This window comes from Atribacterota bacterium (genome assembly GCA_028703475.1).
GTDB lineage: Bacteria > Atribacterota > Phoenicimicrobiia > Phoenicimicrobiales > Stramentimicrobiaceae > JAQVMU01.
Genome location: JAQVMU010000006.1, coordinates 1 through 41,043, shown reverse-complemented (window position 1 = coordinate 41,043; position 41,043 = coordinate 1). Strand labels below are relative to the sequence as shown.

General features: G+C 30.6%; 33 protein-coding genes and 1 riboswitch. Of the genes, 30 read left to right on the top strand and 3 right to left on the bottom strand.

Translation table 11 applies throughout. From position 1 onward, the window contains the following. Positions 1-124: 124 nt before the first annotated feature. Positions 125-228, bottom strand: a riboswitch (glycine riboswitch). A 149-nt stretch (positions 229-377) separates the two neighbouring features. From guaA to PHQ99_01720, 6 genes are all read left to right on the top strand, one after another. Continuing rightward, positions 378-1,943, top strand: a complete 1,566-nt coding sequence (gene guaA / locus PHQ99_01745) for a glutamine-hydrolyzing GMP synthase (GenBank protein MDD4288303.1) — start codon at positions 378-380, stop codon at positions 1,941-1,943. Between the two features lie 181 nt (positions 1,944-2,124). After that, positions 2,125-3,405: an adenylosuccinate synthase gene (locus PHQ99_01740; protein ID MDD4288302.1), complete on the top strand. Its 1,281-nt coding sequence runs from the start codon at positions 2,125-2,127 to the stop codon at positions 3,403-3,405. 83 nt (positions 3,406-3,488) lie between these two features. Continuing rightward, positions 3,489-4,799, top strand: coding sequence for an adenylosuccinate lyase (gene purB / locus PHQ99_01735; protein ID MDD4288301.1), 1,311 nt, complete (start codon positions 3,489-3,491; stop codon positions 4,797-4,799). A 15-nt stretch (positions 4,800-4,814) separates the two neighbouring features. Beyond that, positions 4,815-5,723, top strand: coding sequence for a branched-chain amino acid transaminase (locus tag PHQ99_01730; GenBank protein ID MDD4288300.1), 909 nt, complete (start codon positions 4,815-4,817; stop codon positions 5,721-5,723). Positions 5,724-5,750: 27 nt separating this feature from the next. Beyond that, positions 5,751-6,941 carry a pyridoxal phosphate-dependent aminotransferase gene (locus tag PHQ99_01725; protein ID MDD4288299.1) on the top strand — a complete coding sequence of 397 codons (1,191 nt, stop codon included), beginning with the start codon at positions 5,751-5,753 and terminating at the stop codon, positions 6,939-6,941. A 142-nt stretch (positions 6,942-7,083) separates the two neighbouring features. Next, positions 7,084-9,264, top strand: a complete 2,181-nt coding sequence (locus tag PHQ99_01720; protein MDD4288298.1) for a UvrD-helicase domain-containing protein — start codon at positions 7,084-7,086, stop codon at positions 9,262-9,264. A 73-nt stretch (positions 9,265-9,337) separates the two neighbouring features. On the opposite strand, the gene PHQ99_01715 is transcribed toward PHQ99_01720, so the two are convergent. Continuing rightward, positions 9,338-10,231 (bottom strand): peptidyl-prolyl cis-trans isomerase, encoded by an 894-nt coding sequence (locus PHQ99_01715; GenBank protein ID MDD4288297.1) that lies wholly within the window; start codon positions 10,229-10,231, stop codon positions 9,338-9,340. 300 nt (positions 10,232-10,531) lie between these two features. Between PHQ99_01715 and rpsU the strand changes: the two genes are divergently transcribed. From rpsU to PHQ99_01610, 21 genes are all read left to right on the top strand, one after another. Continuing rightward, positions 10,532-10,720: a 30S ribosomal protein S21 gene (gene rpsU, locus PHQ99_01710; GenBank protein ID MDD4288296.1), complete on the top strand. Its 189-nt coding sequence runs from the start codon at positions 10,532-10,534 to the stop codon at positions 10,718-10,720. 382 nt (positions 10,721-11,102) lie between these two features. Continuing rightward, the gene (locus PHQ99_01705) at positions 11,103-12,134 is read left to right on the top strand and encodes a PhoH family protein (protein ID MDD4288295.1); all 1,032 of its coding nucleotides are present in this window, start codon (positions 11,103-11,105) and stop codon (positions 12,132-12,134) included. Continuing rightward, positions 12,121-14,367: an HDIG domain-containing protein gene (locus PHQ99_01700; GenBank protein MDD4288294.1), complete on the top strand. Its 2,247-nt coding sequence runs from the start codon at positions 12,121-12,123 to the stop codon at positions 14,365-14,367. Before PHQ99_01705 ends, PHQ99_01700 begins: the two co-directional genes overlap by 14 nt. After that, on the top strand, positions 14,264-14,725 hold the full coding sequence (gene ybeY, locus PHQ99_01695; protein ID MDD4288293.1) for an rRNA maturation RNase YbeY: 462 nt from the start codon (positions 14,264-14,266) through the stop codon (positions 14,723-14,725). Before PHQ99_01700 ends, ybeY begins: the two co-directional genes overlap by 104 nt. Before the next feature lie 268 nt (positions 14,726-14,993). After that, on the top strand, positions 14,994-15,950 hold the full coding sequence (locus PHQ99_01690; protein ID MDD4288292.1) for a TAXI family TRAP transporter solute-binding subunit: 957 nt from the start codon (positions 14,994-14,996) through the stop codon (positions 15,948-15,950). Between the two features lie 85 nt (positions 15,951-16,035). Further along, on the top strand, positions 16,036-16,548 hold the full coding sequence (locus PHQ99_01685) for a DUF1850 domain-containing protein (GenBank protein MDD4288291.1): 513 nt from the start codon (positions 16,036-16,038) through the stop codon (positions 16,546-16,548). Positions 16,549-16,569: 21 nt separating this feature from the next. After that, positions 16,570-18,570: a TRAP transporter permease gene (locus PHQ99_01680; protein MDD4288290.1), complete on the top strand. Its 2,001-nt coding sequence runs from the start codon at positions 16,570-16,572 to the stop codon at positions 18,568-18,570. A 269-nt stretch (positions 18,571-18,839) separates the two neighbouring features. Next, positions 18,840-19,604, top strand: coding sequence for a DNA repair protein RecO (recO, locus tag PHQ99_01675; protein MDD4288289.1), 765 nt, complete (start codon positions 18,840-18,842; stop codon positions 19,602-19,604). 202 nt (positions 19,605-19,806) lie between these two features. Next, positions 19,807-20,679: a glycine--tRNA ligase subunit alpha gene (gene glyQ, locus PHQ99_01670; protein MDD4288288.1), complete on the top strand. Its 873-nt coding sequence runs from the start codon at positions 19,807-19,809 to the stop codon at positions 20,677-20,679. Positions 20,680-20,682: 3 nt separating this feature from the next. Continuing rightward, positions 20,683-22,794 carry a glycine--tRNA ligase subunit beta gene (gene glyS / locus PHQ99_01665; protein ID MDD4288287.1) on the top strand — a complete coding sequence of 704 codons (2,112 nt, stop codon included), beginning with the start codon at positions 20,683-20,685 and terminating at the stop codon, positions 22,792-22,794. Positions 22,795-22,888: 94 nt separating this feature from the next. Beyond that, on the top strand, positions 22,889-25,528 hold the full coding sequence (ppdK, locus tag PHQ99_01660; protein MDD4288286.1) for a pyruvate, phosphate dikinase: 2,640 nt from the start codon (positions 22,889-22,891) through the stop codon (positions 25,526-25,528). Between the two features lie 213 nt (positions 25,529-25,741). Continuing rightward, positions 25,742-27,706, top strand: a complete 1,965-nt coding sequence (locus PHQ99_01655; protein ID MDD4288285.1) for a sodium-translocating pyrophosphatase — start codon at positions 25,742-25,744, stop codon at positions 27,704-27,706. Positions 27,707-27,776: 70 nt separating this feature from the next. Next, the gene (locus PHQ99_01650) at positions 27,777-29,105 is read left to right on the top strand and encodes a thymidine phosphorylase (GenBank protein ID MDD4288284.1); all 1,329 of its coding nucleotides are present in this window, start codon (positions 27,777-27,779) and stop codon (positions 29,103-29,105) included. 74 nt (positions 29,106-29,179) lie between these two features. Next, a complete protein-coding gene (locus PHQ99_01645; GenBank protein MDD4288283.1) occupies positions 29,180-31,819 on the top strand; it encodes a CBS domain-containing protein in 2,640 nt (879 codons plus the stop codon). Positions 31,820-31,827: 8 nt separating this feature from the next. Then, entirely contained in the window at positions 31,828-32,478 is a 651-nt protein-coding gene (locus tag PHQ99_01640) for a site-2 protease family protein (protein ID MDD4288282.1), read from the top strand. Positions 32,479-32,556: 78 nt separating this feature from the next. Next, the gene (gene trpS, locus PHQ99_01635) at positions 32,557-33,546 is read left to right on the top strand and encodes a tryptophan--tRNA ligase (GenBank protein ID MDD4288281.1); all 990 of its coding nucleotides are present in this window, start codon (positions 32,557-32,559) and stop codon (positions 33,544-33,546) included. Next, positions 33,543-34,319 (top strand): segregation/condensation protein A, encoded by a 777-nt coding sequence (locus tag PHQ99_01630; protein MDD4288280.1) that lies wholly within the window; start codon positions 33,543-33,545, stop codon positions 34,317-34,319. The genes trpS and PHQ99_01630 overlap by 4 nt, the downstream gene beginning before the upstream one ends. A 17-nt stretch (positions 34,320-34,336) precedes the next feature. After that, the gene (scpB, locus tag PHQ99_01625; protein ID MDD4288279.1) at positions 34,337-34,849 is read left to right on the top strand and encodes an SMC-Scp complex subunit ScpB; all 513 of its coding nucleotides are present in this window, start codon (positions 34,337-34,339) and stop codon (positions 34,847-34,849) included. Continuing rightward, positions 34,812-35,537 carry a pseudouridine synthase gene (locus PHQ99_01620; GenBank protein MDD4288278.1) on the top strand — a complete coding sequence of 242 codons (726 nt, stop codon included), beginning with the start codon at positions 34,812-34,814 and terminating at the stop codon, positions 35,535-35,537. The genes scpB and PHQ99_01620 overlap by 38 nt, the downstream gene beginning before the upstream one ends. 11 nt (positions 35,538-35,548) lie before the next feature. Continuing rightward, a complete protein-coding gene (cmk, locus tag PHQ99_01615) occupies positions 35,549-36,238 on the top strand; it encodes a (d)CMP kinase (protein MDD4288277.1) in 690 nt (229 codons plus the stop codon). 1 nt (position 36,239) lies between these two features. Then, on the top strand, positions 36,240-37,091 hold the full coding sequence (locus PHQ99_01610) for a 4-hydroxy-3-methylbut-2-enyl diphosphate reductase (protein ID MDD4288276.1): 852 nt from the start codon (positions 36,240-36,242) through the stop codon (positions 37,089-37,091). Between the two features lie 135 nt (positions 37,092-37,226). Here PHQ99_01610 and rpmB read toward each other — a convergent pair whose 3' ends face one another. Beyond that, positions 37,227-37,415: a 50S ribosomal protein L28 gene (gene rpmB, locus PHQ99_01605; GenBank protein ID MDD4288275.1), complete on the bottom strand. Its 189-nt coding sequence runs from the start codon at positions 37,413-37,415 to the stop codon at positions 37,227-37,229. Between the two features lie 83 nt (positions 37,416-37,498). On the opposite strand from rpmB, the gene rsmD reads away from it, so the two are divergent. Continuing rightward, a complete protein-coding gene (gene rsmD, locus PHQ99_01600; GenBank protein ID MDD4288274.1) occupies positions 37,499-38,131 on the top strand; it encodes a 16S rRNA (guanine(966)-N(2))-methyltransferase RsmD in 633 nt (210 codons plus the stop codon). Next, entirely contained in the window at positions 38,124-38,606 is a 483-nt protein-coding gene (gene coaD / locus PHQ99_01595) for a pantetheine-phosphate adenylyltransferase (protein MDD4288273.1), read from the top strand. The genes rsmD and coaD overlap by 8 nt, the downstream gene beginning before the upstream one ends. A gap of 18 nt (positions 38,607-38,624) precedes the next feature. Here coaD and PHQ99_01590 read toward each other — a convergent pair whose 3' ends face one another. Beyond that, entirely contained in the window at positions 38,625-39,926 is a 1,302-nt protein-coding gene (locus PHQ99_01590) for a nucleotidyltransferase (GenBank protein ID MDD4288272.1), read from the bottom strand. Positions 39,927-40,021: 95 nt separating this feature from the next. Between PHQ99_01590 and pta the strand changes: the two genes are divergently transcribed. Next, the gene (gene pta, locus PHQ99_01585; protein MDD4288271.1) at positions 40,022-41,023 is read left to right on the top strand and encodes a phosphate acetyltransferase; all 1,002 of its coding nucleotides are present in this window, start codon (positions 40,022-40,024) and stop codon (positions 41,021-41,023) included. The last annotated feature ends 20 nt before the right edge of the window (positions 41,024-41,043 follow it).

The window sequence follows — 41,043 nt, the reverse complement described above, 5'->3', positions numbered from 1 at the left end:
TAAAATAAAAAAAGACAGAATTCTATAATTTAAATAGAACTCTGTCTGTAAAAACCTGAGAGATTTTTCCTGATCGAATTATGGAAATTGCCCCTTCGGCGATATAAATATCTTTCCAGAGTACTGTCCAATTTCGGTCCTTTTACCTGAGAGTTTGGATGAACCATCATCTTGCCCCTTCGGCGTTTTTTTATTGAATAATAAAAAATGCTCTCCCGAAATCATCTTACAGTTTTCATTATTTTATTCGTATATTAGTGAATATAAATATTATGAGAATAAAAATATTTATGCTATAATTTTAAATGTTTTTTTATACAAAATATTATATACTATAAATATGCTGATGACAAATAATTTATACAGGGAGTGACAACATGGGAAAAACATTGAATAAGAATGATAAAAATAGGGATATGATAGTAATTTTAGACTTTGGTTCACAATATACGCAATTAATTGCAAGAAGAATTAGAGAATTAAAGTTTTATTCCGAGATTTATCCATATTATACTGACATTTCTCAATTAAAAAAGAAAAACCCTAAAGGTATCATATTATCAGGGGGACCTGATAGTGTTTTAAATGAAAATTCCCCTGATATCAATAAAGAGATTTTTAATTTAAATATACCAATTCTTGGAATATGTTATGGCTACCATTTAATTGCAAAGCAAATGGGTGGTATAGTTGAATGTTCTAAAAAAGCCGAATTTGGTCATACAATTGTAGAAATTAAGAATAGAAATAACTTATTTTTTAATTTACCTGAAAAAATAAGCGTTTGGATGAGCCATAATGATATTATAAAAAAATTACCAAATGATTTTGAATTAGCTGCTGTTACCCACGATAACAAGGTAGCTGCTATTATTAATGAAAAAAGAGATATTTATGGATTACAATTTCATCCTGAAGTAACTCATACTGAAAAAGGCAAAGAAATTCTATATAATTTTGCAAATAATATTTGCAGATGTCCTCAAAATTGGACACCTGATTCTTTTATTGAAAATACTATAAACGAGATTAAAAGGGAAATAGGGGACGGAAAAGTTGTTGCAGGTATGAGTGGTGGTGTTGATTCCACAGTTGCGGCAATTTTAACCCATAAAGCTATAAAAAATCAGCTTAATTGTATTTTTATTGACACCGGACTTATGAGAAAGAATGAAGCACAAGAAGTAAGAGATGTATTCGAAAATTGTTTTGATATAAAATTAAATGTATATGATTACTCAAAAGAGTTTCTTAAAGCTCTGAAAGGTATTACTGATCCGGAAGAGAAACGGAAAATAATTGGAAATTTATTCATTAAAGTATTTGAGGAAAAAGCAAAAAAGATCGGTAAAGTTACCCATTTATTACAAGGAACGCTTTACCCAGATGTTATTGAAAGTACATCGGTAAATGGACCATCTGTAAAGATAAAATCTCATCATAATGTGGGGGGCTTGCCGGAAAAAATGGAACTATCTTTATTAGAGCCGTTAAAATATTTGTTCAAGGATGAAGTGCGGACAATTGGAGAAAATCTTAAAATTCCTGAAAAACTATTGTGGAGACAGCCATTTCCAGGTCCTGGATTGGGTATAAGAGTGATAGGTGAAGTGGATGGTAAAAAATTGGATATACTGAGGGAAGCTGATGAGATTATCAGAAGAGAAATTGCTCAAGAAGGCTTAAACAAAAAATTATGGCAATATTTTGGAATACTGCTTCCGGTTAAGTCAGTAGGGGTAATGGGAGATATGAGAACTTATGATTATAGTCTTGTTTTAAGAATAGTTACAAGTTATGATGGTATGACAGCTGATTGGGCAAAATTACCACATAGTTTATTAGGTAGAATATCTAATATTCTAATCAATCAGGTAAAAGGAATTAATCGAGTTCTTTATGATATTAGTTCAAAGCCGCCCTCTACAATTGAATGGGAATAGACAGTATCAATTACTTAAATTATAGTATTAAGAAGAAATATTGCGGATATTAATTTGTGTAAGAATATTTTAGAATTAAATATATAACAATGAATTAAAATAGTTATTATTTAGATTATTATATTTAATGCTCACAAAAATAACCAAAAATAAAAAACAATATTTAAGAAAGGTGTTAAAAATGTCAACTGATGTAATTGTAGGTACACAATGGGGAGATGAAGGAAAAGGGAAGATTACTGACCTATTATCAAAAGATTATGATATAATTGCCCGATACCAGGGTGGATGTAATGCAGGTCATACGGTAGTGGTTGGAAAAGAACAATTTATTTTTCATTTACTACCCTCTGGTATTTTGCATCAGAAAACATTGTGTTTAATAGGTAATGGAGTAGTTTTGGATCTTGAAGCTTTGTTTGAAGAAATCGATTTTATTACCAGCAGAGGTATTAATATTGAAGGGAGATTATTCGTAGATTTAAAGACCCATATTATCTTGCCGTACCATAAGATCATTGATAGATTAAATGAAGAAAAAAAAGGAAAAAACAAAATAGGTACTACCACTAAAGGTATTGGTCCAGCTTATGTAGATAAATATTCCCGTAGTGGTATCAGGGTTTGTGACATTATACATGCAGATAGATTAGAAAATAAATTAAATATTCTATTAGAACAAAAACAGGAATATTTATACCAGAATTACCAGGTGAAGTTATCTCCTGACCAGATAAAAGAGATTAAAGAAAAATGTCATAATTATGGTGAAAAAATAAAAAATTTTTCAATTGATGGCTCTTTATTCCTGTATGAAAATATTAAGAAACAAAAAAATATACTGTTTGAAGGTGCTCAGGGAGTAATGCTCGATGTTGATCACGGTACTTATCCATATGTTACTTCGTCAAATCCTATTGCCGGTGGTGTTTGTACTGGATGTGGAATAACACCTCTTTCTATTACAAGAATTATAGGCATCGCCAAGGCATATACAACGAGAGTTGGTTCAGGTCCATTCCCAACTGAATTATCAGATGAAACGGGAGAAAAAATGAGGGAATATGGACATGAATACGGGGCAACCACAGGTAGACCAAGACGCTGTGGGTGGTTTGATGCACCAGTTGTAAAATATGCCAACAGGATTAATGGTATAACCGAGATAGTGTTAACTAAATTGGATGTTTTGAATTTCTTAAGTAAAATTAGAATTTGCAAAGAATATAAAATTGATAATAAAATATATAAATATTTTCCGGCCGATAGTTATTTAGCAAAACAGATTGAACCTGTTTATGAAGAATTTGACGGATGGGATGAAGATATTAGCAATGTAGAAAATTATAGAGACTTGCCCAAGAATGCAAAAAAATATGTTGAGGCGATAGAAAAAACAATTGATTGTAAAGTTTCAATAATCTCAGTTGGACCCGAAAGAGACATGACTATTATTAGATAAATAGTTATAAGAAATACTACATTGATTTTTTAATATTCTATAAAAACAAATAATTTTTTTAAATTAATTGGAGACAATATTTAATGATCGATCGATATGCATTTGAGCCAATGAAAAGTTTATGGTGTGATAAAAAGAAATATGACTCATGGTTAAAAGTTGAATTAGCAGTATGTGAAGTTAGAAAAGAATTAGGTCTTTTAGATAGAGAAACATATGATCTGATAAAGAAGAAAGCTTCGTTTTCAGTCAAGAGAATAAATGAGATTGAAAAAATTACCAGACATGATGTATTGGCTTTTACAACTAATGTTGGTGAAAATCTGGGAGAGTACTCAAGATATTTTCATCAGGGAATGACATCTTCTGATATATTAGATACCTCTTTGAGTCTTATTTTACAAGAAGCGTCACTTATTATTATAAAAGATATCAAAGAATTAATGAGAATCCTAAAACAATTAGCATTTGAAAATAAAGATACAATTATGATTGGTAGAACACACGGAGTACATGCTGAACCTATAACTTTGGGTTTTAAATTTACCCTATGGTATTCAGAAATGTGTAGGAATTTAAAGAGAATGGAGAATACCCTGGAAGAAGATGTATCCTTCGGAAAGATATCAGGGGCGGTGGGAACTTTTGCTCATCTTGAACCAAGGTTAGAGGAAATGGTCTGCAGTAAATTAGGATTAAAGGCAGCTGATATATCAAGCCAGATTATTCAACGGGATAGACATGCACACTTTGTAAGCATTTTAGCCATTATAGCATCATCTTTAGAAAAGTTTGCAACAGAAATCAGGAGTTTACAAAGAACAGAGATATTAGAATTAGAAGAGGGGTTTTCTGAAGGACAAAAGGGTTCTTCTGCCATGCCACATAAAAAAAACCCTATTTTATGTGAAAGAATTTCTGGTTTATCCAGAGTTATTAGAGGAAACGCCTTGTCTTCATTGGAAAATAATAATTTATGGCATGAGAGGGATATTTCAAATTCTTCAGTAGAAAGAATTGTATTGCCTGATACAACAATATTAATAGATTATATGTTAAAAAAATTCTATTTTGTATTAGAAAAATTAAAAATAAATAAAAACAATATGGAGAAAAATCTAAGATTAACTAAAGGTATTATATTTTCTCAAAGAGTTTTACTTGCACTAACCGATAAAGGATTATCAAGGGAAGATGCTTATAAAAAAGTGCAGATCAAGACTCTCAAAGCGTGGGAAGATAAAAATGATTTTAAAGAAATGTTGTTAAATGATAAGGAAATAAGAAAATATCTATCAGATGATGATATCAACGAATGCTTTGATTATGGTTATTTTATAAGAAATATAGACTACATATATAGTAGGGTATATAAAAAGGATGAGCCAATATGAGGAGGAAGGGTAAAGATGAAAGCTGAAAAAATATGGATGGATGGTGTTTTGGTAAACTGGAATGATGCACAGGTACATGTTCTCACACATGCCCTGCATTATGGTAGCGGTGTATTTGAAGGTATTCGAGCTTATAAAACAAAGAAAGGTACCGCTGTATTTAGATTAAATGAACATGTTGACAGATTGTTTAATTCAGCAAAGATATTAAAAATGGAAATACCTTTTTCAAGAGAAGAAATAGCAAACGCTATAAAGGAAACGGTAAAAACAAATAATTTAGATAGTTGCTATATAAGACCATTAGTGTACCGAGGTTTTAAAGCATTAGGGCTAAATCCCTTTAGTTGTCCTGTTAAGGTAATGATTGCTGCATGGGAATGGGGTGCTTATTTAGGAGAAGAAGCATTAGCAAAAGGAATAAAAGCTATAATATCATCATGGCAAAAAAGCCATATCAACTCAACATCAGCTAAAGCTAAAATCTGCGGGAATTATATTAATTCAATCTTTGCCAATATGGAAGCAGTCGAAGCAGGAGTAGAAGAGGCAATATTGTTAGATAACAATGGCTATGTGGCAGAAGGTCCGGGCGAAAATATATTCTGGATTAAAGACGGTATTATCTGTACACCACCTTTAACTTCAATACTGGAAGGAATTACCCGGAAAACAATAATACAAATTGCAGTTGATATGAAATTTACAGTTAAGGAAGAGTTTATTGCCAGAGATGAATTATATTTAGCTGATGAGGCTTTTTTTGCAGGCTCAGCAGCTGAGTTAACTCCAATTAGAGAAATTGATAACCAGATAATTGGATCAGGTAAGAGAGGTCCTATAAGCACTCAATTACAGAAAAAATTGTTTGATGTGTTCAAAGGAGAAGAAAACCAGTATAGTGAATGGTTAAGCTTTGTATAAAAATTTGTGGAAACAGAGGGAATATATATGATTTTATCAGAAAGAATAAATAATATTAAAGCCTCCCAAACTTTAGCGATAAATGCACAGATTTTAAGAATGAAAGATGAAGGAAAAAAAATTATTAGTTTTGGTGCGGGAGAGCCAGATTTTAGTACTCCACAAAATATACAAAAAGCAGCTATTAAAGCTATAAAGGACGGCTTTACTCATTATACGACATCCTCAGGCATAATTGAATTAAAAAAGGCAATAATTAAAAAATTAAAGTTAGATAACAATCTAAACTATGACGTCAATGAAATTATTATTTCAAATGGGGCAAAACACTCTCTTTATAATACATTAATGACATTGTGTAACCCTGGAGATGAAGTAATTCTGCCCACTCCATGTTGGGTCAGTTATGCAGAGCAAATTAAATTAGCCCAAGCCAAGCCTATTTTTGTTAAAACAAATCCTATTAGTCAATTTCAAGTACTCATTAAAGAAATTGAAAAAAACATAACAAATAAGACAAAAGCCATTTTATTAAATTCCCCTAATAATCCTACAGGAGCTGTTTATAGCAAAGAAGATTTACAAAAAATAGGCAATCTTTTAGTAAAAAAGGATATTTATTGCATTAGTGATGAGGTTTATGAAAAATTAGTATATGATGATTCAGAACATGTTTCTATTGCCTCTCTGGGTTCAAATATAAAATCAAGAGTGATACTAATAAATGGTGTATCAAAAACTTATGCAATGACTGGTTGGAGAATAGGCTATGCAGCTGGACCGAAAGAGGTTATTGCAGGAATGAATAAATTGCAAGGACAATGTACTTCTAATGCAAATTCAATTGCTCAAAAAGCGAGCGTTGAGGCATTGGTAGGCAATCAAGAGTCAATTAAATATATGCGTAATGAATTTGACAAAAGAAGAAAATATATTGTTAAAGAATTAAACAGTATCAATGGCTTTAGTTGTGACCTTCCCAAAGGTGCCTTCTATGTTTTTCCAAATATTAAAAAACTTCTTAATGCGGGAATTGTATTTAATGACATGGTGATTAAAGATTCCCTGCAATTAGCAAATTATATTCTTAATAAGGTAGAAGTAGCTGTAGTGCCAGGGAGTGCATTTGAATCAGAAGGATATTTAAGATTATCCTATGCAACCTCTATGCAGGATATAGAAGAAGGCATGAAGAGATTAAAAGATTTATTTAATTAATTTTAGTATAATACACATTATATATTTAAATGAAATCCAGGGATAATTATGGGTTTAAATTATTTACCCTGGATTTCTTTTTGGTTTTTATATTATTGCTTTATATCAAGTGAAAAATTGTTATAAGGAAAGGGATTCCAAAATGCTAAGAAAATATAACCAAGCACAAAAAGAAGCAATTCAAGCAAGCGATGGACCTGTTTTGGTAATTGCAGGTGCCGGAAGTGGAAAAACAAGTGTTTTAATACAGCATATTATATATTTAATTAATGATAAAGAAAGATCTATAAGTCCAGATAATATATTAGCCGTAACCTTTACAAATAAAGCAGCTAACGAAATGAAAGAAAGATTAGAAGAAATTAAATGTTCTGATAGTAAAGTTAATGATAAAGATTTTAGTAATATTTGGATAGGTACTTTTCATGCAATTTGTGCCAGGATATTACATAAGCATATAAATTATTTAGGATTTCAGCAAAGCTACAATATTTATGATAAAAATGACTCTAAAAGGCTTATAAAGAAATGCATTTCAATGCTGGACATAGATTCAAAACAGTATCAGGTTAAAACAATAAGTAATATAATTGAAAATTCTAAGAACAAGCTGATTGATGAAAATGACTTTTATGACAACGCGATTGGTTTTTATAATAAAATAATTAGTAAGGTGTATAAAAAATATCAGGAAGAGCTAAAAAATAACCAATCATTGGATTACAGTGATTTGATAGTAAAAACTGTACAATTATTTAAAAAACACCCTGATATTTTAGAATATTATCAAGAAAAATTTAAATATATTTTGGTTGATGAGTACCAGGATATCAATCACGCACAATATATTTTAATAAAATTGCTTTCAAAAAAAAGAAGAAATTTGTTTGTAGTTGGAGATCCTGACCAGAGTATTTACAGGTTTAGAGGTGCAGAATTGGGAAATATTATAAGCTTCGAAGAAGATTTTCCAGAGAGTACAGTAATTAAACTTGAGCAAAACTATCGATCCTCAGAAAATATACTTAAAGCCGCCTCTTTTGTTATAAAGAACAATACTTACAGGAAAGAAAAAAGATTGTGGACTACTCGAAAAGGTGGCGAAAAAATAAAGTATTATGAAGCAAGTAGTGCATTTGATGAAGCAGAATTCATTGCTAGAGAAATTAAAAATATAGTGAAGCACAAAAAACTAAAATGGCGGGATATTGCACTACTATATCGCACTAATGCTCAATCAAGATCATTCGAAGAAGTGTTTGCTAAAAACAGCATACCTTTTAGGTTGATTGGTGGAATAAGATTTTATGATAGAAAAGAAATAAAAAATATTTTGTATCTTTTAAAGATTATTTATAACCCTGATGACAAGGAATGTATAAAAAGATGGTTAGAGATGGATAGGATGGGTATAGGAGAAATGGGTTTTAAAAAAATAAATTATATAGCAAACCACGAGCAGAGGATTATTTTAGATGTTTTGCCTGAATTTATTCAGAGCCCAGGAAGTAGGATTAATGAAAACAATAAGGAAAAAATAATCAACTATCTCCAAACATTCAATTATCTTAGAAAAAATCAGGATAAGATATCTTTTGTTATAGAGCAATTGATAAAAAGAGTAGAATACTACAATTTAATAAGAGATGATGATGACCAGATAAAAACGGAAAATAAAATTGAGAATGTAAAAGCATTTATCCAATCTGTCAGAGAATATGAAAAGCATAATACACAAGCCAAGCTCAATGATTTTTTAACCTATGTATCACTTATTTCAGGTGTTGATAGTCTTGATAATTCAGATAACAAAAATGCTGTTAATTTAATGACATTACATTGTGCTAAGGGGCTTGAGTTTCCGGTTGTATTTCTAACAGGTTTAGAGGAAGGAATCTTCCCACATAATAGAAGTTTCTCCAGTCAGGTAGAGTTGGAAGAAGAAAGAAGATTATGTTATGTAGGTATGACTCGAGCCATAGATTTGTTGTATTTAACTTATACCTGGCGAAGAAATATGGACGGGAAAACAGTATTTAATAAAACATCACGTTTTTTTTCTGAAATACCTAAAAGATATCTGGATAAAGCAAAAATACTATCAAATGGATTCAACATTAATTCAGGTTATGAAACACTGAAAAGGGATAAAAAAGAACTTTTCATTGATGATGTTGTTTGTCATCCAGACTGGGGTGAAGGTAGTATTATAAACAAAAAAGAGACTGGAAATGATTGCTATGTTACTGTAAATTTCAAATTTTATGGGATTAAAAGACTTTCATTAAAGTATGCACCATTAAAAAAGGTAGAGAAAAATTAATTTCTCTACCTTTACGTTTTATCCTGGTTCATGTTTTTATAATGAATAAAAATAATGGTTATCTATATTTTTGCTAATCCTGTTCCTGTCTATCTGGTTCATTGTTCTCTTCTTCAGAAAGTAGCTCAATATTTTTTTCTATTATTGCATTTTCTTCAATATTCTTCAGGTATTCATCAAAAGCCTGCTGTTGTTTTACTGGTAATAACTGAGTTTCAATTTCGTTTTTAACCTCGTTTATTTCAAGGTAGCCTGAAGGGTTTTTTTCTACTACTTTAAAAATATGAAAACCATTTTCTACTGGAATAATTTCACTTACTTCCTCAGGTTCAAGAATAAATAATTTTTCTTCAATCTCAGATCTTAAAGTTCCCTTGCTAATAAAGCCGATATCGCCACCATTAGAAGCACTGGAAGCAATGGAATGATTTTCTGCCAGGGATGCAAAATCTTCACCGCTTTCAATCTTTTTAATTATATCTTCAGCCTCTTCCTCAGTTTCTACAAGAATATTCAATGCATGAATTTCTTCATCATGCCAATACGTTTCTTTGTTTTCTTCATAATAATCTTCAATATCTTTTTCTGTTAAGTCAGTTTTTTCAATAATCTCTTTTTCTAATAGTGACTGTATCAATATCTGATCAATAGCATTTTTTATTTGAAAACTAAGATCAGGGTCCTCTCGTAGGTTTAGTTCATCAGCTTTCTGAATTAACAATGTCTGAGTAATTATTTGTTCTAACACGTCTTCCTTATTTAACTGTACCTTATAACTATCAGGAATTATATTCCAGAAACTTTCGAAAGTTTCAAGGGAAATAACCTCTCCATTAATGGTGGCTAATACTACTTCATTATTTTCTTGATCTTGTTCAGATAATACTTGCATGGAAAGTGACATTAAAATTAATAAAGCAGCACAAAGAAAAATAGTTATTCTACATACTTTTTGTTTTACTATCAATTAGATGTTCTCCTTTCATTTTATAAAATTTATAACTTTTTAAGTTTAGCATAATAGGGAAATTAAGTAAAGAAAATGGAGAATTACTTTATTTCTGTTAATAAAATAATAACTTTTTAGTGCCGAAAGTAGCTACAGTAATTATATTAAGAATAATATACCTGTAACAATAAGAACACAATGACTATAAAATAAAGATAATGTTTTCTTGAACATTTTTAAACTATAATATATAATGTAAAATAACTTGGCTGTTTTTAGCATATTGATTGCTTATCACGGCAAAAAGGGGGTGAATGTATGGCAACAATAAGGGTAAGAGAAGATGAAGAATTTGATCATGCACTAAAGCGATTTAAAAAAGAATGTCAAAAAAGTGGCATTATATCAGATATTAAGAGACACGAATATTATGAAAAGCCAAGTGAAAGAAGAAAGAGAAAATTAATAGCTGCCCAGAGAAAAAAGAAGAGGAGAGGAAGAAATTAATTTTCTGAAATTTTATAATTTCAGAGTTGAAAAGGCAAATTTGCTTTATCAAATAGCAAGAAAAAATAATAAACAATTTAAAATAATATCTCTGATAAAAATAGAAGGTCCAGGTAAAAACAGGGCCTTCTATTTTTTTAAATAAAAAATAACATTGATGAATATAAAAGATATATACTTAAAACAGTATAAAAGTATAAATTAAATTAACTATTGTCTACTTTTTTTGCAAAAACATTTTAAATTAGTTATAATATTTTGTCTTTTAAAATCATATATATAAAATAGTAATTAATGATAAGAATTAAAATAATATATTTTGGTTAAACATAACAGAAAATTATAATATCTTAATTATATTGATAAAATGGAGAAAATAATAATGAATGAAGATATAATTGAAGAATCAATTATTATAAAAAGTAAAGAAGAGCTGAGAGAACTTTTTGGGAGCCTTGATTCTAACATAAAAATGATAAGCCAATCTTTATCAGTTATTATTTCAAATAGAAATAGTAACCTTACTGTGACGGGAGAAAAAGATAATGTATGCAAAGCTGTAAAGGTCATAGAAGATTTGCTGGTAATAATACGGGGAGGACATTCTGTAAAGTTATCAGAAATAAAATATCAGATCGATATGATTAAGGAAAATTGCACATTTCATATCGAGCAATTATACGAGGAAGAAATTCATGTTTTTAAAAAGGATAAAATTATAAGACCAAAGACTTTTGGACAAAAAAGAATATTAGAAAAGATACAAAATAATGATATACTATTTGTAATTGGTCCAGCTGGTAGTGGAAAAACATATTTAGCGGTTGCAATAGCTATTTCTGCACTAAAAAAGAAAGAAGTAGACAGAATTATATTGATACGTCCAGCTGTAGAGGCAGGTGAAAGCCTTGGTTTTTTACCAGGGGATTTTATGGAAAAAATAGACCCTTATTTTAGACCATTATATGATGCAATCTTTGAAATGATGCCCTCTGATAAATTTCAGCACTATTTAGATCGTGGAATTATTGAAGTTGCCCCATTAGCCTACATGCGTGGCAGAACTTTGAATAATTCATTTATTATATTAGATGATGCACAAAATACAACATTAGGCCAAATGAAAATGTTTTTAACCCGTTTCGGATTTGGCTCTAAAATCATTGTGACCGGGGATATTACACAGATTGATTTACCTGAAAGCAAAAACTCAGGACTGGTTAAGATATCCAATATATTAAATGATATAAAGGGAATAGAATTTGTTAATCTGGAAAAAAATGATGTTGTCAGACACGGATTGGTGAAAGAGATAATAAAAGCCTACGAAAAAAGTGATAATAACACGGGAAGTGAAATAAAAAAATCTTTTAAAGAAAACAGGACTAAAGAACAGGAAAATGAAAAAAGATAAATTCACAAAAAATGCTCGTAATATTTTTCAGAAAAGTATCCTGAAAAAACTAATAATATTTTTACTTCTTGTGTTGTCAATTACATTTATTTTGTCTATTAATTTTATTCCTGGAAGAGTAACACTAAAAGAAGGCGAAGTTGCTACTAAGGATATTATTGCGAGAGAAACCATTGAATATACAGATGAAAACGCGACAGTAAAATTAAAAGAAGAAGCAGCAAAATCAATAAGAGAAGTTTACAATTTAAATCTTGCCAGTATTGAAAATGTAGAAAATGAACTTAGTAACTTTTTTGCTGATTTAAAAGAGTTAAGGAATGAATATAATGCCAGTCAAAGCGAAAATGACGTTTTAGAGATTAGAGATGTAAATAATTATTTCAATAATAATGAATTGATTGAAATAAGAGAGAAATACTCTTTAGACATTGAAAATTCAACAATAAGCAATTTGATAACAATTGATACTGATTCACTTCAGGAAATTGAACAATGGCTATTTTTATCTATAAGAAAAATCATGGAACAGGGTATTAAAGAGGCAGATATTGAAGAGGCAAAAAAACAAATTGCAAGAGAAATAAGTGAACAAGCCACAAACCCATATCTGGCCATTATTGCCAGTGAAATGGGAGAGTCTTTTTTGAAACCCAGTTTATTTTTGGATATAGAGGCAACAGAAAAGAAAATACAGGATTCTATAGACGCAGTAAGAGATGTTAAAAGTATTATAAGAAAAGACCAGATAATTATCAGAAAAGGTGAGATAGTAAATGCTGAACATATAGAAAAAATGAAGGCATTGGGATTGCAAAACCCGATTTTACATTACCAAAATATACTTGGATTATTTTTTATAGACTCTTTGTTTATTTTTCTAATTGGACTTTATATATTTACATTTCATAAAAAAATATTCGATGATGTAAATAAACTTATTTTGTTAAGTATAATATATATTTCCATTATTCTTATTGCAAAGGTTTCAGGAGAAATTTCCGGATATCTAATTCCAGTTGCATCTGCTTCAATGCTGATAGCCATCACTATCGATTCAAGGTTGGCATTATGGATGACTTTTATTATAAGTTCAAATATTGGGTTTATATTTTTAGGTGAAATAAATTATATGATAGTTGCTTTAGCTGGAGGATTTATTTCAATTTTTAGTATCCGTAAAGCTACTCAGCGATCTAATCTCACCAGGGCAGGCCTTCTGATTGCTGCTACCAATATATTTACAATCCTTGCGCTTGGGCTGGTTCAAAGATCTTCTCCCCAGTCACTATTAGAAAATAGTATGTGGGGTGCGCTAAACGGTTTTATTTCAGCAATATTAACTATTGGTGTACTTCCCTTTTTAGAAAGTTTTTTTGACATAACATCATCATTTAAATTAATGGAATTATCAAATCCAAATCAACCTTTATTAAAGCAGTTATTAGTAGAAGCTCCGGGAACATATCACCATAGTGTTGTAGTAGGTAATTTAGCAGAAACAGCAGCTGAAGAGATAGGCGCAAACTCTCTGTTAACACGTGTTGGGGCTTATTATCATGATATTGGAAAACTAAAAAGGCCATACTTTTTTTCCGAAAACCAGGAAGCTTATAAAAACACACATGATGACATGGAGCCAAGTTTAAGTGCGTTGGTAATTGCCTCTCATGTTAAAGACGGAGTGGATTTAGCCAAAAAATACAAATTACCAAAGGCAATTATTGATATTATAAACCAGCATCATGGAACTGGTTTAATTACCTATTTTTACCATCGTGCTTTACAATCTAATGAATCAAAAAACACATCTGTTAATGAAGAAAACTATCGATATTCAGGACCTAAGCCGCAAACAAAGGAAGCCGGTATAATATTATTAGCAGATTCTCTTGAGGCAGAAGCCCGTACACTCAATAATCCTACTTCTAGCAGGATAAAAAATTTAACCCAGAATGTTGTAAAAAGAAATTTGGAAAATGGACAATTAGATGAATGTAATCTAACCTTAAGAGATTTAGATAAAATAAAAGATGTTTTCTCTAGAATATTAACTGGCATGTTTCATAATAGAGTAGAATATCCGGATGAGGAATTGATTAATAAATTAAAAAAGGAAAGAAATCAAAGTGATAGTTCGAATAAAAAACAAACAGAAAAAGAAGCTAAATTTTCAGATAATAGAAAAAATATTAATAACAGCAATGGAAGTAATGGAGATAAAAAAGAATAGTGAAGTAAGCTTGCTGTTAACATCTGATCGGGAAATACAATATTTGAACAAAGTTTACAGAGATAAGGATACTCCTACTGATGTACTGTCTTTCAGTATGAGTGAAGGGCTGGATAGTTTCACAGATAATGATGAAATTGATGATTTTCTTTTAGGAGACATTGTAATATCTATAGAAACAGCTCAGAGAAATGCAGAATTAGCAGAAATATCCTTGATGCAAGAGATAAATATCTTGATAACTCATGGTTTACTACACTTATTAGGTTATGATCATAATTCTGATGAAGAATTCGACAAAATGAAAAATGAAGAGGATAGAATTCTAAAAATAACAGATAAAATACTTAAAGATTAATTATAAGTAACCAGATCTTTTATGTTAAATGAGATATTTACTAACAATTAATAAATGAATTATCATACTAAAAATTTTTTAAAAGTTAAAGACTTATAGAGGACCTTCAAAAAAATTGAAATTTTCTTGTATATGGTGCATAATAAAAGAGAAACAAAAATAATTACAAACAACATAGAATACATTTTAGAATGAAGGGAAGTGATACTATTATAAAAAATATATAGATGATGTAAAAAAAGTAAAAAATATATTTATGGAGGTAATCATGAGAAAAATATTAACAATATTAATAATTGGTACTTTATTATTGTCAATGAGTTTTACTGGATCTGCACAAATGAAATTTTTAGCAATTGCAACAGGTGGAACAGGTGGAACATACTATCCACTTGGTGGTGCCTTAGCACAAATGCTATCAAATAATATAGAAGGCGTAGTTGTTACTGCTCAAACCGCAAATGCATCAGTAGCTAATTGTAATTTAATAGGTAGACATCAAATAGAAACAGCATTTTCTCAGGCAAATACCACATATTGGGCTTATAGTGCAACAGGTATATTGTCTGATACAGAACCCATTACCAACTTAAGGGGGATAGCTTCATTGTATCCAGAAACTATCCACATTATTGCTACTAAAGCATCTGGAGTAAAATCTATTGCAGATTTAAAAGGGAAGAGCGTGGGAGTTGGCGCACCTAACAGTGGAACAGCAGCTGATGCCGAAATTATACTACAGGCACACGGACTATCTTTCGATGATTTGAAAATAGATTATATTGATTTTAATGAAGTAGCAGACCGATTAATCGATGGCCAAATCGATGCTGGCTTTACTACTGCAGGTTTCCCCACATCCAGCGTTATTAATATAGCAACTGTCAGGGATATTGTGCTAATACCGGTAGATTTAGAAGTTGCGGCAAAATTAGTTGAGGAAATTCCTTACTATGGTCTTACTGAAATTCCAGCAGGCATGTACGCTGGACAGGAAGAACCAGTAGCTGCATTGGCAACTCCTGCTCTCTGGATTTGTGATTCTGAATTGGATCCCACTTTAGTTTATAAAATGACTAAAGCTTTATGGGAAAATACAGATATATTAGCCCAAACCCATGCCAAAGGAAAAGATATTACATTAGAAACAGCCTTAGATGGAATGGGTGTTCCATTACATGCTGGTGCAGAATTATATTACAAAGAAATTGGTCTGATTGAATAAAATATAAAAAGAATCAGGGCACCTTAAGAGGTGCCCTGATTCTTATATGTATGAAAATTAAAATATTTATAGCAGTAATCCTTTAATGAAAAATACAAAAATACCGTTTTTATTAATTGTTTCTATTCTATTAATATTATCTATAATATTATTTTTTTGTAAAATACATTTTCTTACTGTAGAGAATTTTAATGATGGTAAAAAATTACTCGTAGAAAGAATTAATCCCAACGAGCATTTCACATTGAAATATACACATTCAGTTTCCAAAACACCAGTATGGGAAATTTTTCAGATAAACAATAAAGGTATTCTAATATTGGTAGAAACCCATTTTCTTGATCATGGTGCGGGACTGCCATATGCAGCTTTTGATAATGAGATTTTTGTTAATGAAGACAATCTTTTTAAAATAAAAAATATGTCAAGAGTAATAAAAATGCCTTTATATTATCGAATTGGTAGGATTAGAGAAAATTATTTTATATTTAATGGTAAAGAAATAGATTTATCGAAGACAGTTGGAGATTCAGTTGTGATAATTAATATAAATGAGGATAATATATTAAAGTATCTATATAAGAAATATCTTATCTAGAATTTAGGGGGATTATTAAATATGAAAAATAATCAGGAAAAAGACATCAAGCCTGTTAAAAGTCTTCATGAACAGGCAAAAGATGAAGGAAAAATTGATGTTCAAAAAATATTAGAGCAGTATGACTCAGAATCTAATGTTAGAAAACCAATTGGGATTATTGCTATTATTATATCAATTATTGCAATAAGCATGTCAATATTTCATTTTTATACAGGAGGATTTGGTTTATGGCTTGCACTAAAACAGAGGGCATTACATTTAGCTTTTACCCTGGCATTAATTTTTCTTCTTTATCCTATTACAAAAAAAGTTCCAGAAAACCTTAAAAACAAGATTCCAATTTATGACTTAATATTTTGTATATTAGGAGCGATTGTATGTTTATACCATATTATTTATTACAATGAGCTTGTTATTCGTTCCGGGTTACCAACCAGCTTGGATATTATTTTTGGGGGTATCTGTATATTACTTGTATTGGAAGGAACAAGAAGGTCAATTGGACCGGAATTACCAATAGTTGTTCTTGTTTTTTTATTGTATTCTTATTTTGGCCCTTATATGCCCGGGTTTTTTGCACACCGCGGTTACTCTATTGAAAGAATTATAGAACACTTGTATTTAGGAACAGAGGGTATTTTTGGAATACCACTAGGAGTTTCCTCTTCTTTTGTATTTTTATTTATTTTGTTTGGTGCTGTCCTGAATAAGACCGGTATGGGGAAATTTTTTATAGATATGTCTATGGCACTTGCAGGACATACCACAGGAGGACCTGCGAAAGTAGCAGTTATTGCCAGTGGCTTTATGGGTTCAATTAATGGAAGTTCTGTTGCCAATACTGTAACAACCGGTAGTTTTACCATTCCTTTAATGAAAAGTATCGGTTATAAAAAAGATTTTGCCGGAGCAGTAGAAGCTGCAGCATCTACCGGTGGTCAAATACTTCCCCCGGTTATGGGAGCTGCCGCCTTTGTAATGTCAGAATTTTTAGAAATTCCATATATTGAAATTGCTGCCGCGGCAGTAATACCAGCATTGATTTATTATATAGCAGTTATGACCATGGTACATCTGGAAGCCTGTAAATATGGATTAAAGGGATTACCAAAGGAAAGATTACCTAAGGCAAAACAGGTATTAGCTGAGAAAGGTCATCTTATAATACCCATTATTGGGTTAGTCTACTTCCTGGTTAATGGATACACACCATTATTTGCTGCCTTCTGGGCAATCGTATTAACCATAGCATTTTGTATGCTGAAAAAAGAAACAAGACTGGATTTTAAAGGATTATTAGGTGCTTTTGAAGATGGAGCAAGAGGAGCTTTAGGTGTGGCAGCCGCTTGTGCCTGCGCCGGGATGGTAGTAGGAGTGGTTACCTTGACGGGATTAGGACTGAAGATTGCCAGTGGACTGGTAGCCTTAGGTGGGGGAAATTTATTTTTGACTTTAATATTTACTATGATTGCATCTATATTGCTGGGGATGGGATTACCTACCACTGCTAAATATATAATTTTATCAATTATGGCTGCACCTGCATTAGTACAACTGGGTGTTCTTCCTCTGGCTGCACATTTATTTATTTTGTATTTTGGAGTCATAGCTGATGTAACACCACCAGTTGCAGTAGCAGCATATGCTGGTGCCGGAATAGCAGGTGGTAATACTATGAAAACAGGATTAAATGCCCTTCGATTGGCAATTGCAGGATTCATGATACCTTTTATATTTGCGCTTGATCCTGCATTACTTGGATTGGGTGGAAACTGGTTCCGCACAGTATTGTTGATTATTACCTCACTGGCTGGTGTATTAGCCTTAGGATCTGCTGCAGGTGGCTATCTGTTAACAAGGACAAGGCAAATTGAGAGATTTTTATTAGCTATTAGTGCAGTTTTATTGTTAACCCCAAATATTGTAACAGACATCCCGGGAATTGTGATATTGGGTGCCGTTCTTTATATCCAATACACTCGACAGAAAAAGCAAAGTGGAGTTTCAGATCAAGATTGAAATAAGAAAAGTGTAAAACAATAAGTAATTAGAAATATAATGTAATCGCAGAGAAGTAATTAAGTTTATTAATACATCTTTGCGATTACATTTTTTTCATTAATTATTAATACAAAAAATTTGTATTAATAATTAAACTATATATTCAATAAAAAAAGGAAATAATATTATAAGAAAAGTTTTTTGCTTTAATGTTATTGTAGTTTATCTTAACAGTTTTAGTGTAATCGTTTTTATGATTTGTTGTTTTCAGGAGACTAATATAAATAATGAACAGGTTATTTCAAACAGAAGGAATCGTTATCAGAAATATAAAATTAAATGAAGCTGATAAAATTGTAATAATATTTTCCCGTAATTATGGAAAAATAAGGGCAATAGCTAAAGGAATCAGAAAAACAAGAAGTCAATTTGGAAGTAGTCTCGAAAATCTTACCAGAGTAAAACTTTTAGTTTATAAAGGGAAAAATTTATATACTATAAGTCAGACAGAGATTGTTAAATCCTTTTTTTTAAATTCCAAGGATTTAAATCGCTATGCCTTAGCAATTCAATGTGCTGAAATTATTGACAGGATAACAGAAGAAGAAGACCCAAATGAACAAATTTATAATATTTTTACTGATATGTTGGAATTTTTGAACGATGAAAAAAACATCACCCTCTTAACAGAAGCATTCAAATGGAAATTAACCAATATACTAGGTTTTCAGCCAGAACTAAAAAAATGTATTAATTGCAATCAATCTGTAAAGAATAGTGATTATCATACTTTTGATATAAAAAAGGGAGGGATAGTTTGTAATGCTTGTAGTGGTAGTAAAAATTGCTATCAAATAAAAATATCAAATTATTGTTTAAAATTATTAAAGAGAATAATTGTTGCTGATTTGGCAATGATACATAATAAAAAAGTTATAGATTGTGAGTTGTGTCAGTTAAGTAAAATAACTGAAAAATATATGTCTTATTATTTTGATATTAACAATAAGAGCCAGGAATTTGTCAATAAATTAAGATCATTTAAAAAGTAAACATTAATCTAATGTAGCTCAAATACTTTCTTAAAAAATACTAATATTATATAGTAAAAATAGTAAATCTTTTTTTGACATCATAAAATGATTTTGTTATATTTAATAAGATATTAAGTCCCTCCCAATGGAAATAGATACAATCGAAGCTATTCAAAGGTAAACTGGAGAGGGATTTTGTTTATAAAAAAGGATGAATGTATTGAATATTCAAGAAACAATTTTTAATTTAGAAAAGTTTTGGAGCGAAAAAGGGTGTATTATCTTAACTCCATATGACACTGAGGTTGGAGCTGGAACAATGAACCCTGCGACATTTTTAAGGGTTTTAGGTCCAGAACCCTGGAAAACAGCTTATGTTGAACCTTCCCGTAGACCATCTGATGGACGATATGGTGAAAATCCCAATAGAGTTCAGCAGCATTTTCAGTTTCAGGTAATTATAAAACCGTCACCCGCTAATATACAGGATTGGTATTTAGAAAGCCTTGAAAAAATAGGAATCTTAAGAAGAGAACATGATATCAGATTTATGGAAGGTGATTGGGAAGCACCAACTTTAGGAGCCTGGGGTTTAGGATGGGAAGTTGTATTAGATGGCTTGGAGATAACTCAATTCACTTATTTTCAGCAAGCTGGTGGTATAGACTTAGAGCCAATATCTATTGAGATTACTTATGGGATTGAAAGACTTGCAATGGTAGTGCAGCAGAAAGACAATATTTATGATTTATTGTGGAATAAAGATATAACCTATAGAGAAATCCAGCATCAAGTCGAAGTCGAACAATCAAAATATAATTTCGAAGAAGCTGATGTAAAAATGCTTTTTTCTTTATTTAAAGTTTATGAAAAAGAAGCAAAGCGATTAGCAGTGAAAAAGTTACCAATACCAGCATATGATTATACATTAAAATGTTCACACACATTTAACCTTTTAGAAGCTAGGGGGGCAATAAGTGTGACTGAAAGAACCGGATATATAGCAAGAGTAAGAGAATTAGCCAAGCTATGTGCACAACATTATATTGAACAAAGAGAAATAATAGGATTTCCGCTATTAAAAGAGGATTGATAAATGCATACATTTATTTTAGAAATAGGAGTTGAAGAGATACCTCCTATTTACATAGATAAGGCAATAGTTGATTTAAAAAATATTGCCATAAAAGATTTAAAGGAATTAAATATTGATCACGGGAATGTCCAGACATTTGGTACACCAAGAAGATTATCAATATATATTGATAATATAAAATCTAAACAAAGAGATATATCTAAAAAAATAAAAGGTCCTTCAAAAAATATATCATTTGACAGTAACGGTTCTCCCTTAAAACCGGCAATTAAGTTTGCTAATGCAAACCATGTAAAAGTTGAAGAATTAATAGCAGAAAGTACTGAAAAAGGTGATTATTTATTTGTTGAAAAGAATATTGAAGGGAAAAAGACTGAAACACTATTACCAAAGTTATGTTTAAATCTCATTAATGGATTAAACTTTTCCAAATCAATGAGATGGGGTAATAATTCTTTTCGTTTTATCAGGCCAATTAGATGGATGGTGGCGTTATTGGATGATAAAATCGTTCCCTTTGAATTAGAGAATATAAAATCTGATTGTATTTCTTACGGACATAGACTTCTCCACCCAAAACCGGTAAAAATATATTCCGCTGAAGCATATTCAAAAATAATGGAAACATGTTTCGTAATAATAGATCCCGAAAAAAGAAAGAAAATTATTCTCAAGCAAATAAATAATAACACCAAGAAAATATCAGGAAAAGACTATATAGATGAAAAGTTAATGGATGAAGTTAAAAATTTAGTAGAATATCCAAGAGTCCTGTTGGGTAAATATGATGAAAGTTATCTCAAACTCCCGCCTGAAGTATTAGAAGCAGTAATGATAAAACATCAAAAATATTTTCCTGTTTATTCAAAAAAAGATGGATTGCTACCATTTTTCTTTGTTGTAATAAATGGCAACAAAAGTACCTACAAAAATAGTATAATTCAAGGAAATGAAAGAGTTTTAAAGGCTCGGCTGGAAGACGCCAAATTCTTTTACCAGGAAGACCAAAGAGTTTCTAATAATAAACTAAAACCATTAGATAATTTTTTTGAAAAGTTAAAAGATGTAATTTATCAGGAAAACATAGGCTCCATGTACGATAAAGTTGAAAGGATAATAGCGCTAAGTGAGATAATAGGAAATAAAATGAAATTAGACCGGGAATCAGTTAAAATTTTGAAAAGATCGGCGCAATTATGCAAGTCAGATTTAGTTTCAGAAATGGTAAAAGAATTCCCTGAACTGCAGGGGATTATGGGGAAAGAATATGCTATTTTGCAAGGAGAAGACAGGGCAGTAGCTGATGCTATTTTTGAACATTACTTACCAAGGTTTTCTGATGATAGTTTACCAAATACAATTTATGGTACTATTCTTAGCATTGCTGACAAACTAGATAATATTACATCTTGTTTTGTTAATAACAATATTCCTGATGGATCTCAGGACCCATATGCATTGAGAAGACAATCTCTGGGTATTATTAATATATTACTTTCTAATAATATAAATATATCTTTTGATGAAATAATTAACCATAATATTAATCTTTTATTAAGTAATGATTCCTTTAGTATAAACATTAATATCGAAGAATTGAAATTAAAAATAAAAGAGTTTATTCTACAAAGATTAAGATATCTTTTTATTGAAAAGGGATATAATTATGATATTGTAGATGCTGTTTTATTGTTAAAGCCAAATAATGTAATTGATGCATTTTTAAGAATAGAAGCAATTCAAGGTATTTATAAACTACCCAAGTTTAATAGAATTATTACTGCAGCTACTCGAACTTACAATCTTTCAAAAAATACAGAGTATTATAAGATTAATCAATCAATATTTAAAGAAGTAGAAGAAAAAATATTATATGAGAATTATATAAAAACTAATGATAATATCAAGAAAGCATTGGATAAAAAAAATTATAGAGAGATTTTCGATACTTTAGAATCTATTACTGAATCAATTGATATATTTTTTGATAATGTATTGGTAATGGATAAAGATGAAGAAATAAAGAAGAACCGTTTAGCTTTATTGAAAAACATTACAGACATGTATTGTGTAGTTGCTGATTTATCCAAGATTGCTCTTGCCAAGGGATAAATAATCCTAATATACTTTTTAACAATTATATTTAATATTTTTATTATAAAAATATTTATTTTTATGATTGCTATAAGAGAGGAGAAAAATAAAAATGAAAAAATACGTTTATTTCTTCGATGAAGGAAATAAAGACATGAAAAAATTATTAGGTGGTAAAGGTGCCAATTTAGCTGAGATGACTAAAATGGGAATACCAGTTCCCAAAGGTTTTACAATTACTTCAGAGGCTTGCATCGAATATACAAACGATAATAAATTTCCAGAAGGATTACTTGAACAAATCGATAAAAACCTAAAAACATTAGAAAAAAACGCTGGTAAAATTTTTGGAGACCCAGAAAACCCATTATTAGTTTCAGTTCGTTCAGGAGCAGCAATTTCAATGCCTGGTATGATGGATACAATTCTAAACCTTGGATTGAATGAAAACACAATTCAGGGAATTATCAGCAAAACAAAAGATGAAAGATTTGCATATGATAGCTACAGAAGATTCATACAGATGTTTGGAAATGTTGTAATGGGAATAAAGAGTGAATTTTTTGAAGAAATACTGGAGATGATTAAGGAAAAGCAGAAAGTAGAAATTGATGCCGATATCGATACTGAGGGTTTAAAAGAAATTGTTAGAAAGTATAAAGAGTTGGTTAAAAAAGAAACTGGAAGAGAATTTCCGGATAATCCTAAACAACAGTTAAATATGGCTATAGAAGCAGTATTCAGCTCATGGGATAATAAGCGTGCAATAACTTATCGTAAAATCAATAAAATACCTGATGATTTAGGGACAGCAGTTAATGTACAGGAAATGGTATTTGGAAATATGGGTTACGATTCAGGCACTGGTGTTGGATTTACCAGAAATCCTTCAACTGGTGAAAAAGAAAATTATGGTGAATATTTATTAAATGCACAGGGAGAAGATGTTGTAGCTGGCATTAGAACACCAAAACATTTAGATGAATTAAAAAATGATATGCCAAAAGTATATGATGAATTAATAAAAACTGTAAAAATATTGGAAAATAATTATAAAGATGTACAGGATTATGAATTTACAATTGAAAAGAATAAACTGTATCTATTACAAACCAGAACAGGTAAACGTACTACGCAAGCTGCATTAAAAATTGCAGTTGATATGGTTAAAGAGGGAATAATTAATAAAGAAACAGCCGTGATGAGAATTGAACCAATTCAGCTTAATCAATTACTACATAGAAGAATTGATCCGGAAGCAGATATTACGGTTATAGCAAAAGGATTACCTGCTTCACCAGGGGCAGCAAGTGGTAAAGTTGTTTTTACAGCTGATGAAGCTGAAGAAATGGGGGGAAATGGTGAAGATGTTATATTAGTCAGAACTGAAACAACCCCGGATGATATTCATGGAATGGTTGCATCTAAAGGAACTTTAACAAGTCGTGGGGGTATGACAAGCCATGCAGCAGTTGTAGCAAGAGGTATGGGTATGCCATGTGTAGCAGGATGCAGCGATATTGCTATAAATTCCGGAAAAGGGATATTTACTATCAAAAATGATCAAGTTGTTAAAAAGGGTGAATATATTACAATAGATGGTGGAACTGGAAATGTTTATAAAGGTAAAGTTCCGATGATAGAGCCGAAAATGAGTGAAGAATTTAAATTACTCCTTTCCTGGGCTGATGAAATCAGAAAACTTGGTGTATATGCTAATGCTGATACACCTGAAGATGCTCAAAAAGCTAGAGATCTGGGTGCTGAAGGTATTGGTTTATGCAGAACAGAGCACATGTTTATGGCACCTGAGAGACTTCCAATTGTACAGGCTATGATTATTTCTGATACGAAAAAAGCAAGACAGGAACAATTAGACAAATTGCTTCCAATGCAAAAAAGCGACTTTTTAGGTATATTAAAAGCAATGCAAGGGTTACCGGTTATTATTCGCTTACTAGATCCCCCTTTACATGAATTTTTACCTAATTTTGAAGAAACATTAGTAAATGTTACAAAATTAAGATTAGAAAAACCACAAAATAAGGCAGAACTCGACAAACAGGAAAAAATTCTTGAAAGAATAAGGATGTTACAGGAAATGAATCCTATGCTTGGATTGAGAGGTTGTCGCTTAGGTTTGTTATATCCTGAAATTTATGAGATGCAAGTGAGGGCTATTATCGAAGCCAGTGTAGAATTGCAGGATAATGGTATAAATATAAAACCAGAAATAATGATTCCTTTAATTGGCCATATCAATGAGTTGAAACCTATTTACAACAAAACAAAACAAATTGCTGAGAAGATTATTAAGGATAAAAACGTAAAACTTGAATATAAAGTGGGAACCATGATTGAGTTACCCAGAGCTGCATTAACAGCCGATGAAATTGCAGAATATGCGGAATTTTTCTCATTTGGAACTAATGACTTAACCCAAACAACTTTTGGTATAAGCAGGGATGATGCAGAAGGGAAATTTTTATTAAAATACGTTGAAGAGGGAATTTTAAAAGAAAATCCTTTTGAAGTATTGGATGTCGATGGAGTTGGAAAATTAGTAAGAACCGGAACAGAATTGGGAAGAAAAACAAGACCTGATTTAGAAGTAGGTATATGTGGTGAACATGGGGGAGAACCAAGCTCAGTTGAATTTTGCCATAAAGTAGGATTGAATTATGTAAGCTGCTCTACATTTAGAGTTCCAATAGCCAGACTATCTGCTGCTCATGCTGTGTTAAAAGAATAAAACTGAAAAATTAATATAGCATTAAAAATATATTAGTTATGTAATAATTGTAAATACAAGGTGGTTTCCATTAATTTTAAAAAGGAAGCCACCTTGTAATTTAGTAGTTAATATAGGAATATAAAGTATTATATGTGTATAAAATAGTCAATAATATTATCAATTAAAGATTAAAAGTATATTTTTATTAGTTAAATAAAGGAGTTAAAAAAAATGACTGTAATAAAGCTAATGATTATTGTAAGTGGTTTAATTTCATTATTTTATGCTATGGTGCTTGCAAAAAATGTGGTTTCAGAAAAACCGGGAAATGATTTAATGCAACAACTATCAGGCTCTATCGAGAAAGGTGCTATGACATTTCTCAAAAGGGAATACTCAATTTTAATATTTTTTGTTGCAATAATTGCTATTATTATTTTTTGGGTTAGAGGGGGAATAACCGGTATTTCTTTTATTCTAGGGGCAGCTTGCTCTGCCTTAGCAGGATATATTGGTATGAAAATAGCCACTAAAGCAAACACAAGAACTACATTTGCAGCCCAGGAATCAGGAATGGCAAAGGCACTAAAAATTGCTTTCTCCGGAGGTGCTGTTATGGGTTTATCAGTAGCAGGTTTTGGTTTAATAGGATTGGGGGCTCTGTATTACTTTTTTGAAGACCCAAATCTTATTAACGGATTTGCCTTAGGTGCAAGTTCAATTGCATTATTTGCAAGAGTAGGTGGAGGAATATACACAAAAGCTGCAGATGTTGGTGCAGATTTAGTTGGTAAGGTAGAAGCAGGAATACCCGAAGATGACCCAAGAAATCCTGCTGTTATTGCAGATAATGTGGGAGATAATGTAGGAGATGTGGCAGGAATGGGTGCAGACTTATTTGAATCATTTGTAGGCTCTATTTTGTCTTGTATGATTTTGGGGGTTATTCTGCATGACTCAGTTAATTATGTTATATACCCATTAATTCTTGCAGCTTGCGGCATTATTTCAGTAATTATTGCAACTTTTTTTATTTCTCCAAAAGATGATCAGAGTATTCATAAAGCATTAAATTCAGGAACCTATATTAGTGGAGCATTAGTATTAATTGCATCATTAGGTTTATCTTATATGTTATTTAATTCTATAACTATATTTTTTGCTACAGTTTCCGGGTTAGTTGCCGGAGTAGTTATTGGTTTAATTACAGAATATTACACTTCATATGATTATTCTCCTGTTAAAAAGATAGCTGAAGCCTCTCTGACTGGACCTGCTACGACGATTTTGGAAGGATTTGCTGTGGGACTAAAAAGTACCGCATTACCTATAATTATAATATGTTTGGCAATTTATATTTCTCATTATTTTGCCGGATTATATGGTATTTCTGTAGCAGCAGTGGGAATGCTTTCCATTGTAGGAATGACTGTATCAGTAGACTCTTATGGCCCAATTGCAGACAATGCAGGTGGTATAGCTGAAATGGCCGGGTTAAAACCGGAAGTAAGAGAGATTACTGATTCCCTGGATGCTGTTGGGAATACCACTGCAGCAATTGGTAAAGGATTTGCAATTGGTTCAGCAGCATTAACAGCCCTGGCACTATTTACGGCATATAGTAAATCTGTGGAGCTAAGTGTTATTAGTATTACAAATCCCATGGTTATGATTGGTATTTTCCTTGGGGCGATATTGCCTTTTCTTTTTGCTTCTATGACAATTGAAGCAGTGGGTAAAACTGCATCACTAATGATTGCAGAAGTCAGAAGACAATTCAAAGAAATTCCCGGCTTAAAGGAAGGTACTTCAAAACCTGAACCTGAGAAATGCGTCGATATTAGTACAAAAGGCGCATTAAAAGAAATGATTATACCAGGATTAATCGCAATAATAGCTCCTATTTTAGTTGGTGTTTTGTTAGGACCGGAAGCACTGGGTGGACTATTGCTGGGATCTGTAGTTGTGGGTGTATTTTTAGCTATCATGATGGCTAATTCAGGTGGTGCCTGGGATAATGCAAAAAAATATATTGAAAAAGGTAATTTTGGCGGTAAAAACTCTCCTGCTCACCAAGCAGGAGTTATTGGTGATACAGTTGGTGATCCGTTTAAAGATACAGCAGGACCATCCATGAATATATTAATTAAAGTAATGTCCATAGTGGCTTTAGTTTTTATACCGTTATTCTTATAATATTAGAAAGTATTAACATGAAATATATTAATAAAATTAAGAAAATAGATTATAAAACTAAAACTTTATTTTGAATATAATTGATATTATTAATAAAAAAAAGAATAAAAAAGAATTAACAGCATTTGAATTAGAGTATGTTATAAATGGTCATATTAAAGGTATAATACCAGAATATCAAATATCATCAATTCTCATGGCTATCTGGTTTAATGGGTTATCTGAGCGGGAAACAAATGATTTAACGATGATCATGGCTGAGTCCGGAAAAATATTAGACTTAAATAAAATTCCTGGAATAAAAGTTGATAAACATAGCACAGGTGGAGTAGGGGACAAAACAACTTTAGCATTATTACCATTGATTGGGTCTGCCGGTGTACCTTTTCCAAAAATATCCGGTCGTGGATTAGGTCATACCGGTGGAACCATTGATAAGTTGGAATCAATTAGTGGATTCCAAACTAACCTTAAAATCAGTAAGTTCATAGAAAATGTCAGAAAAATAAATGCCTCAATTATAAACGCTAGTAACAATATTGTGCCAGCCGATAAAAAAATATATTCTTTAAGGGATGTTACAGGTACAATTGATAGTATACCTCTTATAGCAAGTAGTATTATGAGTAAAAAAATTGCAGGTGGTGCAGATGCAATTGTGTTAAATGTAACTGTTGGCAAAGGGGCGTTTTTAAAAAAAATCGATGACGCAATATTATTAGGGGAAATAATGTCAAATATTGGGAAAAAAAATAATAAGGATACATTTGTCATTATATCATCAATGAATCAGCCGTTAGGTTATTCAGTGGGGAATTCTCTCGAAGTAGAGGAGGCAATTAATCTACTTAAGAATAAAGGACCGGAAGATTTAAAGGAAATATGTTTATTTATCGGATCTCATATGCTAATTGCTGGTGGAATTGTAAGTAGTTGCCCGGAAGGTATTGAAATATTAAAGAATAAAATAGAAAATGGTCAAGCTTTAGAGAAGCTAAAGCAGATAGTCAAAATGCAAATGGGTGACATTAAACAGATAGATGATACATGCTTACTTTCAAAGACAAAATATCAAAGAAAAGTATATTCTGAAAAGAAGGGATATATTAAATCAATAGATGCCTATAAGATTGGAAAAGCTTCAATGATCCTTGGTGCTGGAAGAGAAAAAAAGGATGATAAAATAGATTTAGCAGTTGGTATAGTACTTAATAAAAAAGAGGGAGACTATATTAGTTTAAAACAAAACTTTGCAACATTGTATTATAATGATGAGAGAAAAAGTCTTGTAGCACACAATATAGTCAAAAATGCATTTTCCGTTTCTGATGAGAAACCGGTAAAAAAGCCTTTAATACTGGCTACTATCGATAAAAAAGGTTTTAAAATATTTTACTAATATAATCATTAAAGATTATATTATTTAATATTATGGTGTTATAAAAAAAATAATATTTAAAATGGAAGAGTGTTATGAAGGTAATCATTGGTCATACAAGTGCAGATTTCGATTGTCTTGCCTCCATGATTGCTGCAAAAAAAATATATTCTGATTCTGTAGTTGTTTTTCCAGGGGCAATAGAGGAAAATGTTCGAAAGTTCCTTTCGCTATATGGGAATACTTTGAATATATCTTCTTTAAAGCATATTGATATGGATAATATTTCCGAAATTATTATTGTAGATACAAGACAAAAAGATAGAATCGGACCGTTTGAATTATTATTAAATAAAAAAAATATAAAAATAAGAATTTATGATCATCATCCAGCCTCTGATAATGATATTGTTTCAAAAAATAACATCATAAAACAGGTTGGCGCGACAACCACAATATTATTACAGTTAATAATCAAAAAGAAAATACCAATAACATCTTTAGAATCAACAATATTTGCTCTGGGAATTTATGAAGATACCGGCTCTTTGAGTTTTTCCACAACTACTAAAGAAGATATAGATGTATTAGGGTATCTTTTTTCGATTGGTGTCAATTTAAGGACTGTTAATAAATTTACAAACACAGGTTTGAATATACAACAAAAGAAACTTTTAAACCAATTGATTTCAAGTTCTCAGGAAATTTATTTTAAAGGAATCAGTGTAGTTTTTGCAAAAAGTAAAACAAAAGAATATATAGAGGGGTTAGCCCTCGTTACACACAAATTGCTTGAAATTCTAAACAGTGACATAATTTTTGTTTTAGTTCAAATGAAAAACAGGGTTTATGTTGTTAGCAGGAGCAATAGAGCAAATGTAAATGTTGGAGACGTAATGAAAAGTATTGGTGGTGGTGGGCATTCTCAAGCTGCATCAGCAGTAGTAAGAAAGATATCCCTATCGGAAGTTGAAGACAAAATAAAAAAAACACTAAATAATTATATAAAAATTGAAACAATAGCGAAAGATATCATGACCAGTCCAGTGAAAAGTTTAGATGTTAATACAACTATAGAAGAAGCTTCTAAGATTATGTTGCGCTATGGACACAATGGCTTTCCTGTAATGGATAAAAATAAACTGGTTGGCATTATTACCCGTCAGGAAATTTATAAAGCTAATCATCATCATTATGAAAATGAAACCATAGATATTTATATGTCAGAAAATATTATTAGTGTAAATTTAGATACCCCGATATTAGAGATACAGGAATTAATGATTAGATATGATGTTGGAAGGGTACTGGTTTTAAGTAAAGACGGAAAATTGGAAGGAATTATTACAAGAACAGACTTAATCAGAAGTCTTTATGGGGAAAAAGATATCAATAGAGAATCATATACAATATATGAAAATAATAATGGACACTATAATTTAAGAAAAGAGAATATTAAAAACCTGATTCAAAAATATTTTCCCAGGGACATACTTGAGATTTTGTATTACATAGGAAAAACAGGTGATGAATTAGGTTATTCTGTTTTTATGGTGGGGGGTATTGTAAGAGACTTATTCTTAGGAATACCAAGTTTAGATCTTGATATTGTCATTGAAGAAGATGCTTTAAAATTTGCCCGCTATTTTAGTAATAAATTAAAAGGAAAAATAAGGTCACATCAAAAGTTTAAAACGGCTGTTGTTGTTTTACCAAGTGGACTAAAAATTGATTTTGCATCGGCAAGAAGAGAATTCTATGAGTTTCCTGCTGCATTGCCAAAGGTTGAATTTGCTTCTATAAAAAAGGATTTATATAGAAGGGATTTTACTATAAATGCTATGGCTATACAATTAAATGAAGATAAGTTTGCAAGATTGCTTGATTTTTTTGGCGGTAAAAGAGATTTAGAGTCAAAAAAAATAAGGATTTTATATAGTCTTAGTTTTACTGAGGACCCGGCTAGAATAATAAGAGCGATTCGATTTGAACAAAGGTATGATTTTACAATTGAACAATCAACTGAAAAATTTTTAAAAAAAGCAATAAAAGAAGGTTTGCTATCTAAGATTAGGAAAAAAAGACTAAGCGAGGAATTTTTTATATTATTACATGAAAAAAAACCAGTAAAAGTTCTTAAAAGAATGGATGAGTTGGGAGTTCTTTCTGGAATAATACCAAAATTTTCACTGAGCGATGATTTGGTAAAAAGATTGGAAGAAGTAGAAGAAATACTAATTAGATGGCATGAAAGATTCCCAAAAGAAATCATTAATAAAAGTATGATATATATATATTATTTACTGAAACTCTCAGATATAGGAATAAAGAACATTACAAAGAAAATTGAGTTAAATAGTAAAAATATAAAAATATTAGAAAATATTATTGATGAGAAAGAATTAATTGTTTCTATTTTGAAAGATAAGAAAACATTGCCAAGCAATATCTATTATTATCTAAAAAGTATTAATAATGAATTATTATTTATTCTATTTTTAGAAAACTATAATAATGAAACAATAATTAAAAGAATTAAAGATTACCTGGATATTTATAAATATACATCTACTTATATAACGGGGAATGATTTAATCAAAATTGGTATGAGACCCAACCCGATTTATGCTAAAATATTAAAACTGATATTATACCTCCAGCTAAATGGTATTTTAAAGAATAAGGATGATGAGTTGGATTTTGTCAAAAAAATTATAGAAAAAGGGATTGTTTAATATATATTATGATAAATAATATTTTTGAAATTATATGGAGTATACCTGCTGTATTAATAGCTATAACCTTTCATGAATATGCTCACGGATTTGCTGCTTATTATTATGGAGATCCTACGGCAAAATTAGCGGGAAGATTAACGTTAAATCCTATAGCGCATTTGGATCCAATAGGAACAATAATGTTGATTATGTTTAGAATTGGATGGGCAAAGCCCGTTCCGGTTAATTATGGAAACTTAAGAAATCCCAGAAAAGACATGATAAAGGTTTCTTTAGCTGGCCCAATATCAAATATTTTAATAGCTTTTTTATTTTCCATCATTTACCGGATTAATAATTTATTTTTACAAAATATTATTTATAGTGCACTTGGTAATATACCAAATCTTGTATTAACCCTTATAAGGGGATGGATTATTTTTTTACAAACAGGAATTTTGATTAACTTAGTCCTGGCATTTTTCAATTTAATACCAGTACCACCTCTGGATGGTCATCATATTGCAATTGGTATTTTACCAATAAAATGGGCAAAGATATATTCTAAAATAAATAGTACTTACGGGATGTTAATTTTATTAATGCTGATTTGGACTGGTATTATTGGGAAAGTAATATTTCCAATTGCTTTTTACATCTTTCGTTTTTTAACATAATCAAAGAAAGATAAAAATCATTATATATAATTAATTTTTAAATAAAATAATTTGCATACAAAGGAGGCAAAAATATAAATGAAAGAAGGCATTATTTTTAGCGGAATGAGGCCCACTGGGAGACTGCATATAGGTAATTATTATGGAGCACTTAAAAATTGGGTTAAACTACAAAATAATTACAAGTGCTATTTTGGAGTAGTAGATTGGCACGCACTTACAACAGGTTATGAGGATACATCAGATATTAAGGAAAATATGATAGAAATGGTTACAGACTGGCTAAGTGCTGGAATTGATCCTGATAAAAGCACTATATTAATACAGTCCCAAGTTCCGGAGCATGCCGAACTTCATTTATTATTATCAATGATTACACCATTAGCATGGCTGGAAAGAAACCCTGTACTAAAGGAGCAGGTTCGTGATCTTAATCTAAAAGATAATATGGGATATGGTCTTCTTGGCTATCCAGTATTGATGGCTTCTGATATATTAATTTATAAGTCTAATGCTGTACCGGTAGGGGAAGACCAGTCACCCCATGTTGAATTAGCTCGTGAAATAGCCAGGCGTTTTAATAATCTTTATAGTCCTGTATTTCCAATTCCAAAGCTAAAACTGTCACATACTCCCAGAATACCTGGGACTGATGGAAAAAAAATGAGTAAGAGTTTGAAAAATGATATTACTCTATCTGATAAGCCAGAAGATATAAAAACTAAAGTTCTTTCAATGATTACAGACCCAAAAAAAATAAGATTGTCCGATCCCGGACATCCCAAAGTATGTGTAGTTTTTAGATATCATGATATTTTTAACCAGGACGAGATAAAAAATATTGAAAAAGATTGTAGAAATGCTAAATTGGGGTGTGTGGCATGTAAGAAAAGATTGGCAGAAGTTTTAGTTAATACCTTTCAATCTTTTCGGGAAAAAAGACATTATTATGAAAATAATCCTAAATTAGTCTGGGAAATATTAATGAAAGGGAGTCAGGATGCTAGAAAGGTAACCAGGCAGACTTTAATCGATGTTCGAAAGGCTATGAAAATAGACTATGCATGAAAAAAAATGAAGTAAACAATGTAAAAATAGAACAATACGGTATTTCAGTAGAGCAATTATTCTATAAAGCAAAAAACAATGAAATTGACCCAAACGAAATTTCTTTATTAGAAATAATTGAGGAGTATTTAAAATATATTATTTTAACACCGGCAAAGGGAATAAATATAGATATTGTTGCTGATTTTCTTGTTTCTATTTCAAATCTAATACTTTGGAAGTCTAACTTGTTATTACCGGTTAACAATGACATGGAAGATACAGAAAATGACATTGAAAATAGTATATCCAACGAAGAACTTTGGGTTGAATATCAAAAATACCACTCCTTAGTTAAAATACTTGAAGATAGGGAAAACAAACAAAAAGATATTTATTTAACGTACCTGGATCCAAAGATAGAGCAAGAAGAAAGATTCAAACAGAATGAATATTCTGACTTAATTTTAGCAATTGAAGCTGTATTATCTCGAAAAAAAGAATATAAAACTATCAATATAAAAAAAAGGGAATACAATATTGTCCAAAAAATTGCTGAGATTGAAAATAGCTTTAAACATAATAATGGAAAATTATCTTTTTATAAATTGATTGCCAATAATTATACAAAAATAGAAATAATTGTGACATTTTTAGCTTTATTAGAATTAATATGCCAGGGTAAAGTATATTATAGACAATCTATAAATTTTGGAGATATTATATTTTATAGAAAGGATGATAGGAAATTAGCAAAGAAGAAAATAAATCACAAAATAATTGGAAAAGAATAATTGAAGTACTACTTTTTTTGTCAAATAAACCTATACCAATAAAGAAAATTAAAGAAATTACCGGTAAAGAAAGTAAAGAGATAAAACTGATAATTGATGAGCTTAAGGGTGAATATCTGGAAAATGATCGACCATTTTTTATTCAAGAGGTTGCCAGGGGGTTTTCATTTGCTACTAAACCGGATTATTCCCAGTGGGTTAAGAAATTGTATAATAATGAAAAAAAATATATATTGTCTAAAGCATCTATTGAAACTTTAGCAATAATTGCATATAACCAACCGGCAACACGTATGGAAATAGAAAAAATAAGAGGAGTAAACTCCAGTAGTATATTGCTTAATATGTTAAAACATGATTTTATAAAGATTTGTGGGAGAAAGAAAATGCCGGGAAATCCATTATTATACAGAGTAACAGAAAAATTTTTGCTACATTTTGGGTTGAAAAGCATTTCAGATTTACCTCCTATTGAGCAGTTGGGAATTGGTGATGATGAAAGTAAGATTACAAAAGTACTTAGCCAATAACGGTATTGATTCAAGAAGAAAAAGTGAAGATTTAATTGTACAGGGGCAGATAAAAGTAAACAACATAGTTGTGACAAAACTTGGTACGAAAATTGACCCGGCAATTGATATAATAAAAGTAAATGATAAAGTAATCAAGAAAAAACAAAAAAATATTTACATAATTTTAAATAAACCAAGAGGATACCTTTGTACACGACATGACCCTTTTGGAAGACCAACCATATATGATTTATTAAAGGACATTAAAACAAAAGTAAATTATGCAGGACGGCTTGACTATCTATCAGAAGGGCTTGTTTTTTTAACAAATGATGGAGATCTTATTCACCATTTGACTCATCCTAAAAAAAGTGTTCAAAAAATCTATGTGGTTAAAATAAAAGGATATCCTAGCCAAAATGATTTATTACAACTGGAGAAAGGTATACCGCTTACAGAGAATTTTACTACAAGTCCATGCAAATCTATAATTCTTAGAAAAAATAAAGATAATTCTATATTGCAAATAACAATTCATGAGGGTAAAAAAAGGCAAATCAGAAGAATGCTTTCATATATTGGATTTAATGTAGTAAGATTAAAAAGAATAAAAATAGGATTCTTGACTATTGAGAATTTAGAAACAGGAAAATACAGATATCTTACTCCGAATGAGATTAAAAAAATAAAGAAAATTGAAATATAAAAGGTTAAAAATTGAAATATAAAAAAAAAGGAATAACTATAACAATTGATGGACCTGCAGGTTCCGGAAAAAGCACAATAGCAAGAATACTGGCTATGAAAATAAGTTATAATTATATTAATACAGGAGATCTTTATCGATATGTAACTTATTGTGCAATTAAAAATAAGTTAAATGTAAATAGCCCGGAATTAATGGATAATTTATCAAAAAAAATTGTAGAAGAGTTAATAGTTAACAGGGATAATTTAGAGTTCATATTTCAAGAAGATAGCTATATTAAAAAACAAATACACAGTCCTGATATAGATAAAAAAGTGTCACTGGTAGCCCGACATTTTACAGTACGTAAAAATCTGATTCCTCTTCAGCGTCTGCTGGCTGAAAATAAATCAATAGTAATGGAAGGAAGAGATATTGGATCAGTGATTCTACCAAATGCTGATTTAAAATTTTACCTGATTGCAAATGAGAAAACCAGAACAGATAGAAGATATAAAGAGCTTAAAGAAAAAGGATTTAATGTTACCATAGATGAGGTAAAATCAGAAATTAAAAAAAGGGATCAGATAGATAGCAAAAGAAAGTTTGCCCCATTAACAATTCCTGAAGATGCTATTATTGTAGATACATCGGATAAAAGTATTGAAGAAGTAATTAACCTGATGTTAGAAAATGTTAAAAGTCAGGAGAGTGTGTAATTTGGAAATTATAAAGGCAAGGAATATGGGCTTTTGTTTTGGTGTAAAAAGGGCTGTCAACAAAGCAGACAGGGCAATAAAAGAAATAAAAAATAATGGCATATATATGCTTGGAGAAATAATTCATAATCCTCAGGTAATTAAAGAATTTACAGAAAAGGGAGTAAAAATAGTAAATGAAGTTACCCAGGTACCGTACAATGCATATTTAATATCCAGAGCACATGGTATTTCTCTACACGAAAAGAAAATTGCGGAAAGCCGCAATATAAAACTAATTGATACAACTTGTCCTTATGTAAAAAAATTACATGAGATTACAAAACTTTTGAGGAAAGAAAATTACCATATTGCAATATTTGGAGATTTGGATCACCCTGAAATAAAAAGTTTATTAAGTTACAATACTAATAATACAGCAGTTATCCAATCTATTGATGAAATAAAAGATTTTTTGTTGGCAGGCAATAAAAAAGTTGCTTTAGTTTCTCAAACAACTAAAAACACAAACGACTTTAATAAAATTGCAATTAAAATGATAGATAAAGTAGAGGAATTAAGAATTTTTAGAACAATATGTAATTCAACTACCCTCAGACAAAGCGCAGTTAGTGAACTGGCAAAAAAAGTGGATATAATTATAGTTGTAGGTGGTTTAAATAGTGCAAATACTGCTCGCTTGGCACAGATTAGTAGAAAAATAGGAGTAAAAACCTATCATATCGAAAGTGAGAATAATATAGAAGAAGCCTGGTTCAAAGGAATACAAAAAATAGGTGTTACCAGTGGGGCATCAACACCGGATTATGTAACAGAATCTGTTATTAGAAGAATTAAGAAGATACCACAATAATTATTATTCCTTTTATCTGTCTATCATAACAAATAATGATAAGCGCAAATACGGTAAAATAAAAAAAGAAGATTATATTTTAAAAAAAAATAAAAATAACCTTCTTTTTAAAAATTAATAAAAAATTATTTTTAATTAGCCATTTTTTTGTACTCGTCCAGATTTAAGACATTTAGTGCAAACATTTAACTTTTTAACTGTATTGTCTACTTTTACTCTTACTTTTTGAATATTTACAGACCACTTTCGATTACTTAACTTATGTGAATGGCTGATTTGTTTTCCAAATAGTGGAGCTTTACCACATACATCGCATTTTGCCATACTAAGTTCCTCCGACTTCTTTAATCTTGAAAAATCACAGATTTTATTTTATCATAATTAAGTATTAATAATCAAGCAATTATATAAAGAATTATTTCTATGTATTTAAAAATCTAAAAAAAGGTTATTTAGTTATGAGAATAATAGCAGGAAAATATAGGGGATTTACCTTAAACACCATCCCGGGAAAACTCATCAGGCCAACTCCGAGTAAAGTAAGAGAAGCAATTTTTGATATTATTGGGTTTAAAGTTGTTGATTCTGATTTTTTGGATTTATTTGCTGGAACAGGAGCAATTGGAATTGAAGCTATCAGCAGAGGAGCAAAAAGTGTTACTTTTGTTGAAAGAAACAGAAATGCAATAGAACTGATAAATACAAATTTAACAAAGATAGGAGAGAAAGAAACTGCTACTATTGTTAAAAATGATTATATCTATTCATTAAAGTTTTTAAACGAGCAACAAAAAAAATATGATATTATCTTTTTAGATCCGCCATATAATAAAGATTTATTACAAAAGACTTTAAGTGAAATTGACAGAAGTTCTTTGTTAAAAAATAATTCAATAATCATAGCACAATATCAAATTCATGAAAAAATGCAAAACAATTTTTCAAGAATTCAAACTATTAAAGAAAAAAGATATGGCAAAACAAAAGTTACAATATTTAGTTACAATAAACAATTTAAAAAAGGGGAAAATAATGATTAAGGCAATTTATCCAGGAAGTTTTGATCCAATTACAAATGGGCACCTTGATATTATTAAAAGGGCTAGCAATATTTTTGATAAAGTAGTTGTTGTGATTGCAGAAAATGCTCGAAAGAAATCTTTTTTTTCGATTGAAGAAAAACGGGATATGATAATAAATGCTGTGAAGGATTTAGACGGGATTGAAGTTCAACTATTCAATGGTTTATTAATTGAATGTGTGCGTGCAAATAAAGCAAATGTTATAATTAGGGGGATGAGAGCAATATCAGATTTTGAATATGAATCACAATTTGCCTTAATTAATAAAAAAATGGCACCAGAGATTGAAACAATATTTATGGTAACAAGTACTGAGTACTCTTATTTGAATTCAAGCATTGTAAAAGAAATAGCATCATTTAATGGATGTATTCGAGATTTAGTACCCGAATATGTTGCAGAAAAACTAAAGGAGAAATTTAGAATAAAATAAAAAAAGGGAATCATAATTTTAATAGTCTAAGATAATTATTCTATTAGTATAATCCTGGCCACCTATTTTTAGCTCTTTAGAATTGTATCCCAATACATATAAATTTGTAGCCAGTATATCGTATTCTAACATCATTTTAGCAATAGTATCTCTGCTGTTACTACTATTTTTCAGGTTGAATTGTTTTGGTCTCATAATTATTGGTAATTCAGATTTTAACTTGAGTTTGTTTATAATAATTTTTCCATATTTGTTCAAGCCGAGTATACGACAATATAGTGGTCCAGATTTATTAAAAGTAGCCACTTCTTTTTGAGTTAATGACATCAGTGAATGTATTAATATTCTCTGTATTCTTGTTCGTGTGAATCGCTTGCTTTTGGTCCTTTGAATTAACCCTTCAATATCGGTTGACAAAATTGCTGCCTCCTTCAATCTATTTTCTAATCCTTCTTTAATACCATGTATTTTTTTAATTTCGACAAGTTTTAATTTTCTCAATTGATACAGAATAGACTGTTCAAAAGTTGATAGATTAACAGGATTGATTCCTTTGGAAAGTAGAGATGATATAACCTGAAAAGATGTGTCGGGTATAATTGACTCTAAACCATCTAAGAGATTTGGATTACAATTGTTAATGTTATCAAAGATTCTTTCCCTTATTGCAGTAGCACTGGAATATTTACCTTCCAGGGATTTTTTTGAATAGCTTGAACCAATACGTTTAACAGGTACAGGTTTTATCAAGCTTTTTGTATTATTTAATGATATTAAATACTCTAAAGCTAAAATGTTATTAGGTTCCTGTAGTATTTCTTTAATCCGGATTAAAGGTATTTCTTTGATTATTGTGTCAAATTTTTGACAATAATCCAAGATCGCTTTTTCTCTACTTTTGGGGTAGTTATAACCGTTTTTAACACCACATTTTAGCATTCGTTGTATAAAAGGAGGTTCTTGCCTGATTAGTTCGGCAATCTTAATTAGAAAATCAATTCGGCTTTCTTCACAACCAAAGGAAATATAATCTACAATACCTAACGCATTTAAAAGACGAATTCCTGAATGAGCAAAAATCTTTGCATCCTGACTGGCAAAAACAAAAGGCAATTCGACTACCAGGTCAATACCGGATAATAATGCCATCTTTGTTCTAACCCATTTGTCAAATAAAGCAGGCTCTCCTCTTTGCAAAAAGTTACCACCCATTATTGCTATTGTATATTTTGCCCCGCTTAATTCTTTTGCCTTTTGTAAATTATAAAGATGGCCATTATGAAAAGGATTATACTCAGCTATAATGCCTAATGTTTCCATGTGTTTCCTCGTAAAAAGTTAAAAATTATGCTATAATTATACATTATTTTACCAAAATTCTTAAAACAATTATTTGGGAGGAGATTTACAGTAATATGAATATTTCAAAAAATATTAGAGAAAAAGCGAAAGAGAGCGTCAAGACAATTGTTTTGCCTGAAGGAGAAGAAATCAGGATGGTTGAAGCTGCACAAATAGTTTACAATGAAAAGTTCGCAAAACTTGTTTTTCTGGGAAAAGAAAGCAAGATAAAAGATTTAGCCAGAAAAAATAATATTAACTTCCCGGATGAGATTGAAATTATTGATCCCGAACACTCTGATAATTTAGAGAAATATGCTCAAACCTATTACAACTTAAGAAAAAATAAAGGAGTTTCATTAGATAAAGCCAGGGAATTGTTAAAAAACCCACTATATTATGCAGCGTTAATGGTATACCATGATGATGCAGATGGCCTTGTAGCTGGTTCAGTGAATGCAACAGGGGATGTTTTTAGACCTGCCTTACAAACAATTAAAACATCTGAAAAAGTGAAAATTGTATCAAGTTCCTTTATTTTAATAGTACCTGATTGTCCTTTTGGAGAAAATGGAGCTATGTTATTTGCTGATTGTGCTTTATTTCCAGAGCCCAATGCTGAGGAATTAGCTGATATTGCAATTGCCAGCGCAAATACCGCCAGGGTATTAATGGGAATAGAGCCAAAAGTTGCAATGCTCTCATTCTCAACAAAAGGAAGTGCAAAACACCCGCTTGTGGATAAGGTAATTCAAGCTACTGAAATTGCAAAGAAAAAATCTCCTGAGTTGAAAATTGATGGAGAACTTCAGGCAGATGCAGCATTAGTTCCTGAAATTGGAAAGAGGAAATCCCCCGAAAGTAAGATAGCAGGTGAAGCAAATGTTCTTATTTTTCCAGATTTGCAAGCAGCAAATATAGCATATAAATTAGTGCAAAGACTGGCAAAAGCAGAGGTGATAGGGCCAATATCCCAGGGTATGCGTAAACCGGTAAATGACTTATCCAGAGGGTGTACTCCTTCCGAAATAGCAGATGTTGTTGCAGTAACAGCTCTACAGGCAAAAGGTATTTAAAGAAATATAATATTAATAAA

What these genes read in the sequence shown, in the direction of transcription:
- PHQ99_01685 (MDD4288291.1), top strand. Translation starts at nt 16,036, where the DNA reads ATGAAAAATACAAAAATACCGTTTTTATTAATTGTTTCTATTCTATTA.
- ppdK (MDD4288286.1), top strand. Translation starts at nt 22,889, where the DNA reads ATGAAAAAATACGTTTATTTCTTCGATGAAGGAAATAAAGACATGAAA.
- PHQ99_01730 (MDD4288300.1), top strand. Translation starts at nt 4,815, where the DNA reads ATGAAAGCTGAAAAAATATGGATGGATGGTGTTTTGGTAAACTGGAAT.
- PHQ99_01700 (MDD4288294.1), top strand. Translation starts at nt 12,121, where the DNA reads ATGAAAAAAGATAAATTCACAAAAAATGCTCGTAATATTTTTCAGAAA.
- PHQ99_01705 (MDD4288295.1), top strand. Translation starts at nt 11,103, where the DNA reads ATGAATGAAGATATAATTGAAGAATCAATTATTATAAAAAGTAAAGAA.
- trpS (MDD4288281.1), top strand. Translation starts at nt 32,557, where the DNA reads ATGAAAGAAGGCATTATTTTTAGCGGAATGAGGCCCACTGGGAGACTG.
- PHQ99_01630 (MDD4288280.1), top strand. Translation starts at nt 33,543, where the DNA reads ATGAAAAAAAATGAAGTAAACAATGTAAAAATAGAACAATACGGTATT.
- coaD (MDD4288273.1), top strand. Translation starts at nt 38,124, where the DNA reads ATGATTAAGGCAATTTATCCAGGAAGTTTTGATCCAATTACAAATGGG.
- PHQ99_01690 (MDD4288292.1), top strand. Translation starts at nt 14,994, where the DNA reads ATGAGAAAAATATTAACAATATTAATAATTGGTACTTTATTATTGTCA.
- PHQ99_01655 (MDD4288285.1), top strand. Translation starts at nt 25,742, where the DNA reads ATGACTGTAATAAAGCTAATGATTATTGTAAGTGGTTTAATTTCATTA.
- PHQ99_01725 (MDD4288299.1), top strand. Translation starts at nt 5,751, where the DNA reads ATGATTTTATCAGAAAGAATAAATAATATTAAAGCCTCCCAAACTTTA.
- purB (MDD4288301.1), top strand. Translation starts at nt 3,489, where the DNA reads ATGATCGATCGATATGCATTTGAGCCAATGAAAAGTTTATGGTGTGAT.
- recO (MDD4288289.1), top strand. Translation starts at nt 18,840, where the DNA reads ATGAACAGGTTATTTCAAACAGAAGGAATCGTTATCAGAAATATAAAA.
- PHQ99_01640 (MDD4288282.1), top strand. Translation starts at nt 31,828, where the DNA reads ATGATAAATAATATTTTTGAAATTATATGGAGTATACCTGCTGTATTA.
- PHQ99_01590 (MDD4288272.1), bottom strand. Translation starts at nt 39,926, where the DNA reads ATGGAAACATTAGGCATTATAGCTGAGTATAATCCTTTTCATAATGGC.
- guaA (MDD4288303.1), top strand. Translation starts at nt 378, where the DNA reads ATGGGAAAAACATTGAATAAGAATGATAAAAATAGGGATATGATAGTA.
- glyS (MDD4288287.1), top strand. Translation starts at nt 20,683, where the DNA reads ATGCATACATTTATTTTAGAAATAGGAGTTGAAGAGATACCTCCTATT.
- PHQ99_01740 (MDD4288302.1), top strand. Translation starts at nt 2,125, where the DNA reads ATGTCAACTGATGTAATTGTAGGTACACAATGGGGAGATGAAGGAAAA.
- pta (MDD4288271.1), top strand. Translation starts at nt 40,022, where the DNA reads ATGAATATTTCAAAAAATATTAGAGAAAAAGCGAAAGAGAGCGTCAAG.
- PHQ99_01680 (MDD4288290.1), top strand. Translation starts at nt 16,570, where the DNA reads ATGAAAAATAATCAGGAAAAAGACATCAAGCCTGTTAAAAGTCTTCAT.
- PHQ99_01620 (MDD4288278.1), top strand. Translation starts at nt 34,812, where the DNA reads ATGATGAAAGTAAGATTACAAAAGTACTTAGCCAATAACGGTATTGAT.
- rpsU (MDD4288296.1), top strand. Translation starts at nt 10,532, where the DNA reads ATGGCAACAATAAGGGTAAGAGAAGATGAAGAATTTGATCATGCACTA.
- PHQ99_01720 (MDD4288298.1), top strand. Translation starts at nt 7,084, where the DNA reads ATGCTAAGAAAATATAACCAAGCACAAAAAGAAGCAATTCAAGCAAGC.
- PHQ99_01645 (MDD4288283.1), top strand. Translation starts at nt 29,180, where the DNA reads ATGAAGGTAATCATTGGTCATACAAGTGCAGATTTCGATTGTCTTGCC.
- rpmB (MDD4288275.1), bottom strand. Translation starts at nt 37,415, where the DNA reads ATGGCAAAATGCGATGTATGTGGTAAAGCTCCACTATTTGGAAAACAA.